General features: G+C 59.2%; 54 protein-coding genes (2 of these 54 running past the window's edge). 13 read left to right on the plus strand and 41 right to left on the minus strand.

The window, feature by feature from the left end:
• On the plus strand, positions 1–149 hold the 3' portion of the coding sequence (locus ACP6KB_RS27660) for a DUF3301 domain-containing protein (RefSeq protein ID WP_442110980.1). The gene continues 244 nt to the left of window position 1, outside the view; 149 of the gene's 393 nt are visible here — the last part of the coding sequence; its start codon lies off the left edge, out of view; its stop codon occupies positions 147–149.
• Here the strand turns inward: ACP6KB_RS27660 and ACP6KB_RS27665 are convergent.
• Positions 146–1,117, minus strand: a complete 972-nt coding sequence (locus ACP6KB_RS27665) for a CobW family GTP-binding protein (RefSeq protein ID WP_442110982.1) — start codon at positions 1,115–1,117, stop codon at positions 146–148. The genes ACP6KB_RS27660 and ACP6KB_RS27665 overlap by 4 nt on opposite strands.
• Positions 1,118–1,186: 69 nt before the next feature.
• Complete coding sequence (gene zigA, locus ACP6KB_RS27670; RefSeq protein WP_442110984.1) at positions 1,187–2,395, minus strand: zinc metallochaperone GTPase ZigA; 1,209 nt, start codon at positions 2,393–2,395, stop codon at positions 1,187–1,189.
• Between the two features lie 128 nt (positions 2,396–2,523).
• On the opposite strand from zigA, the gene ACP6KB_RS27675 reads away from it, so the two are divergent.
• On the plus strand, positions 2,524–2,910 hold the full coding sequence (locus tag ACP6KB_RS27675; RefSeq protein WP_442110986.1) for a glutamine synthetase: 387 nt from the start codon (positions 2,524–2,526) through the stop codon (positions 2,908–2,910).
• A gap of 30 nt (positions 2,911–2,940) precedes the next feature.
• Positions 2,941–3,828, plus strand: coding sequence for a GTP cyclohydrolase FolE2 (gene folE2 / locus ACP6KB_RS27680; protein WP_442110988.1), 888 nt, complete (start codon positions 2,941–2,943; stop codon positions 3,826–3,828).
• A gap of 13 nt (positions 3,829–3,841) precedes the next feature.
• Here the strand turns inward: folE2 and ACP6KB_RS27685 are convergent, their stop codons facing one another.
• A complete protein-coding gene (locus ACP6KB_RS27685; RefSeq protein ID WP_442110990.1) occupies positions 3,842–4,369 on the minus strand; it encodes a DUF3617 domain-containing protein in 528 nt (175 codons plus the stop codon).
• A gap of 127 nt (positions 4,370–4,496) precedes the next feature.
• Between ACP6KB_RS27685 and cls the strand changes: the two genes are divergently transcribed.
• The gene (cls, locus tag ACP6KB_RS27690) at positions 4,497–5,936 is read left to right on the plus strand and encodes a cardiolipin synthase (protein ID WP_442110992.1); all 1,440 of its coding nucleotides are present in this window, start codon (positions 4,497–4,499) and stop codon (positions 5,934–5,936) included.
• A gap of 6 nt (positions 5,937–5,942) precedes the next feature.
• On the opposite strand, the gene cfaB is transcribed toward cls, so the two are convergent.
• A complete protein-coding gene (cfaB, locus tag ACP6KB_RS27695) occupies positions 5,943–7,127 on the minus strand; it encodes a C17 cyclopropane fatty acid synthase CfaB (RefSeq protein WP_442110994.1) in 1,185 nt (394 codons plus the stop codon).
• Between the two features lie 210 nt (positions 7,128–7,337).
• Here cfaB and lpdA point away from each other — a divergent pair, with 210 nt between their 5' ends.
• The gene (gene lpdA / locus ACP6KB_RS27700; protein ID WP_442110995.1) at positions 7,338–8,738 is read left to right on the plus strand and encodes a dihydrolipoyl dehydrogenase; all 1,401 of its coding nucleotides are present in this window, start codon (positions 7,338–7,340) and stop codon (positions 8,736–8,738) included.
• A gap of 2 nt (positions 8,739–8,740) precedes the next feature.
• On the opposite strand, the gene ACP6KB_RS27705 is transcribed toward lpdA, so the two are convergent.
• The 12 genes from ACP6KB_RS27705 to ACP6KB_RS27760 all read right to left on the minus strand — a co-directional run bounded on the left by ACP6KB_RS27705 (position 8,741) and on the right by ACP6KB_RS27760 (position 21,178).
• Positions 8,741–9,946 carry a benzoate/H(+) symporter BenE family transporter gene (locus ACP6KB_RS27705; protein WP_442110997.1) on the minus strand — a complete coding sequence of 402 codons (1,206 nt, stop codon included), beginning with the start codon at positions 9,944–9,946 and terminating at the stop codon, positions 8,741–8,743.
• A 107-nt stretch (positions 9,947–10,053) separates the two neighbouring features.
• A complete protein-coding gene (gene catA, locus ACP6KB_RS27710; protein WP_442110999.1) occupies positions 10,054–10,986 on the minus strand; it encodes a catechol 1,2-dioxygenase in 933 nt (310 codons plus the stop codon).
• A 38-nt stretch (positions 10,987–11,024) separates the two neighbouring features.
• Positions 11,025–11,315, minus strand: a complete 291-nt coding sequence (gene catC / locus ACP6KB_RS27715) for a muconolactone Delta-isomerase (RefSeq protein WP_133213657.1) — start codon at positions 11,313–11,315, stop codon at positions 11,025–11,027.
• 11 nt (positions 11,316–11,326) lie between these two features.
• The gene (locus ACP6KB_RS27720) at positions 11,327–12,448 is read right to left on the minus strand and encodes a muconate cycloisomerase family protein (protein WP_442111001.1); all 1,122 of its coding nucleotides are present in this window, start codon (positions 12,446–12,448) and stop codon (positions 11,327–11,329) included.
• Between the two features lie 19 nt (positions 12,449–12,467).
• A complete protein-coding gene (locus ACP6KB_RS27725) occupies positions 12,468–13,229 on the minus strand; it encodes a 1,6-dihydroxycyclohexa-2,4-diene-1-carboxylate dehydrogenase (protein WP_442111003.1) in 762 nt (253 codons plus the stop codon).
• Positions 13,230–13,294: 65 nt separating this feature from the next.
• Positions 13,295–14,305, minus strand: a complete 1,011-nt coding sequence (benC, locus tag ACP6KB_RS27730) for a benzoate 1,2-dioxygenase electron transfer component BenC (protein ID WP_442111005.1) — start codon at positions 14,303–14,305, stop codon at positions 13,295–13,297.
• A gap of 25 nt (positions 14,306–14,330) precedes the next feature.
• Positions 14,331–14,819 (minus strand): benzoate 1,2-dioxygenase small subunit, encoded by a 489-nt coding sequence (gene benB / locus ACP6KB_RS27735; protein WP_038616069.1) that lies wholly within the window; start codon positions 14,817–14,819, stop codon positions 14,331–14,333.
• A complete protein-coding gene (gene benA, locus ACP6KB_RS27740) occupies positions 14,816–16,174 on the minus strand; it encodes a benzoate 1,2-dioxygenase large subunit (protein WP_442111007.1) in 1,359 nt (452 codons plus the stop codon). Before benA ends, benB begins: the two co-directional genes overlap by 4 nt.
• A gap of 106 nt (positions 16,175–16,280) precedes the next feature.
• Positions 16,281–17,237, minus strand: coding sequence for an AraC family transcriptional regulator (locus ACP6KB_RS27745; protein WP_442111009.1), 957 nt, complete (start codon positions 17,235–17,237; stop codon positions 16,281–16,283).
• 161 nt (positions 17,238–17,398) lie between these two features.
• Entirely contained in the window at positions 17,399–18,652 is a 1,254-nt protein-coding gene (locus ACP6KB_RS27750) for an OprD family porin (protein WP_442111011.1), read from the minus strand.
• Between the two features lie 92 nt (positions 18,653–18,744).
• Entirely contained in the window at positions 18,745–20,076 is a 1,332-nt protein-coding gene (locus ACP6KB_RS27755; RefSeq protein WP_442111013.1) for an aromatic acid/H+ symport family MFS transporter, read from the minus strand.
• A gap of 145 nt (positions 20,077–20,221) precedes the next feature.
• Complete coding sequence (locus tag ACP6KB_RS27760) at positions 20,222–21,178, minus strand: AraC family transcriptional regulator (RefSeq protein ID WP_442111015.1); 957 nt, start codon at positions 21,176–21,178, stop codon at positions 20,222–20,224.
• A gap of 129 nt (positions 21,179–21,307) precedes the next feature.
• Here ACP6KB_RS27760 and ACP6KB_RS27765 point away from each other — a divergent pair, with 129 nt between their 5' ends.
• Complete coding sequence (locus ACP6KB_RS27765; protein WP_442111017.1) at positions 21,308–22,183, plus strand: LysR family transcriptional regulator; 876 nt, start codon at positions 21,308–21,310, stop codon at positions 22,181–22,183.
• A 17-nt stretch (positions 22,184–22,200) separates the two neighbouring features.
• On the opposite strand, the gene hcnC is transcribed toward ACP6KB_RS27765, so the two are convergent.
• The 3 genes from hcnC to hcnA are packed head-to-tail and all read right to left on the minus strand — an operon-like array spanning position 22,201 to position 25,166.
• Positions 22,201–23,457: a cyanide-forming glycine dehydrogenase subunit HcnC gene (hcnC, locus tag ACP6KB_RS27770; RefSeq protein ID WP_442111019.1), complete on the minus strand. Its 1,257-nt coding sequence runs from the start codon at positions 23,455–23,457 to the stop codon at positions 22,201–22,203.
• A 3-nt stretch (positions 23,458–23,460) separates the two neighbouring features.
• Positions 23,461–24,855: a cyanide-forming glycine dehydrogenase subunit HcnB gene (gene hcnB / locus ACP6KB_RS27775; RefSeq protein WP_442111021.1), complete on the minus strand. Its 1,395-nt coding sequence runs from the start codon at positions 24,853–24,855 to the stop codon at positions 23,461–23,463.
• On the minus strand, positions 24,852–25,166 hold the full coding sequence (gene hcnA / locus ACP6KB_RS27780; RefSeq protein ID WP_442111023.1) for a cyanide-forming glycine dehydrogenase subunit HcnA: 315 nt from the start codon (positions 25,164–25,166) through the stop codon (positions 24,852–24,854). The genes hcnB and hcnA overlap by 4 nt, the downstream gene beginning before the upstream one ends.
• Before the next feature lie 216 nt (positions 25,167–25,382).
• Between hcnA and ACP6KB_RS27785 the strand changes: the two genes are divergently transcribed.
• The 4 genes from ACP6KB_RS27785 (at position 25,383) to ACP6KB_RS27800 (ending at position 28,452) form a co-directional block, all read left to right on the plus strand.
• Positions 25,383–26,417 carry a L,D-transpeptidase gene (locus ACP6KB_RS27785; protein ID WP_442111025.1) on the plus strand — a complete coding sequence of 345 codons (1,035 nt, stop codon included), beginning with the start codon at positions 25,383–25,385 and terminating at the stop codon, positions 26,415–26,417.
• A gap of 126 nt (positions 26,418–26,543) precedes the next feature.
• A complete protein-coding gene (locus ACP6KB_RS27790) occupies positions 26,544–27,254 on the plus strand; it encodes a murein L,D-transpeptidase catalytic domain family protein (protein ID WP_442111027.1) in 711 nt (236 codons plus the stop codon).
• 104 nt (positions 27,255–27,358) lie between these two features.
• A complete protein-coding gene (locus ACP6KB_RS27795; protein ID WP_442111029.1) occupies positions 27,359–27,760 on the plus strand; it encodes an antitoxin Xre-like helix-turn-helix domain-containing protein in 402 nt (133 codons plus the stop codon).
• Positions 27,754–28,452 carry an RES family NAD+ phosphorylase gene (locus ACP6KB_RS27800; RefSeq protein WP_442111031.1) on the plus strand — a complete coding sequence of 233 codons (699 nt, stop codon included), beginning with the start codon at positions 27,754–27,756 and terminating at the stop codon, positions 28,450–28,452. The genes ACP6KB_RS27795 and ACP6KB_RS27800 overlap by 7 nt, the downstream gene beginning before the upstream one ends.
• Before the next feature lie 33 nt (positions 28,453–28,485).
• Here the strand turns inward: ACP6KB_RS27800 and ACP6KB_RS27805 are convergent, their stop codons facing one another.
• On the minus strand, positions 28,486–28,908 hold the full coding sequence (locus ACP6KB_RS27805; RefSeq protein ID WP_442111032.1) for a glycine zipper domain-containing protein: 423 nt from the start codon (positions 28,906–28,908) through the stop codon (positions 28,486–28,488).
• A gap of 334 nt (positions 28,909–29,242) precedes the next feature.
• Here ACP6KB_RS27805 and ACP6KB_RS27810 point away from each other — a divergent pair, with 334 nt between their 5' ends.
• Positions 29,243–29,584, plus strand: coding sequence for a DUF5713 family protein (locus ACP6KB_RS27810; protein ID WP_442111034.1), 342 nt, complete (start codon positions 29,243–29,245; stop codon positions 29,582–29,584).
• Between the two features lie 163 nt (positions 29,585–29,747).
• Positions 29,748–31,721 carry a BCCT family transporter gene (locus tag ACP6KB_RS27815; protein WP_442111036.1) on the plus strand — a complete coding sequence of 658 codons (1,974 nt, stop codon included), beginning with the start codon at positions 29,748–29,750 and terminating at the stop codon, positions 31,719–31,721.
• A 52-nt stretch (positions 31,722–31,773) separates the two neighbouring features.
• On the opposite strand, the gene ACP6KB_RS27820 is transcribed toward ACP6KB_RS27815, so the two are convergent.
• From ACP6KB_RS27820 to katG, 4 genes are all read right to left on the minus strand, one after another.
• Positions 31,774–33,729, minus strand: a complete 1,956-nt coding sequence (locus ACP6KB_RS27820; protein ID WP_442111038.1) for a TonB-dependent receptor domain-containing protein — start codon at positions 33,727–33,729, stop codon at positions 31,774–31,776.
• An 86-nt stretch (positions 33,730–33,815) separates the two neighbouring features.
• Entirely contained in the window at positions 33,816–35,153 is a 1,338-nt protein-coding gene (locus ACP6KB_RS27825) for a histidine kinase sensor domain-containing protein (protein WP_442111040.1), read from the minus strand.
• Positions 35,150–35,848: a response regulator transcription factor gene (locus tag ACP6KB_RS27830; RefSeq protein ID WP_442111041.1), complete on the minus strand. Its 699-nt coding sequence runs from the start codon at positions 35,846–35,848 to the stop codon at positions 35,150–35,152. Before ACP6KB_RS27830 ends, ACP6KB_RS27825 begins: the two co-directional genes overlap by 4 nt.
• Before the next feature lie 208 nt (positions 35,849–36,056).
• Positions 36,057–38,291, minus strand: a complete 2,235-nt coding sequence (gene katG / locus ACP6KB_RS27835) for a catalase/peroxidase HPI (RefSeq protein WP_442111043.1) — start codon at positions 38,289–38,291, stop codon at positions 36,057–36,059.
• 208 nt (positions 38,292–38,499) lie between these two features.
• Between katG and ACP6KB_RS27840 the strand changes: the two genes are divergently transcribed.
• Positions 38,500–39,585, plus strand: coding sequence for a LysR substrate-binding domain-containing protein (locus tag ACP6KB_RS27840; RefSeq protein WP_442111045.1), 1,086 nt, complete (start codon positions 38,500–38,502; stop codon positions 39,583–39,585).
• A gap of 404 nt (positions 39,586–39,989) precedes the next feature.
• Here the strand turns inward: ACP6KB_RS27840 and glmS are convergent, their stop codons facing one another.
• The 17 genes from glmS to mnmE form a co-directional block, all read right to left on the minus strand.
• Positions 39,990–41,825, minus strand: a complete 1,836-nt coding sequence (gene glmS / locus ACP6KB_RS27845) for a glutamine--fructose-6-phosphate transaminase (isomerizing) (protein WP_442111047.1) — start codon at positions 41,823–41,825, stop codon at positions 39,990–39,992.
• Entirely contained in the window at positions 41,825–42,604 is a 780-nt protein-coding gene (locus ACP6KB_RS27850) for a DeoR/GlpR family DNA-binding transcription regulator (RefSeq protein ID WP_442111049.1), read from the minus strand. Before ACP6KB_RS27850 ends, glmS begins: the two co-directional genes overlap by 1 nt.
• Positions 42,605–42,867: 263 nt before the next feature.
• Positions 42,868–44,235: a bifunctional UDP-N-acetylglucosamine diphosphorylase/glucosamine-1-phosphate N-acetyltransferase GlmU gene (gene glmU, locus ACP6KB_RS27855; protein ID WP_442111051.1), complete on the minus strand. Its 1,368-nt coding sequence runs from the start codon at positions 44,233–44,235 to the stop codon at positions 42,868–42,870.
• 123 nt (positions 44,236–44,358) lie between these two features.
• A complete protein-coding gene (locus ACP6KB_RS27860; RefSeq protein WP_442111053.1) occupies positions 44,359–44,778 on the minus strand; it encodes a F0F1 ATP synthase subunit epsilon in 420 nt (139 codons plus the stop codon).
• Between the two features lie 44 nt (positions 44,779–44,822).
• Positions 44,823–46,199: a F0F1 ATP synthase subunit beta gene (gene atpD, locus ACP6KB_RS27865; RefSeq protein WP_442111055.1), complete on the minus strand. Its 1,377-nt coding sequence runs from the start codon at positions 46,197–46,199 to the stop codon at positions 44,823–44,825.
• Between the two features lie 27 nt (positions 46,200–46,226).
• Positions 46,227–47,087, minus strand: a complete 861-nt coding sequence (gene atpG, locus ACP6KB_RS27870) for a F0F1 ATP synthase subunit gamma (protein ID WP_038616133.1) — start codon at positions 47,085–47,087, stop codon at positions 46,227–46,229.
• Positions 47,088–47,137: 50 nt separating this feature from the next.
• On the minus strand, positions 47,138–48,682 hold the full coding sequence (gene atpA, locus ACP6KB_RS27875; RefSeq protein WP_442111057.1) for a F0F1 ATP synthase subunit alpha: 1,545 nt from the start codon (positions 48,680–48,682) through the stop codon (positions 47,138–47,140).
• A 21-nt stretch (positions 48,683–48,703) separates the two neighbouring features.
• A complete protein-coding gene (locus ACP6KB_RS27880; protein WP_442111059.1) occupies positions 48,704–49,240 on the minus strand; it encodes a F0F1 ATP synthase subunit delta in 537 nt (178 codons plus the stop codon).
• Positions 49,241–49,252: 12 nt separating this feature from the next.
• Complete coding sequence (locus ACP6KB_RS27885) at positions 49,253–49,723, minus strand: F0F1 ATP synthase subunit B (RefSeq protein WP_028942553.1); 471 nt, start codon at positions 49,721–49,723, stop codon at positions 49,253–49,255.
• A gap of 57 nt (positions 49,724–49,780) precedes the next feature.
• The gene (gene atpE / locus ACP6KB_RS27890) at positions 49,781–50,038 is read right to left on the minus strand and encodes a F0F1 ATP synthase subunit C (RefSeq protein WP_003097235.1); all 258 of its coding nucleotides are present in this window, start codon (positions 50,036–50,038) and stop codon (positions 49,781–49,783) included.
• A gap of 142 nt (positions 50,039–50,180) precedes the next feature.
• Positions 50,181–51,050, minus strand: coding sequence for a F0F1 ATP synthase subunit A (atpB, locus tag ACP6KB_RS27895; protein ID WP_010222723.1), 870 nt, complete (start codon positions 51,048–51,050; stop codon positions 50,181–50,183).
• 16 nt (positions 51,051–51,066) lie between these two features.
• Positions 51,067–51,474: a F0F1 ATP synthase subunit I gene (locus ACP6KB_RS27900; RefSeq protein WP_403041528.1), complete on the minus strand. Its 408-nt coding sequence runs from the start codon at positions 51,472–51,474 to the stop codon at positions 51,067–51,069.
• A gap of 149 nt (positions 51,475–51,623) precedes the next feature.
• On the minus strand, positions 51,624–52,496 hold the full coding sequence (locus ACP6KB_RS27905; protein WP_442111062.1) for a ParB/RepB/Spo0J family partition protein: 873 nt from the start codon (positions 52,494–52,496) through the stop codon (positions 51,624–51,626).
• 9 nt (positions 52,497–52,505) lie between these two features.
• Complete coding sequence (locus ACP6KB_RS27910) at positions 52,506–53,297, minus strand: ParA family protein (protein ID WP_128322013.1); 792 nt, start codon at positions 53,295–53,297, stop codon at positions 52,506–52,508.
• A gap of 18 nt (positions 53,298–53,315) precedes the next feature.
• Positions 53,316–53,960, minus strand: coding sequence for a 16S rRNA (guanine(527)-N(7))-methyltransferase RsmG (rsmG, locus tag ACP6KB_RS27915; protein ID WP_107024407.1), 645 nt, complete (start codon positions 53,958–53,960; stop codon positions 53,316–53,318).
• A complete protein-coding gene (gene mnmG / locus ACP6KB_RS27920) occupies positions 53,957–55,849 on the minus strand; it encodes a tRNA uridine-5-carboxymethylaminomethyl(34) synthesis enzyme MnmG (RefSeq protein WP_442111065.1) in 1,893 nt (630 codons plus the stop codon). Before mnmG ends, rsmG begins: the two co-directional genes overlap by 4 nt.
• Before the next feature lie 515 nt (positions 55,850–56,364).
• Positions 56,365–57,014: the final stretch of a tRNA uridine-5-carboxymethylaminomethyl(34) synthesis GTPase MnmE gene (gene mnmE / locus ACP6KB_RS27925; RefSeq protein ID WP_442111067.1), read on the minus strand. It continues 721 nt past the right edge of the window; the window shows 650 of its 1,371 coding nt (coding positions 722–1,371); the start codon falls outside the window, past its right edge; it ends in the stop codon at positions 56,365–56,367.

A 57,014-nucleotide genomic window follows, 5' to 3' on the forward strand; every position in this document is an offset into this window, starting at 1 on the left:
GCCACCCCGGCACCGTCACCCAGTTCGGTGCCCACAGCATGCAGATCGAGCTGGCGCCCTACCCGTTCGAGATTAAAACTGTTCAACATGCCGACAATGTCGTCGAAATGAATCAGTGGCGTCAGGACCATAACCGCTGGCGCAACTAGAGTCGGCACGCCTGCATGGCGTGATTCAGCTGCGCGCGGTCCTGGGCGGCGCTAAATATCAGTTCGATACGCGAATCACGGCGCCATGCGCTGGGCTGCCAGTGAAGACTTTCCTGCCCTTCCACTGCGTTGATCGACTGCCAACCGTGCGGGCTGTGGATAACTAATTTGGCCCGACGCCAGTCGAACGCACGCAAAAACTGCTCGATGCGTGACGGTTCGAACATCTGCTGTGGATGCCAACGCCAACCGATACTCCACCCATCTGCAGCCTCTTGAACACTGCAGAGGGGTTCGTGAGGATTTATCCACAGGGCCGCGGCAGGCCCGGAATCGTTGGGCAAAGACAGCTTATCCACAGCGCCGTCGAGCTCATGCTGTTGTTCCAGCACTGGCAATTTCGATAGCGGTAATTGCCCTTGCTCGGTCCAGAACTGCGGTTGCGCAGGCAGTTGTGAACTTATCCACAGACGCTGGTGCTCATCCAGTCCCTGGGACTTGTTCAGCACCAGCAAGCCCGCACTGGCCAACGCCTGCTGCTGCGCCTCAGGCAGCGCGACACGCCCTGCCAGTTGCTGGGCATCCAGCACCATGACCGCGGGCTGCACATTCAACACACCACGCCAAGGCGGCTGCCGAAGTTGATCCAGCAATTGCTGTGGATGCCCCAGGCCTGAAGGTTCGATAAACAACCGATGGGGTTTGGCTTTGCGCAGCAAACGGCCCAGCCCGACCTGAAAAGGCGCGCCGTTGACGCAACACAGGCAGCCACCCGCCACCTCCCCCATGGCAATGCCCTGGTCATCGGTGCTGAGCAGCGCCGCATCCAGACCAATCTGGCCAAATTCGTTGATGAGTACCGCCCAACGTTCATTGGCTGGCCGTTGCGCCAGCAACTGACGGATCAGGCTGGTCTTGCCAGCCCCTAAAGGGCCAGCAATGACGTGGGTGGGGATGTTCTGCAGCATAAGACGGTAGGCGCTCGGAATTTTCCTCACTATGCCTTGATATCAGGTCGTGCCGTCAAGGCTTGAACATCAAGCCGCTTCCTCGTCGTACCAAGGGCCGAACGGATCAGGCAACTGGCGCCAGCGTTCGACGCCTTCGGCCATTTCGGCATCACTGAGCAAGCAAGCGTCCAGTTCAGCCGTGAGCCGGTTGAAGTCGATGTTCTGACCAATGAACACCAGTTCCTGACGGCAGTCACCGCATTCGGCCGTCCAGTGCTTCAGGATTGCCGCCGTGCTGACTTCATCTTGCGGCCAATGCTCGCGTGGAACAAAGCGCCACCAGCCGCCAGCAAAGCCATAACGCATCATGCCGCCAGCCTGCGACCAGCTCCCCGCATCCTGATACTTGCTGGCCAGCCAGAAGAAGCCTTTGGAGCGCAGCAGCCGGCCGTTGTCCCAAGGCCCGTTGATAAAGTCGAAAAAACGCTGTGGATGCAGCGGCCGACGCGCTTGCCAGGTGCTGGCAGCGATGCCGTACTCCTCGGTCTCCGGTACATGCTCACCCCGCAGTTCCTGCAACCAGCCTGGTGCCTGGGCCGCACGCTCGAAATCAAATAAGCCGGTGTTGAGGATCGCTGCCAACGGCACCTGGCCCATGACCATCGGCACAATCTGCGCAGTGGCATTGAGGCTGCGCAAAATGGCACTGAGCTCATCGCGCTCATGGCTGCTGATCAGGTCGATCTTGCTGAGCAGAATCACATCGGCAAACTCCACTTGTTCAATCAGCAGGTCACTGATGGAACGTTCGTCACCTTCACCGAGGGTCTCACCATGGCTGGCCAGGCTCTGCGCTGCCTGATAATCGCGCAGGAAATTCAAGCCGTCGACCACCGTGACCATGGTATCCAGTCGCGCCTGGTCGGCCAGGCTGCGGCCCTGTTCATCGCGGAAGGTGAAAGTCTCGGCAACCGGCAACGGTTCGGAAATGCCGGTGGATTCGATCAACAGGTAATCGAAACGCCCCTCCTGAGCCAAGCGGCTCACTTCTTCCAGCAGGTCTTCACGCAGGGTGCAGCAGATGCAGCCGTTGCTCATTTCCACCAGCTTCTCTTCAGCGCGATTGAGGCTGACGTTGCGCTGCACCTCGCTGGCGTCGATGTTGATTTCGCTCATGTCATTGACGATCACCGCGACGCGCAGATTCTCGCGGTTGCGCAGCACATGGTTGAGCAAGGTGCTTTTGCCGGCACCCAGAAAGCCGGAAAGCACGGTGACAGGAAGGCGGTTGGGCATGGTCAGATCCTCATCAGGGCGGGTGCATTCGAATGATGCATTGCGAAATGTTATATTATAACAATACAATCTCGCCAAGCTGCTTAACCTGACTGCTACCGAAAAGGCCTCTGAAAGGACGCTAAGCAATGAAGATGCTGTGCTTGTTTGCCCTTGCAGGATTGCTGCTGAGCCTGCCCGTTTGCGCGCAAGCCGTGCCGCTAAGCAAGGGCTTGGCGTTGTGTACGCGTAGCGCCACTTTGCTGGCCTGCGCTGATGCGCAAGGCAACTACTACAGCGTGCGCACCGATGGCAGCACAACCTACCTGCGCGGTTACGAAGCGCAAGGAAAGCGGCTGTGGGCACAAACCAACAGCCGCTATGGGCAGCTGACGTTCTACACCGGATTGGCCAGCGACGGTGAAACCTGGGTGGGCTATAGCCGCAAAGTCGGCTGGACCACACTCAATCGAGTATCTAGCTCCAGCGGTCAGCGCTTCAACGTGCGCTGCAATCGCCTGAGCGGCTGCCAGTAATTGCTCTTTCCTGCCCATGACGAGTTGCCCATGACTGCCTTCACGCTTCCCGATATTGCCGCGCAAGCCAATCGTTCATCACTGCCCCTGGACTGGGTCGGCATGTGCAACATCGCTTTGCCGGTGTTGCTCGATGGCCGCACGCTGCGCGCAACTGCCGACGCAGGTGTCAGCCTCGACGATGGCAGCGCACGCGGTATCCACATGTCGCGCCTGTACCTGGCGCTGGAGACATTCGAACAGCAGCCTCTGACGCCTCAGTTGCTACACCAGGTATTGCTGAACTTTCTTGAGAGCCACACGGGTTTATCGGCGGCCGCTTATTTGGATTTGCGCTTCGACTACATGATCAAGCGCCCGGCATTGATCAGCCCATTAAGCGGATGGAAGGCCTATCCGATCACCCTGTCTGCGCAGTTGAAAGATGAAATGTTCCACGTGGAACTAAAAGTGAATGTGGATTACTCCTCCACCTGCCCTTGCTCGGCGGCTTTGGCCAGGCAGTTGATTCAGCAGCAATTTATCTCCGACTTCGGCAATCGCGCCCTCAGCCATGAGTCGATTCTCAGCTGGCTGGGTAGTGCCGAAGGTGTGGTAGCGACGCCGCACAGCCAACGCAGCGTGGCGCAATTACAACTACGACTGAAGCAGGGAACCCGTGAACTGCCGCTGACTGCTCTGATCGATCACGCGGAGGCGGCTCTGGGTACCGCGGTGCAGACGGCGGTGAAGCGTGCAGACGAACAGGCCTTTGCCTTGGCCAACGGCCAGAACCTGATGTTCTGTGAGGATGCCGCCCGACGCCTGCACCTGGCGTTGCAGCGCCTGCCTTGGGCAAGCGGATTTAGCCTGCGCGTGGAACATGCAGAAAGCCTGCATGCCCACGACGCTGTCGCGCACAGCCAGTGGCGCTGGTAAGGCTCAACGCATTTCAGGTGCGTGGTTTGACCGTGCCACAGTCACTGCCCAACCACACCGCGCGGGTGTTCATGCTGCCCTGCTGCTGAACCCCGGAAGCATTGAAGGTGCCACTGACCTGGGTGAGAAACTCGCGGTCACTGACAAAAGTAGCCTGCCCGGCACCCTGGGCTTTCGGGCAACTGAAGGTGAACTTCCAGACATTACCGCTGCGCTCGGTAATCTTCTGGGTGCAGCCCGACTTCGGATCTTGCAGCGGAATGTCGTTGGTCTTGACCTGCTCCGGGGTCAAGCACGAGCGCACACCTTCGCCGGCGACGTTGATGCCCTGCTTGGCCAGACCCCCTTCGATCATCGCCCGTTGTTCAGGCGGCAAGTTCTTCAACTGGCCAAGCATGAAGCCCATGTCTGGTAGTGCCTTGCCATCGACCTGCATGTTGCTGGTGGTCAGCTCCCATAACCCTGGTTGCAACATTTGCGCATGCACCATCGGGCTCGACACACCCAGGACCAATGCCAGCATCGGCAGACGACTTTTCATGTAATGACTCCTCGAAACTCCAGCCCCAAGCTGGAACACAGCTTAGACGTCAATTTGCCCTTTCGGTTGCAAGTTGAGTGTGGAACATGCTCTGTTAGAGGCAGTGCCTTTGGACAGCAGGATGTGTATGGATTACCACAGCCCCTACTTCTTCGGTTACCTCATCGGTGCCCTGCACTTGCTCGGTGGCATTGCCGCCATGCATGCGGTGCTCACCGTACGCACGGCCCAGGGCGCAATCGCCTGGGCCTTATCGCTGCTGTTTATCCCCTACTTCACCTTGATCCCGTATCTGATCTTCGGCAGCCGCACCTTCGACGCCTACATCCAGGCGAGGCGCCAGGCCAACCGGGAAATGCACGTGGCGATGGCCGACCTGAACTGGCGACCCTGGGTCGATGAAGCGTTGGCCGCGCGAAACTCCGAGTCTTATGCGGCGTTGCGAGCCATGCCCAAGCTGGGCCGCATGCCGTGTCTGGCGAACAACCAGGTGCGCTTGCTGATCGACGGCAAGGCGACGTTCGACGCCATCTTTGCCGCGATTCAACAAGCCCGTGACACCGTGCTGGTGCAGTTTTTCATCATCCATGACGACACGCTTGGTCGCGCCCTACAGGCCCTGCTGCTGAAAAAAGCCGCCGAAGGGGTCAAGGTCTATGTGCTGTATGACCGCGTCGGCAGTCATGCACTACCTGCCAGCTACAGCCAGACGCTGCGCGACGGCGGTGTGAACGTCCGCGCCTTCGCCACCCGAAGAGGCTGGTTCAACCGCTTTCAGGTCAACTTCCGCAATCACCGCAAAATCGTCGTGGTCGATGGCCTGCAGGGTTTTCTTGGTGGGCATAACGTGGGTGACGAGTACTTGGGGGAAAAGCCCAAGCTCTCACCCTGGCGTGACACTCACATCCAGGTCAGCGGCCCGGTGCTGGCCTGCCTGCAGGAGTCATTCGCCGAAGACTGGTTCTGGGCTGCACGCGCACTGCCCCCGCTGATCCTGCCCGACACTTACCCTGAAGACGGCGTGCTCTGCCAAGTGCTGGCCAGCGGTCCGGCCGACTCACAGGAAACCTGTTCGCTGTTTTTCGTCGAGGCCATCCATTCGGCGCGCGAGCGGCTGTGGATCACCAGCCCCTACTTCATCCCTGATGAAGCTGTATTCGCCGCCTTGCGTCTGGCCGTGCTGCGCGGGGTGGATGTACGCATCCTGCTCCCTTCGCGGGCCGACCACCGCATCGTCTATGCCGCTTCCAGCCTGTATGCCTTCGAGGCGGTGCGCGCTGGGGTGAGGATGTTCCGCTATGGTCCGGGCTTCCTGCACCAGAAGGTCGTCCTCATCGATAACGAGGTCAGCGCCATCGGCAGTGCCAACCTGGACAACCGCTCCTTCCGTCTCAACTTCGAAGTGATGCTGCTGACGGTGGACCGCCAGTTTGCCGATCAGGTCGAAGCCATGCTCAGGCACGACTTCGACCTGGCCCGTGAGATCACGCCTGAAGACAGCCAGGACACCCATCGCATTCAACACCTGGGAATGCGTATCGCACGCTTGATCTCGCCGATTCTCTAACAGCCGTCAGCGGTACAAGTCCTCACGTGTCAGCGGCAAATCATGGTGCCCATCGGCAAAGGGTTTGACCGCAAGAATCTGGTGCAGGTTGATCCAGCCCTTGGCGAAGGCATAGGAGCAACCGGCCAGGTACAGGCGCCAGATACGCAGCGCTTTCTCCGGCACCAGTGTCGAGGCCAACTGCAGCTGGTTTTCCAGGCGATCACTCCAGTGCTTGAGCGTGCGTGCATAGTGCAGGCGCAGGCTCTCGACATCGACAATCTCAAGACCGCTATGACTGATGCTGGCAGCGATCATCGACAGGTGTGGCAGCTCGCCATGCGGAAATACGTAGCGGCCAATGAAGTTACCAGCGCCCCGCCCTACCGGACGCCCATCCACATGCTTGGCAGTGATGCCGTGGTTCATCACCAGGCCACCTTCGCGCACTGCCCCGAACAGGCGCTGGCAGTACAGCGCCAGGTTGGCATGACCCACATGCTCGAACATGCCGACACTCACCACCTTGTCGAAGCGACCATCCTGGGGAATATCGCGGTAGTCGAGAATCTGCAGGTCCACCTGTTTCTGCAGACCTTCGGCCTTTACCCGCTCCCGCCCCAGTTTGAGCTGTTCCTTGCTCAGGGTGATGCCGAACACCTTGGCGCCGAACTCGCGAGCCGCGAAGCGCGATAGCCCGCCCCAACCACAGCCCACATCAAGCAGGTAGTCGCCCTTCTGCAGGCGTAACTTGCGGCACAGGTGCTCGAACTTGTTCTGCTGTGCTTGCTCAAGGGTGTCCTGCTCAGTTTTGAAGTAGGCACAGGAGTAGACCATGTCGCGGTCCAGCCACAGCTGATAGAAGTCGTTGGACAAGTCGTAGTGATAGGAAATTGCCGCTGCATCCGTCGCCTTGTCGTGTTCGCGGCGCTGCGGCTGGTCTTCGGTTTCATGCTTGAGCAAGGCTTCACTGAGCTCATCGCAAATCCGGATCACTTCACTGATCGTGCCCTCCAACTCAAGCTTGCCCTCAACGAAAGCAGCGCCCAGTTCATCCAGGCTGGGATGGGTCAGTTGGGTGAGCAACTGCGGATCTTTGACCAGAATAGTGACCTGAGGCTTGGGCCCCAAATCGAACTCATGGCCATCCCACAGGCGCAGACGCAGTGGCAATCGCAGGCTTTGCAGAACAGGTGGAAGTTGCGCAAGCATGAATTGAACCTCCCTTTCTTCATCGGACGTCACCGCCAAAGGGTAGTTCATCTATTGGAAGTTTCAGCCTGACGTGACCATAGTCTGAGCCTGCCGCCCGCATTCCAGACCCTCGCAAGGCAAAAGGGCTGTGCGATAAATTGTATACAATCCATCGTCTTGCAGACTAATCTTGGCGCCATTGCCGATTCTTCATCCTGGAGTACAACAATGAAAACCTATGATGTGGTGATCATCGGCGGCGGCCCAGGTGGCTATAACGCCGCCATCCGCGCCGGGCAGCTGGGTATGAGCGTGGCCTGCGTGGAAGGCCGTTCGACCCTGGGCGGCACCTGTCTGAACGTGGGCTGCATGCCATCCAAGGCGCTGCTGCATGCTTCGGAACTGTACGAAGCCGCCGTTGGCAGCGAGTTCGCCAACCTGGGGATTGAGGTCAAGCCAACCCTGAACCTCGCCCAGATGATGAAACAGAAAGACGAGAGCGTGACCGGCCTGACCAAGGGCATCGAGTTTCTGTTCCGCAAGAGCAAGGTCGACTGGATCAAAGGCTGGGGTCAATTGGCCGGGCCGGGGCGGGTCAACGTCAAGGCCGAAGACGGCAGTGTCACCGAGCTGCAGGCCAAAGATATCGTCATTGCCACCGGCTCCGAGCCTACGCCGCTGCCAGGGGTGACCATCGATAACCAACGTATCATCGACTCCACCGGCGCTCTGTCGCTGCCGTCCGTGCCAAAGCATCTGGTGGTGATCGGCGCCGGGGTGATCGGCCTGGAACTGGGCTCGGTGTGGCGCCGTCTGGGTAGCCAGGTCACGGTGATCGAGTACCTCGACCGCATCTGCCCAGGCACCGATGAAGAAACCGCAAAAACCCTGCAACGGTCACTGGCCAAGCAAGGCATCAGCTTCAAGCTGGGCAGCAAGGTCACCCAGGCGACTTCGACAGCGGATGCAGTGAACTTGAGCCTTGAGCCGGCCGCCGGTGGCGCCAGCGAATCGCTGCAGGCGGACTATGTGTTGGTTGCCATCGGCCGTCGCCCTTACACCAAAGGCTTGGGGCTGGAAACCGTCGGCCTCGACACCGACAAACGCGGCATGCTCAGCAACCAGCACCACCGCACTGCAGTGCCGGGGATCTGGGTCATTGGCGATGTCACCTCCGGCCCGATGCTTGCGCACAAGGCCGAAGATGAGGCGGTTGCCTGCATCGAGCGAATTGCCGGCAAGGCCCATGAGGTCAACTACAACCTCATTCCCGGGGTGATCTACACCCGTCCGGAACTGGCCAGCGTCGGTAAGACCGAAGAGCAACTCAAGGCCGAAGGCCGCGCCTACAAAGTGGGCAAGTTCCCCTTCACCGCCAACAGCCGCGCCAAGATCAACCACGAGACCGAAGGCTTTGCCAAAGTGCTGGCCGACGCCAACACCGACGAAGTGCTCGGCGTGCACCTGGTCGGTCCTAGCGTCAGCGAGATGATCGGTGAGTTCTGCGTGGCCATGGAGTTCTCGGCCTCGGCCGAAGACATCGCCCTCACCTGCCATCCACACCCGACGCGCTCCGAAGCCTTGCGCCAGGCTGCGATGAACGTCGAAGGCATGGCCATGCAGATCTGACCTCAGTCAGCCTGCAAACTTGCCTTGCTCACCTGTGGCGCGGGTCGCCGCAGGTGCAGCAACAGGTGGGCGAACAAACCGAAGATCAGGCCCCAGAACGCGGCCGACAGTCCCAGGAATGACATCCCCGAAGCGGTCACCAGAAAGGTGATCAACGCCGCTTCACGATCACTCGGCACACTCATCGCGCCTGCCAGCGCCCCACCAATCGCCCCGAACAACGCCAGCCCCGCCAGCGCGGCAATCAACGCCGCCGGAAACGCCGTAAACAGCGACACCAGCGTTGCGCCAAATACCCCCAGCAACAAATACAGCACACCGCCGCACACACCTGCCCAGTAGCGTTTGCCGGGATCGTCATGAGATTCACGACCGGTGCAGATCGCCGCGGTGATGGCCGCCAGGTTCAAGCCGTGACATCCGAACGGCGCCAGCAGCAGGCTGGTGAACGCGTTGCTGGCAATGATCGGGCTTGCCGGGGTTTGATAACCATCGTTGCGCAGTACCGCGATGCCCGGCACGAACTGCCCGGTCAGCGCCACCATCACCAACGGCAGGCTGATGCTCAACAAGGCGTTCCAGGTGAACACTGGAGTGGTCCACACGGGAGTGGCAAAACCCACCACCAGCGCCGAGCTGTTCATTGCACCGCTGAACACCGCAATGCTGACGCCGCACACCAGCACGGCCAACACCGCGTAGCGCGGCGCAACGCGCTTGAACACTAGGTAGGTGACGAACATCGCCAGCACCAACAGCGGTTGCGATTTGAGCGAGGTAAACAAGCCGGTGCCGAAGCTGAACAGAATGCCGGCGAGCATCGCTGCAGAAATAGCCGGTGGCAGCTTGCCGACAATCCGGTCGAAAGCGCCAGACACGCCCACCAGCAGGATCACCAGGTTGGCAACGATGTACGCCCCAACCGCTTCGGCAAAGGCGATGTCCGGCAACAGCGCCACCAGCAAGGCCGAACCCGGCGCCGACCAGGCAATCACCAGCGGCACTTTGTAGCGCAGGCTGAGCACCACGCCCAGCACACCGCTGCCGATGGAAATGGCCCAGACCCACGATGACAGTTCCGCTGCCGACAGCTGAGCGCTGTGCGCGGCCTGGAAGATGATCACCAAAGGGCCTGCGTAGGAAATCAGGGTGGCGATGAAGCCGGCAACCAAGGCAGAGAGGGAGAAGTCCTGGAGTATTGTTTTCATTGGATCGTCCAGTTGTTTGCTTCTAGAAAGCATCGCGGGGCAAGCCCGCTCCCACCGTGTCGTCACCGTGGGAGCGGGCTTGCCCCGCGATCAATTCAACCTGTTACTCAGGCGTCCTGCAACGCCCGCGGCCGCTTGCTGCGCTGCTCACTGGCAGGCTTGGGCGCGCTGAGCAGTTGGAAGTCGAAGTCCATCTCAGCAAAGCGCCCTTGCACACCACGGGCATCGGCCGCTGCTGCGTCTTCGACAAAACGCAGCTCGCCAATCAGACCATCACGGGTGGCGTAGGCGAAGTCGTCCCACAGGTATTGGTCACCGGCCAGGTTGATCTGGGTGGTCAGGTGACGATAGCCCGGCGCCGAGATGAAGAAGTGGATATGCGCTGGGCGATTGCCGTGACGACCCAGTTGGTCGAGCAGCTCCTGAGTCGGGCCATCGGCCGGGCAGCCGTAGCCGGACGGCACGATGCTGCGGGCACGGTAGCGACCCTCGGCGTCGGTGACGATACGACGACGCAGGTTGTAGTCCGATTGGGTGCTGTCGAAATACGAGTAAGTGCCTTGGGTGTTGGCATGCCACAGATCCACCACGGCACCTGCTACGGGCTGACCCTGCTCATCCAGCACACGGCCCTGCAGGAACATCACGGTACCTGCGTCGAGGCCGTCGTCCATGCGCACTTCGCCTTCAGCCATCGGGGCACCGGCAACATACAGCGGCCCTTCGATGGTTCGCGGCGTACCACCGCTGATGCCAGCTTCGGCGTCCTGGGCATCGAGTTGCAGGTCCAGGTAGTGCTCGACGCCCAGGCCGGCCACCAGCAGGCCGGCTTCCTGGCGCGAGCCCAGACGGTTGAGGTAATCCACCGCCTTCCAGAATTCATCAGGGGTGACTTGCAGGTCTTCGATGATGCGCGCCACATCGTTAACGATACGGTTGGTCACCAGCTTCATGCGCGGGCTACCCAGGTCGTTGTTCAGGCCACTGACTTCTTCGAAGAATTTCTGGACATCGGCAGTGTGGGCAATCTTCACGGTCATGATAAGTACCTCGAATTGTTGTTATCTGCGGTTCGCGTTCAACGGTCGTCGCTGTGGATCGATGACGGGTGACGGCACAGGCCATCGATTTCGATGTCCATGTAGGGGAACAGCGGCAGCTGCATCAGGGTGTCGTGCAGCGCTTCGACGCTCGGCAGGTCGAAGACGCTGTAGTTGGCGTAGTGCCCGGCAATGCGCCACAGGTGGCGCCAGCTGCCTTCGCGTTGCAGACGCTGGGCCAGTTCCTTCTCGTCGGCCTTGAGCTGCGCAGCTTTGGCCGGGTCCATGTCCAGGGGCAGGTTCACGGTCATTTTCACGTGGAACAACATGGCATCTCTCCTTACTTGCGGCTGAAGAACGCCAGGCGCTCTTCGTCCAGGGTCAGGCCCAGGCCTGGGGTACGGGGTACGTGCAGGGCGAAGTCGCGATAGACCGGCGCTTCGTTGACGATCTCTTCGGTCAGCAGCAAGGGGCCGAACAGCTCGGTGTGCCAGGTCAGTGTGTTCAGGGTGACAAAGGCGTGAGCCGAGGCCAGCGTGCCGATCGAGCCTTCGAGCATGGTGCCGCCGTACAGCGCGATGCCTGCGGCCTCGGCAATCTGTGCGGTACGCAACACGGCACGCGGGCCGCCGTTCTTGGCAATCTTCAGGGCGAAGATGCTGGCGGCGCCGTCGGCGGCCAGGCTGAAAGCGTCTTCGACACTTTCGATCGACTCATCGGCCATGATCGGCGCCGGGCTGCGCTGGTTCAGGCGTACTTGACCGGCGCGGTTGATGCGCGAAATCGGCTGCTCGACCAGGTCGATACCGTGGTCGCCCAACACCTGGCAGGCGCGGATCGCCTGAGATTCGTCCCAGTACTGGTTAACGTCGACGCGCACACTGGCGCGGTCGCCCAGCGCACGTTTGATCGCGATGACATGGTTGAGGTCATGGGCAACTTCGTTGGAGCCGATCTTCAGTTTGAAGATGCGGTGGCGGCGCAGGTCGAGCATCTGCTCGGCCTCGGCGATGTCACGCGCGGTGTCGCCGCTGGCCAGGGTCCAGGCCACTTCCAGACTGTCACGGACACGGCCGCCCAGCAGCTCACTGACGGCCAGGCCCTGACGTTTGCCTTGCGCATCGAGCAAGGCGCTTTCGATGCCGGAACGGGCAAAGGTATTGCCCTTGATCACCTTGTCCAGGCGCTGCATCGCGGCGTTGATGTTGCTGGCGTCCTGGCCAATCAGCAGCGGTGCAAAGTAGCTGTCGATGTTCTGCTTGATGCTTTCCGGGCTTTCGTTGCCATAGGCCAGACCACCAATGGTGGTGGACTCGCCAATACCTTCGATGCCATCAGAGCACTGCAGACGGATGATCACCAAGGTCTGCTTCTGCATGGTATGCATCGCCAGCTTGTGCGGGCGAATGGTGGGCAAATCAACGATCAGCGTCGAGATGCGTTCAATCAGGGGATGACTCATCGAGATCTCCAGGGGGCGTTCAGCCGAGGTCGCCGCCGCCGACTGGCAACACCGTGCCAGTGATGTAGGAAGCCTCGTCAGAGGCCAGGAACAGAATCGCGCCAACCTGTTCATCGAGGTTGCCGTAGCGCTTCATCAGGCTGCTATCGAGGGTCTGGTCGACGATTTGCTGGTACCAGACTTTCTCGTCGCTGCTCTGCTCAGCACTGTTGCGCGGTACCCGCCGTGGTGGCGCTTCGGTGCCACCGGGTGCGGTGGCGTTGACCCGCACGCCGCGCCCTGCGGTTTCGAACGCCAGGCAAGCGGTCAGTGCATTCACGCCGCCCTTGGCCGCGCCATAGGGCACGCGGTTGACGCTGCGCGTGGCGATGGAGGAAACGTTGACGATGGCGCCGCTGCCCTGCTCCAGCATGTAGGGCAACGCCGCATGGCAGCACCACAGGGTGGGGAACAACGAGCGACGTACTTCGGCTTCGATCTGCGCCGCTTCGTAATGCTCGAACGGCTTCGCCCAGATGGTGCCGCCAACGTTGTTGACCAGCACATCGAGACGACCAAAGTGCTCCACGGCTGCCGCCATCACCTGGCTGCAGTCGCTGTGTTGCTCTAGGTCTGCGGTGAGGGTCAGTACACCGTCGCGTTGCAGCTCGTGCACCAGCTCTGAGCGGTCAACGGCCACCAGCGTCGCGCCTTCTTCGAGCAAGCGCTCGCACAAGCGGCGACCGATGCCCTGGGCAGCGCCGGTGACCAGCACGACCTTGTTATCGAATCTGTTGTTCATGACAACCTCGAATAAAAAAGGGACCGACCGTACCCGCACGATGCGCCCGGTCCCATAAAGCGGGTTCAGGCAGCGGCGGCAGCGAATTTTTCGTAGTAGAAATTCGCCGGGGTGATGCCTTGTTCGCGGATGTACTGGCTGACCGCTTCAACCATCGGCGGCGGGCCGCACAGGTACACATCGACATCGCCTTCGTTGAGGTGGCGCGGCTCGATGTGCTGGGTGACATAACCCTTGAGCGGATGCTGGCTCTCCGGGTTGGCCACGCAGGCGCTGAAGCTGAAGTTGGGGATGCTCGCGGCCAGGGCTTGCAGGCGGTCCAGTTCAACCAGGTCGAAGTCGTTGGTCACGCCGTAGATCAGGTGCAGTGGATGCTCGCTGCCCTCTTCGGCGATTTTTTCCAACATGGCGGTGAACGGCGCGAGTCCGGTACCACCGGCCAGCAGCAGCAAGGGGCGACGGATTTCACGCAGGTAAAAACTGCCCAGCGGGCCGGCCAGGGTCATGCTGTCGCCCGCTTTGGCCAGGCCAGTAAGGAAGCTGCTCATCAGCCCGCCCGGTACGTTGCGAATCAGGAAGCTGACCTCGCCATCCTTCTGCAGCGAGCTGAAGGAATAGGCACGGGTCTGCTCGCTGCCGGGTACGCCGAGGTTGACGTACTGCCCTGGCAGGAAGGCCAGGCGGCTCAGCGCTTCACCTTTGATCGACAAGGCAATGGTGCTGTCGGACAGCTGACGAACTTCGCTGATGCTGGCCTGGTAGCTGGACTGCTCGGTTTTGCACACCTGCGATGAAGCCGGCACACGCACCACGCAATCGCTTTCAGCGCGCATCTGGCAGGTCAGTACATAACCCTGAGCGGCTTCGTCCTCGCTCAAGGCATCTTCGATGTATTCCTGGCCCATGTCGTAACGACCGGCCTCGGCAAAGCACTTGCAGGTACCGCAGGCGCCATCACGGCAGTCCAGTGGGATGTTGATGCCCTGACGGTAGGCGGCATCGGCCACGGTTTCGTCAGCAGTGGCGTCAATGAAACGGGTAACCCCGTCCTCGAAATTCAAGGCGATCTTGTGCATGGCGCACCTCGCAGAAAAGCTGGATTCAGATGTGGTAAACGTCGATGACCTGACGCACGTAGTCGTTCTTGAGCACGACCTTCTTGGCCTTGATCAGCGGCCGCTCGCCGCGCACATCAAGGGTGTAGAAGCTGGTGCCGAAGTGACTGTCCACTGTCTTGTAGCGAAAGCTCAGGGTGTGCCAGTTGAAGCGCACCTTGCAGACGCCATCGTTCTGTTCCAGCAGTTCGATGTTGCTGATGTTGTGCGAAGTCCGGGTGTCGGGCATGGTCGCACTGGAGCGTTCGGTCTTGATCCGGAACACCCGGTCTTCCAGGCCGCCACGGTTGCCGTACCAGATCAGCGAGATTTCCCGTTGTGGGTCTTCGGTGAGCTGGTCGTTGTCGTCCCAGGCCGGCATCCAGAAGGTGGCGTCGGCGGCGTAGCACTCCAGCCAGTTGTCCCACTGGCTGTCGTCCAGGTAACGCGCTTCTTCGTAGAGGAAGTCGCGAACTTGCTCGAAGGAAATGCTCATTGCACGGCCTCCACTGGGATCAGCTGCTGTTCGGCTTCGAGGGCCTTGAGCATGGTTTCCTGCCAGTACTTGTGTTGCAGCACGAACAGGCCTTCGTCTTCGGTGCGCACGCCGCTCATTTGCGGATGCAGGTCGATTTCCTGGGCCGCGGCATCGGCGCCATCTACCCAGTGCGTGGCACCACGGGACATGTCGTTCCAACCACGCCCGCCCTGGTAGCCCATCTGGCAGGAGCGGAACTCTTCCAGGTCGTCCGGCGTGGCCATGCCACTGACGTTAAAGAAGTCTTCGTACTGACGGATACGCTGGGCCCGCGCCTCGGCGCTCTCGCCTTTGGGGGCGATGCAGTAAATGGTGATCTCGGTCTTGTCCACGGCAATCGGGCGGGCAATCCGGATCTGCGAGCTGAACTGGTCCATCAGGTACACGTTCGGGTACAGGCACAGGTTGCGCGAGTTCTCGATCATCCAGTTGGCGCGCGCCTGGCCGAAGTCGGCCGCCAGCTCATCGCGGCGCTCGAACAGCGGACGGTCTTCAGGGTTGGCCCAACGGGTCCAGAGCAGCAGGTGACCTTTGTCGAACGAGTAGAAACCACCACCGCTCTTGGCCCAGCCGCCAGCACTCATGGTTTTCACTTCGCTACCGGCTTCGCGCTGCTTGCGCTGGTTCTGGGTAGCGGCGTAGTTCCAGTGCACGGCGCTTACGTGGTAGCCGTCGGCGCCGTTTTCGGCGGTCAGTTTCCAGTTGCCTTCGTAGATGTACGACGAAGAACCGCGCAGTACTTCCAGACCTTCAGGCGACTGATCGACGATCATGTCGATGATTTTCGCCGACTCGCCAAGGTGCTCAACCAGTGGCACGACGTCTGGGTTCAGGCTGCCGAACAGGAAGCCACGGTACGACTCAAAGCGCGCGACCTTGGTCAGGTCGTGGGAGCCTTCACAGTTGAAGCTCGACGGATAACCGGCATCGACCGGATCCTTGACCTTGAGCAGCTTGCCGGAGTTGTTGAAGGTCCAGCCGTGGAACGGGCAGGTATACGACGAGCGATTACCGCTCTTGTGTCGGCAGAGCATCGCACCGCGGTGACTGCAGGCATTGAGGAAAGCATTGAGCACCCCCTCCTTGTTGCGCGCGATAAAAATCGGCTGGCGCCCCATGGTGGTGGTGAGGAAGTCGTTCTTTTCAGGAATCTGGCTTTCGTGGGCAAGGTACAGCCAGTTGCCCTCGAAGATGTGTTTCATTTCAAGATCGAACAGACGGGGGTCGGTGAACATCTCACGCTTGCAGCGAAAGACGCCCTTCTCCTGATCTTCTTCAAGCAGGGCATTAATGTAATCGAATCCCAGGGACATGGCCGGGGCCTCCGTTGTTATTGTGGTCAGGCCATGTCAGGTTAGGGAGCGAGGGGCACGGCAAATATCCGCTTTGTGCAGACCTTTATCCGTTTTCTGCAAAGTGTCAGGAACGACGCTTGAGGGTATCGGAGGGAAGTTCGCCGAACAGCGACTTGTAGTTTTCCGAGAATCGGCCCAGGTGCACGAAGCCATAATCCATGGCCAGTTCAGTGATACTGCGCACCGGGCAGTTGGGGTCGGCGAGGCTGGCGTGAATGCGTTCGAGCTTCTTCTGGCGGATGTAGATTTTCGGCGTGGTCCCGGCATTGCGCTCGAACAACGCATACAACGAGCGCAGGCTCATGCTGGCCTGACGCGCCAATTGTTCACTGCAGATATCCAGCTTGAGGTTGCCTTCGATGTAGCCGGCAATCCGGTCAAACGTCACCGCCTGACTGTTCAGCGCCTCACGGCTGACGTTGGTGGGCATCAGGGTGAGCATCTTGCTGGCAACGATCTGGCTGTAGTGCTCCTGCACGCGGATCAGCGGCTCACTGGCTTCGGCTTCATGACAGACCATGGCCAGCAACCCGGAAAAGCCCTCCAGCGCCAGCAGCTGGTAATGGCTCTGGATAAAGCGCACGCCTTCATCGGGGCGGTGCCAACGTTGTTCATCACAGACGTTTTCCAGCAAGCGGTTGGGCAGTTTGAGAATGAATTTTTCGCAGTCGGCCGAATAGGCCAGATCGACCGGTTCGTCCGGGTTGATCAGCAGCAGTTCACCCGGGCCGAGCAAACGCTCGTCCTTGCCACGGCGCCACAGGCAATGGCCGCGCAGCAGAATCTGCAGGTGAAAGACGTTTTCCAGCGCAGGCGACATCACCCGCACTTCGCCCCCATAGCTGATCCGGCAGAGATCAAGGCTGGCGAATTTGCGGTGGTCGAGACACGCTTCGGGATGCCCGTAACGCGGCAGACGGATGTTATGCACACCCACATGCTGATTGACGTAGGTCGACACGGCATAAGGGTCGGCACGATCGAAAACCCGGCTGCGCTCACTGAGCAGGGGACTCTCCATACCAGGACACTCGTTGTAGTTATCTTGGCAGTCTAAGCGAAAGCGCAGGTTGGCGACCAACCGAAAGATGGACGGTTTGTTTCCGGTAGGCGCGGGCTTGCCCCGCGATTGCGGTGTATCAGTTCAATCGCAATCGCGGGGCAAGCCCGCTCCTACAGGATCTACAGCAGTGTCCAGGTGTAGGTGAGGATCAGGCGGTTTTCATCGATGTCGGAACGGTAGTTCGAGCGGGCCATGGCATTGCGCACGCGTATCCCCAATCCTTTGAGTACCCCGCTCTGTACCGCATAGCCCAGGTCCAGGTCACGCTCGTGCTCTTTGCCTTCGAAGCCGAGGCCGGTATCGACGTTGTTGCCTTTGAGGTAACGCACGGTCGCCGTCAGCCCCGGAACACCCATGGCGACGAAGTCGTAGTCGTAACGCACCTGCCAGGAGCGCTCGTCGGCATAGGAAAACTCATAAGTCGGTACTTCGTTGCCGAGCGGTGAAATGTTCGGAAACACTCGCGGGAACGAATCCTCGCCATAGATTCCCTGATAACCAACGCTGAAGGTATGCCCCCCGCGTTTGGCCGACAGCAGCGAATAGAACGCCTGGTTGTCGATATCGCCAATGCGGCTTTCGCCCTGCTCCTTGGCGCTGAAATAACCGAGGTTTGCACCCAGCACCCAATCACCCACCGGCTGGCTGTGCTTGAGGCCGACAAAGCCCTGTTGATAGATGTCTTCCAGGCGCCCGTACCACAGGCTCAAGGTGCTGCGGTTGGCGTTGAAGCTGTAGTCGCCGCCTGCGAAGTTGAAGGCACCGCTGTCGGCCTGGCGCTGTGGCAGGTGACCGAGCATGGCAATCATCTTCTCATCACCGGCTTCGTTACGCAGGCTGGTGGAGCTCAAGTGTCCGGCCTGCAGGGTCAGGCCGCTGATTTCAGCGGAGGTGATGCTGGCGCCCTGGTAGGTGGGCGGCAACAGGCGCGAATCGTTGTACTGCAAAATCGGCAGGTTAGTCTGTAGCTCACCTACCTTCAGTTCGGTCTTCGAATAACGCAGCTTCAAGGTGGCGCCAGCCCGGCTGTATTCGTCGGCGGCACGGCCGTCATCCTGTACCGGGAGCAATCCGGTGCCGGTTCGATCCGGGCTGCTGTCGAGTTTGATACCGAGCACGCCGATGGCATCGACACCGACGCCAATGATGCCCGGGGTATAGCCTGATTTGACGTTGAGGATGAAACCTTGGCCCCACTCTTCGGCTTTGGACTGTTTGTTTGGGCCGACGATGTCGGAAAAATCACGGCTGAAGTAGTAGTTGCGCGCTTGCAGGGTGGCCGTGGCGTCCTTGAAAAAGTCAGGTTCGGCGGCCTGGGCGGTGAAACTCAGGGCGAGCAAAGGTAGCCACCCGATTGGACGGAGATTGATCATGGGAGATGCTCTTTTTTTATTGTTGTTTTGAACTGGGGGATCGCGGGGCAAGCCCGCTCCTACAGGAACGGTTTGCCCCGCGATGGGGTCGGCTACGCCGCCGACTGCAACTCGGCCCCGGCCTGCGCCGCACTGCGGCTGGCGAACACCATCATCGCCAGCGCCGCGACCGCTCCCGGCACGGCAAAGGCCATGAAGTTCAGCGCCAGCGGCAGTTGGTGGCCCAACAGCAGGCCACCGAGCAGCGGCCCGACGATCGCACCGGTACGGCCGATGCCCGAAGCCCAGCCCAGGCCTGTGGAGCGAATGCCCATCGGGTAGAACTGGGCCACGCAGGCATATGCCAGAATCTGCGTGCCAATGGTGGTTGCCCCGGCAATAGCGATCAGCAGGTACAGCACCGGTGTCGGGCTCTTGAAGCCCAGTAGGCTGATCGACAACGCCGCCACCGCAAAGAACACCACCAACACCCGGTCGAGCTTGAAGCGATCACCAATCCAGCCACCGCCAACGGCACCGAAGATCGCGCCGAAGTTGAGCACCAGCAGGAACGCCAGGCTCGATCCCAGGCCGTAACCGGCGTTGCTCATCAGTTTTGGCAGCCAGGAATTGAGCGCGTAAACCATCAACAAGCAGCAGAAGAACGCCACCCAGAGCATCAAGGTGCTCAGCGCCCGTCCTTCACGAAACAGCTGCGGTACCGAACCACCCGCCTGAACGCCGGTGACCACTTCCAGGCGATCATCGGCCTGCGGTTTATAGCTGGGCTCCACCCGCTGCAGCAGTTCGCGAGCCTGCTCGGTACGCCCTTGGCGCACCAGAAAACCCAGCGACTCCGGCAAGAAGCGCAGGATCAACGGCAACAGCAGCAACGGGATAATGGCGACGTAGAACACCGACTGCCAACCGAAAGACGGCAGCAGCACAATACCCAGGCCAGCCGACAGCATGCCGCCCACCGAGTAACCACTGAACATGATCGCCACCAGAGTGCTGCGCATGCGCTTGGGTGCGTATTCATTCATCAAGGCCACCACATTGGGCATCACCCCACCGATACCTAAACCGGCGAGAAAGCGACAGATGCCAAATTCGGTCGGGTTGCGGGCAAAGCCGTTGAGCACGGTGAAGCCGCTGAACAGCACCACGCAGATCATGATCGCCTTCTTGCGCCCGATGCGGTCGGACAATGGCCCGAATACCAGGGCGCCGAACATCATGCCGAACAGCGCGTAGCTACCCAGAGCACCGGCCTGCAAAGGGGTCATGCCCCATTCCTGCATCAAGGCCGGCAGCACCACGCCGTAAATGACCAGGTCATAACCGTCGAAGATGATAATCAGCGCGCACCAGAACAGCACACGCCAGTGAAAGGCATTGAACTTCGCCTGATCGATCAGGCTATTGATATCGATAGCTCGCATGTGGCGTGTCTCTTTTGTTGTTGTTATCGAAACCTGGCGAACCCTGCCGAGCAGAGTTCGCAGCCTCAGGTTAGGATCAGAACAAAAGTGCCAATAGCCGTTTCCTGCGAATCGCTATCCAGTTTGCGCAGCGCCTGACCAGGTGTCAGCGGTGCCGTTTGAAGGTGGCCGAAGGCAGCTCGCCAAAGCGCTGGCGATAACTCTCGGCAAAGCGCCCCAAGTGCAGAAAACCGTAGTCGAGCGCGATTTCGGTGACGTTGCGCACCTGGCTGGCCGGGTCCTGCAGCGCGGCATGGATACGCTCGAGCTTGCGCTGGCGCACGTAACCTTTGGGCGATAACCCGGCATGACGTTCGAACAATGAGTACAAGGTGCGCTCACTGACCCGCGCCACATTCATCAGTTGCGTGACACTGATGTCTTGCTCCAGGTGGGCATCGATATAGGCGGCCAGCTGTTCGAAAGAATGCGTCTGCGGCACCGGCTCGGCGCGCTGCACATTGTTGTCCAGCAGGCTGAGCAACTTGCTGGCGACAATACGCCCATAGTGCTCCTGTACCTGCAGCAATGAGTCAGTACTCTCCGCCTCCTGACAGATCAAGCCCAGCAGGCCGAGAAACCCTTCCAACTCACCGGTGGCATGACGCGCCCGGTTGAAGCGAATCCCACCTTCCGGCAACTGCCAGCGCTGCTCGATACACGCTTGCTCCAGCAGGCTGACCGGCAGCTTGAGAATGAATTTCTCGCAGTCGGCCGAATAGGTGAGGTCTACCGGGTCATCCGGATTGATCAACAGCAACTCGCCCGGTACGTAGTAGTGTTCATTGCCACGGCAACTAGACTGACAATGCCCCTTGAGCAGCACTTGCAGGTGATACAGCGAGCCTAACGCGGGCGAAGTGATCCGCGCTTTACCGCCGTAGCTCAGGCGACAGAGGTCAAGGCTGGCAAATTTGCGGTGATTGATGCTCGCCTTCAGGTCGCCGGTTCTCGGCAGGCGCAGGCTATGGCCGCCAACATGCTGGTTGACGTACTCGGACACGGCATAAGGGTCGGCGCGCTGAAAAATGCTGCTGCGCTCGCTCAACAGGTGGCTGCTCATGGGCTGCCCTCTTTTTTATTCTTACTGACGATATCCACAGGGTCTGGTTATCCACAAGGCGCCAGCTTGCGTCAGCACTACCAGGCAGTCCAATATCTGTTGGGTAGGCAACCATACCCTGGAGGTATTATGGAACTGCGCCATCTACGTTACTTCCGGGTACTCGCACAAACCCTGAACTTCACCCGCGCCGCCGAGCAGTTGCACATTGCCCAGCCACCGTTGAGCCGGCAGATCCACCAGTTGGAAGAGTTTCTCGGCGTCGAGTTGCTGGAGCGCAGCCGCCCTTTGCGCCTGACCGAAGCCGGGCGCTACTTCTACGAACAGAGTGCAATGCTGCTCGACCAGCTCGAACAGATTTCCGAAGGCACCCGGCGCATTGCGAACAGCGAACGTCAGTGGCTGCGTATTGGCTTCGCGCCTTCGACGCTCTATGACCTGCTGCCCGATCTGATCCGCCAGTTGCGCAGCAATCAGGAGCTGGAGCTTGGCCTGCAGGAAATGATCACCCTGCAACAGATTGAGGCATTAAAAGCCGGGCGCATCGACATCGGCTTTGGCCGCATCCATATCAAAGACCCGGCCATCGACCAGCGAGTGCTGCGCGAAGATCCTCTGGTCGTCGCCCTGCCCTGCGGTCATCCGCTGATTGGTCAGCCGCTTGACCTGATCCGCCTGGCGTTTGAGCCGTTCGTGCTCTACCCCGCTACACCGCGGCCCAGTTATGCCGACCACATCATGGCGTTGTTTTCCAGCCAGGGCCTGAGCGTGCAAGTGATCCAGTGGACCAATGAGCTGCAAACCGCGCTCGGTTTGGTCGCGGCCGGCCTGGGGATAACCCTGGTGCCCGCGTCTGTACAGCGCCAGCATCGCGACGATATCGTTTTTGCTCCGTTGAGCGAATCAGCGGCGGTTTCGCCGATCATTCTCAGCCGTCGGCTTGGGGATAACTCGCCACAGATTCAGCACTGCCTGGAATTGATCGAGCGTATGACCGGCCACTAGGGCCGGTCTTCTTGCGCTCAAGACACTACAGTTTGAGGTTTATCCACAGCCCCGGTGTAGAAGCGTTGCGCCAGAAACGGGGTGATATCCACAGGCGAAACTTCGTCATGCACAAGCTTGTCGATCATCACCCCGGTAATCGCCGAGGTGAGGATGCCGGTGCGAAAGTGTCCACAGGCATTCAAATAGCCGGACACTTCCGCTACCGGCCCGAGGATCGGCAGCTCATCTGGCGACCCCGGACGCAACCCGGCCCAGCTGCGTTTGAGATTGACCTGCGCCAGCTGCGGAATACAACGCATGGCGCCCTGCACCAGGCCATTGATTTCCGGCAAGGTGGTGCTCACATCGAAACCTTTGTCTTCGGTGGTGCTGCCGATCAGGATCTCGCCGTTATCCTTTTGCGCCATGTAGCAATCGCTGGTGGTCAGGCAGCCCTGCAGCAACTTGGGCATGCGCTCGGTGAGGATGATCTGGCCCTTTACCGGGCTCACCGGAATACGCAGCCCGGTGGCCTGTTCGCTGAGTTCGGCCGCCCAGGCGCCAGCAGCGTTGATCAGGGTCTGGCAATGAAAGGTGCCTTCATCGTCGGTGTGTACGCCACTGACCCGTGACCCCTGGTGCAGCACCCCGGTGACATTGGTGTTGTGGAACAGCTCCACACCGTTCTGGCGCGCCGCTTCCATATAGGCGTCGGCCAGGCGGAACGGGCTGACCTGATGATCGCAAAGAAACTCCAGGGCACCCCGCGCCTGATGACTGACCGCCGGTTCCACTTTGCGCAGGGTGTCGCGATCGAGCCAGCGTACCTGATCGGCCAGGTGCGGGATCTGCGCGACGATGTGCTCGGCGTACATCTGGTCTTCATCGTCGTAGATCACATACTTAAGGCCCGTGCGCTCGAACTTGAAGTCCATGCCGTGGCGCTCGATCAGCTCACGGTGCAGCTGTGGATAAAGTGCGTTGGACTGCAGGGCAAAGTCGAAGAACGACTGCGGCAGGATATGCGGGGTGCTGGCATCCACCACCACCGCGCTGCCCTGGGCCTGGCGCTTGTGCTGGGCCGACATCATGCGAAAGAAAATCACCCCGCAGCCGAGCCCCACCGACTCGCCTATCGCCCACAGTCCACCGGCCGAAGCACGGGTGGCGTTGCCGGGGCGCTTGGCATCGATCAGGGCGATCCTCAGGTTCTTGCGTTTGGACAATTGGTAAGCGCACGAAGCGCCAATTACGCCACCACCGGCAATCACAACGTCGTAGGTTCTGTTCATGGCTCAGGCCTCCGCGCCAGGTTGCTGGAAGGCCGAAAACGGCACCGGATCGACCGGAAAACGCGGGCGTAACCAGCCAACATCAACGCGCCCGGTGGCTTCACGCAAACGGTCAGAGCAATACCCGACACACATGCGCCCCTGACAGTCGCCCATGCTCACCCGCGTGCGCATCTTCAGCGCGGCCATGTCTTCTACGCCCTGCTCCAGGGCCAGATCGATATCAGCGCGGGTCACGTGCTCACAACGGCACACCACGGTATCGGCCCGAGGCAGTTCGAGCTGCCGGGTGCCACGCGTGGTGTAGCGTTCTACACCAGCACGAAAGCGCTTGATGGCTGCCAACTGCCCCAGGTACCGCTCACGCAGCTCGATGGCCTGCTCGGCGTCGAGCACTTCGCGTTGCAGCAGCATCGACACCGCAGCGATACGCCCGGTCAGCATGGCCGCTTCACCACCGCGGATACCGCCCATGTCACCGGCCAGGTGTATGTGCCGCTGACTGCTTTGCTGCCACACATTGCTCACTGCGCGCAGATAGCCATCGTCATGCACCCCATGCTCCAGTCCCAACTGCTGACTGAGCTGAGTGCGCGGGATGAACCCATAGCCCACCGCCAGGGTCTGCGCACGCTCACGTTGGGCGCGGCTGTAATCGGGCTGCCAATTGTCATCGTAAGGCGCGAGGATAACCTCGGCGACTTCGCCCTCACCCCTGGCCTCAACGACACCCCAGCCGTAATACATTGGAATGCCATTGAGCTTCATGTAACCGAGCATGCTCAGGCCATCGAGGAACAGCTGCGGCTTGTTCAGCAGCGCCAGGCTCTCCTTGGCAATCTTGCCGAACGCGCAGGCTTCATACACGCCCGCCACCTTGGCCCCGGCGGCGTGCAGCTGACAGGCCACCAACGGCAGCAGCGGCCCGGTACCGGCAATCACCGTGCTGCCCAGCGGTTTGACCACGCCACTTTTGATCTGCAACTGCAATCCGCCGAGTAGCTGTACGCCGGGCAGTGTCCAGCCCGGAAAGGGCACGTTGCGCTCGTGGCAACCGGCCGACAGCAGCAGGTGTGAATAGTCGATCTCGTGCAGTTGTTCTTCGCTGTCGAGGACCATCAAACGCTGTTCGTCACCGCCAACCACGCGGGTGTTCAGGCGCAAATCGATGCGCTCGGCGCACGCGGCAAAATCCTTGTGCAGCGCCGTCAGGGCCTTGCTGTAACGCGCGCCGAGATAGCCCAGATCGACACCTCCTCGCAGCGGGCCGCGGTACACCACCCCGCCTGGGCGCGATGCTTCATCGAACAACACGCAGGACTCACCGTGTCGAGCCAACTCGATCGCGGCTGCCATACCGGCCGAGCCGCCGCCGACAATCACAGGACGCAGGCTCATGGCGCCTCCTGACCGTCAAAACGGTTGCTCAGGGTTTCTACCTGCATTCCAGGCTGAACCACGGTTTGGCAGGCGCGACGCTTGGGTCGGCCGTTGATGGAGACCAGGCAGCAATGGCAGACACCCATGCCGCAAAAAGCCCCGGTCAATTGTGCATGATCGTTGCGCGCCACCTGACGCAGGCCCACGGCATTGAGCACCGTGAGCACCGTCTCGCCGCTGGCGACGTCAACCGGCTGGCCGTTGATTTGGATGGTCATATCCGCCCGCGACAGGGGCTGGATATCGAGTGTTCGATCCAGTGTTTGCATAGTGCTTTTCATCCGTGAAAAGGGAATGTGGAATCACCGACACTATGGCAACACAGCAATCGGTTCATTGATTTATACCAATGAACCCGCCCCTTATCGCGCCTCGGCAATACCGTGACACGATACAAATTCCAGGGGTGTTCATCGCCGCCTGCATTTGCTCAACGGCGAAGGCTCCGACTAAGCTGGCGGCAGGGTTAAATCAGGATCGATTAGATGACTCACCTACCGCTTGCGCTGAGTTTGCTGCTCACCTCCGTCTGGCTTGAGGCTGCGCCGTTGCAGGTGCCCACCCCGGCCGAACTGAAGACTCAACTCGAGCGGCTCAAGCCTGGCCAGTTTCTCTGGTACCCGCAGGTGTCGCCGGTGGGGCCGGTTACCGTGGTGGTCAGCCTCACCGAGCAGCGGGCCTATGTTTATCGCAACGGCATCGCCATTGGTGTCAGCACGGTGAGCACCGGTAAGGCTGGTCGGGAAACCCCGACGGGGGTGTTCAGCATCCTGCAGAAAAAAGTCGAGCATAAATCCAGCCTCTACAACAGCGCGCCAATGCCCTACATGGAGCGGCTAACGTGGGACGGCATCGCCCTGCACGCGGGCCACCTGCCCGGCTACCCGGCTTCGCACGGGTGCGTGCGCCTGCCCATGGATTTCGCCAAGAAGCTGTACGAAATCACCGGTTTCAGTTCAACCACGGTGATTGTCTCCGATACCCACAGTGCGCCGGTCGAGGTCTATCACCCAGGTGTGCTGGCGCCTACCGTCAGCGAGGGCAAAGCCCAGGGTCCGGTGAATGTAAGCGATGAGCAATTCTGGAACGATCCAGACCCAACGGCGGGGCCACTGTCGATTCTGATCAGCCGTGCCGACCGCCGCGCCTATGCGTATCGTGGCGGCCAACTGATTGGGTCGGCGCCAGCCCTGACCCAGAGCAACAGTCAGCGCCGTAGCGGCATGGCCGTGTATTCCCTGCTGCAGAAGCCTCCCACCGACGATCTCGACAGCGCCCTGCCGTTGCACTGGTCGGTGGTTGGGCTGAGCAACCCGGAGTTTGGTGACACGCCGTATCAGCAACTGGGCCAACTGGACTTGAACCCGGAATTCCGCCGTCACCTACGCGCGGCGATGGACATTGGCACCATGCTGGTGATCACCGATTGGGCATCGACTCGGGATACCCGCAGCAGCGGGAAATTCACCGTAATCACCACCGACGACAACGAGCCGACAAAACCGTTGGTCAAGAAATGATCGGCATCCCGGTAAAAATAAAGCAAAGTAGCGGCTTTTGGCCATAATCCAGCTGACCGTGCTGACACTTGATTTGCCCTGAGCAACGAGGCCGCAGACAGCTTTTTATCAGGATATCCCGACACGATGTTTGCAAAATTGACGAGGGCCATACGGCTCTCAACGGCCGGTTTTGGCCTGCTTTTCCTCAGTGCCTGGCAAGCGGCCCAGGCGCAAGCCCTGCCCAGCGCTGCTGAACTGCAAAAGCTGGCGCCAAGCGCCAGTCTGTCGACCCTGACCCTGGCACTCACCGCCTACGAATGCGCCAGCCACAGCGACGCGAACAAATTGCTGACCGTAATCGACTACTCCAAGGCCTCGCGCGACAAACGCTTGTGGGTATTCGACCTGAACGCCAGAAAGCTGCTGTTCGAAGAGTGGGTTGCCCACGGCAAAAACAGCGGCGCTGACGTGCCGAGCGCGTTCTCCAACACGCCGAACAGCTACCAGTCCTCCATCGGCTTGTACCAGACCGGCCAGACCTACAGCGGCAAACACGGCCGCTCGTTGCGCCTGGAGGGGCTGGAGCCGGGGTTCAATGACAACAGCATGTCGCGGGCGATTGTCATGCATGCCGCTGCCTATGCCGATCCCAAGGTGGTTCCCAGCCTCGGCCGCCTTGGCCGCAGCCAGGGCTGCCCTGCCGTGCGCCCGGCGATTGCTGGCAAGCTGATCGATGCGCTGCAGCGTGGAAGCTATGTGTTTGCCTATTACCCGCAGCAGGACTGGCTGAAAAAATCGCGTTTTCTCAGCGCGCAGAGCTGCCCGATAGCCAATCAGTCACTGGCCAGCAAGTAATACCGGCGGCTTCAGCAGCGGATCAGCACCCGCTGCCTGCTTTGATCTGTGGACTACTTTTGGCTATATTTGCTTCTGTAGATCACGGATAAGAGGTCACGGCCATGAGCCTGGCAACCAGCAAGCCGTCCACTACCCCAAAGGATGCAGGCGCCGTTGCACTGCGCACGGCGGTGAACATCATGGAGAAGTGGAACGCCACCTCCAGGCAGATTGAAAATGTCCTGCGGATTTCCCGCAGCACCTATGCCCGTTCGAAAGATCAACAACGCTCGGTGAGCCTCGATAGCGACCAGCTAGCCCGTATCAGCCTGGTCCTCAACATTCACGCCAGCCTGCGGACGATCTTCGACAACCCCGATAACGTCTACGGCTTCCCGGCGATGGCCAATGACAATGCGTTTTTCGACGGTCGCTCGCCCCTGGAGATCATGGCCGAGGGCTCGTTCATTCAGCTCTACGAAACATTCCGCCGCATCGACGTGCTGCGAGGCGCGCAATGGTGAAGGCCGCAAGCCTGGGCGCCAGGCACGGCGGCGAGGCGATCAAAGCCTATCGCCTGGTGAACTCGAAATTTCCACCCGTCGCGCTGTTCGAAGACGTGGCCAACGCCGACGAGTTCGACCTCCTCTACGAAATTCAGGCACTCACTAACCCTCGTCTGCAGAACGAAGTTGGCAGCCTCAACCTGATCTCGCGCAGTGAGATTCCGTTTGGAATCAAAGGGTGTTCGTATGCGACTGCGCCGTTCACCCATGTGAACCCGAGCGGCTCGCGGTTCAGTGACGGCTCGTTCGGTATCTTGTATCTGGCCGACACCATGGAAACTGCCATTGCAGAAGTGCGCCACCACCAGCAGGCGTACTGGAGCAAGGTTCATGGCCTGAACTACGAGCGCTTTGTGTTCAAGGGGCTTGTTTGTCAGTTTGACGAAGCGGGGATGCTGGATGCGACCCGCTTGCCTCTGTCGCACGCAATCTACGCACCAGACGATTACACCTACTCCCGCGCCCTCGGTGCGGACGTCAGGAATAGCAAAGCGCCCGGCCTGCGCTATCACTCAGTTCGCGCGGCGGGCAACACCTGCTGGGCGCTGACAACTCCACGCCACGTAGCCTCGATCATTCAGTCGTCACACTACGAGATGGTGTGGAGCAATCAGATCACCAGTGTTCACAAGCTGCTTGCTGGCGCTTGATGGGCAAAGGCGTGACTGCCTGATGCAAGCAGATCAATGACCGTGTTTGTGCTTATGTTTGTGCTTGTGATTCGATTTGTGGCCATCGTGATGGTCGTTGTCATCGGCCAGGCTATTGCCAATTGCACTGCCCGCAGCACCGCCTAGTCCGGCACCTACTGTGCCCCCGGTAGTACCGCCTACGCTACGCCCCACCACCTGACCACTGGCTGCACCCAAGCCACCGCCAATGGCCGCTTCGGTTTTTTTGCCATCCTTCGCGCTCACCGCGCCACCCGCTGCTCCGCCAACGCCGGCGCCGATCGCAGCGCCAGTGCTGCCACCAACGGCCTGACCAACCACACTGCCCAAGGCACCGCCAAGGCCGCCACCAATGGCAGTCGACGCCGTTTCGCCAGCGAGTGCACCCTGTGATACCAGGAGGGTGCAGGCCAGCGTAATGAATAGTTTCTTCATGCTCAAATCCTCAAACTGTATACAATTATTAATACTGACAAATGTGAAAGGAGCGAGCAAGTTCCATATTTATCCTCATAGACTCAAGTCAATATTCAAAACTTAAATTCCGACCATTCATCGGAACTATTCCGCAATAAATACTAGCCAAAGAATAATTATCTTTATTTACGAACAATTATAAATTTGATAATCAAACTGGTTAATGACTTGTGGGGTAACACACAAAATTCTGTCCTATGCCGCATGCGGCGCCCGCATCGATTCTATGACCCGTGTTGCACTCGGTCGCTGAAACCGCCAACCTGCAGGCTTCCCCTACCAAGGAGCAGGTATGCAACTGAGCAATGAAAGCATGGCCAATCACACCTTCCTCAAAGAGATGTATGAGGACAGCTATTTTCCCGATGCCGTCGTCAAGCAGTGCGAGGAAGTACTGATCACACTGTGTCGTGAGATTGAACAGGGTAAACCTGCCAGTCTGAGTGCGCTCTACGAATTGAGCCATGCCGCCACTGAGCGGATCAACGCGCTGGAAGAGGCGTTCGAAGCGCATGGCAGTGAAATCGAAACGACCGCTCGTGAAGCCCTTGCCGATGACTTCGCACGTATCGCGCGCGCCTATGGCTTTGCAGATGCTGACGTCGAAGAGCTGATTGCTCCGCGCCATTGGTAACCAGACCCGCCGTTGTGCGTGGTTTACCAGAACCGTTGAAAAGCAGGTTCCTTTCCTGCGAGCACAGACGCCTGGGCAACCAGGCTTTTGCCTGGCTGCTAGTCTTGGCAGAGGTCGCCGTGCCTTGGCGCTGTGTTCATCGACTTAAAGGAGAACTGACGTTATGAATACAGCCCCCAAACCCAGGAGCACGCTCAATCCCCCGGTCTTCTACAGCAGCGCGATACTCATCTTTCTTTTGGTGCTGTATGCCACTGCATTCCAAGAGCACGCTCAGGCGCTGTTCGAGCACGTTCAACAGTGGATCATCACCAACGCCAGCTGGTTCTACATTCTTTCCGTAGCCTTGGTGTTGATCAGCGTGGTGTTCCTGGCGGTCAGCCGCTACGGGGACATCAAGCTAGGCCCTGATCACAGCGAGCCTGATTATCCAAAGAGCAGCTGGTTCGCCATGCTGTTTTCGGCCGGCATGGGCATCGGCCTGATGTTCTTCGGGGTGGCCGAACCGGTCATGCATTTCACAGCTCCCCCCGTAGGCGACCCCGGAACAGTGGCCGCCGCACGCGAAGCGATGAAGATCACGTTTTTCCACTGGGGCCTGCATGCTTGGGCGATCTACGCGATCGTTGCCTTGATCCTGGCCTATTTCAGCTTCCGCAACGGTTTGCCACTGACCTTGCGTTCTGCGCTCTATCCTCTGATCGGTGAACGCATCTACGGGCCTATCGGGCATGCCGTGGATGTATTTGCCATCCTCGGCACGGTGTTTGGGGTGGCGACCTCGCTGGGCTATGGCGTACTGCAGATCAACAGCGGTTTTCACCATGTATTCGGCTTGCCGGTCAATGCAACGGTGCAAGTGGCCCTGATTGCCGCCACCTGCGCGCTGGCGACGCTTTCGGTTGCCAGCGGCCTGGACAAGGGCATTCGCATCCTGTCCGAGATCAACTTGAGCCTGGCGGTGATTCTGATGCTGTTCGTCCTGCTGCTGGGACCTACGGTGTTCCTGCTGCAGACCTACATACAGAATACCGGCGCCTACCTCTCGGACATCGTTAACAAAACCTTCAACCTTTACGCTTACGAGCCTACCGATTGGATCGGCGGCTGGACCTTGCTCTATTGGGGCTGGTGGCTGTCCTGGTCGCCGTTTGTAGGCTTGTTCATTGCGCGCATTTCCCGGGGCCGCACCATCCGTGAATTTGTCTGCGGTGTGCTGTTTGTCCCAGCCGGTTTCACCTTGCTGTGGATGACCGTGTTTGGTGATTCGGCGATCCACATGATCCTCAACGACGGGGTAAAGGATCTGGCGGCGGTCGTCGAACAGGACAGCTCTCTGGCGCTGTTTGCCTTCCTTGAGCACTTCCCGTTCTCCAAAGTGATTTCGCTGATCGCGGTACTCATGGTGGTGGTGTTTTTTGTGACATCGGCCGATTCCGGTGCCCTGGTAGTCGATATGCTCGCCTCCTCCGAAGAAGGTCATTCGCCGTTGTGGCAGCGCATCTTTTGGTCGGTCAGCATAGGGGCCGTCGCGATCGCGCTGTTGCTGGCCAACGGCCTCAAGGCACTACAGACTGCGACCATTGCCAGCGCCTTACCCTTCGCGGCCATCCTGCTCATCGCCATCTGGGGCTTGTTCAAAGCCCTGAGCCTCGATGCCACCCGCCGCGGGCTGCGTAATCAGGCATTACCCGGCCCTCGGCACACGCGTAATCCACATGGTGGGTGGCAGCGCCGCCTACGCAATATCGCCATGATGCCGCGCCGCGCCCATGTAACGCGTTTTATCGCTGAGGTGGTGAAGCCAGCCTGTGAAGAAGTCGCGATCGAGCTGCGCAAGCTAGGGTACGACGTGACAGTCAATGAGCGTGAGGATGGGCGAGTGACGCTCGAACTTTCACACGCAGGTGAAGGGCGATTCCTGTACGAGGTGCGTCCTCGAGCGTTCAATACACCCAGCTTCGTCATTCGCGATACCGATGACAGTACCGATGCACGCAAGTATTTCCGTGCCGAAGTGCATTTGCGCGAAGGTGGTCAGGACTACGACATCATGGGATGGAGTCGCGACGATGTGATTGGCGACATATTGGACCAGTACGAACGTCACCTGCATTACCTGCATGTGGTGAGTTAACGTCGGTTCTGTCCTGCCTTGGTATCGGCCAAGGCGGGACAGCTTCGCCTCGTCAGATGCGCAGCGCCACGCCCAGGCGCAGTTCGCGGCCCGGATCGTAGGCACCGCGAATGCCCTCGTAACCCGAGATGTGTTCGAAGTCTTCGTTGCTCGCCTGGTCCAGGTACTGCTTGTCGAAGAGGTTCTTCAGGGTCAGGTTGAAGGTCAGCCGCTCGGGCAGGGCCTGCCACTCGGCATAGACGTCATGCACGCCATAACCGGGCTTATCCACAGTGCCGACACTGGTATGCAAGTTATCAACAGCCTCGACGAAGCGCCCTTGCCAGCCCACCGTCAGGTTTTCGGTTGCACGGTAGTCAGCAAAGGGAGTCCAGGTATCGCCGAAGCTGGCGCCCAGGCCATTGTGCTCGTACGCGTTGAGGCGCTCGCCATCGATGCGGGCATCGTTATGGTGATAGCCCATGCCGATGCTCAGCTTCTGCCAGTGGTAGGCGGTCTGCAGGATTACGCCCTTGCTCTTGAGGTCGCCAATATTCTCGTACAGCGCCGGTTTTGGCACCGCATCGGCAATCGCGTTCTCGATGCGAGTGACATAGGCCTTGGCGGAGAACTCCCAGCCCTGGTGGCGGTAGTCGAAACCCGCCTCGGTGGTCTGGGCCTTTTCCGGTTCCAGGTCGCTGGCGTTGCGCGCGGTATCGAGCTTGAACGCATCACGCACCTGCATACCGCGCAGGGCGCGAGAGTGGCCGGCGAACAGCGCCAGTTCCGGGGTCAGCTCGTAGCGCAGACTGAGGTTTGGGCTGACGCCGTCATCGCGGAAGTTCTGCCCGTCGCGGTCGTCGAGCTCATAGAGATCGTAACGCAGGCCCGCGCCCAGCAGCAGGCGCGAGGTGACTTGATAGCTGTCCTGCAGATAGAGGCCGGTGACGCTGCCGTCTTCGTCATCCAGCTCACGATTGCCCGCAGGGCCAAGGGTGCCACGATCTTCGCGGTAGTCCACGCCATAGGTCAGCGAATGCGCGCCGAGGTGGCTGGTGTTGCGCAGGTCCATGCCGGTGCTGCGGGTGTTACCGAAGTAGAGGCCGAAGCGCGCGTCCTGTTGCAGTTCGTTCTCGGTGTGGAACGTGGTCAGCTCGAGGTCAACCAGCTCGTTATCCACAGGCTGGAAGGCATAGTTCAGGGTCCAGGTCTCGCGCTCGCTCTTCATCGGGTAAAGGCGGTTGAAGTTGCTGGGAATCCATTGCGGGCGCTGGCTGCGTTCACCTTCGTCGGTACGCTGTTCGTAGGAAAGGCGCAGGGTTTGCTCCTCGGTCAGCTTGCCCACCAACTTGGCGAAGCCGAGCTTCTGCCGGGCTGCGGTACCCAGGACGTCGTCGTTGTTGCCGTCTTCGTAATCGTTCTGGTCCTGGTAACTGGCCACGGCCAGGGCCGACCAGTCCGGGCTGAAGCGGCCGAACAGGCTGGTGCTGGCCTTGTAGCCTTCGCCATTGCTGAAGTAGCCGCTCTTGACCAGGGCGCCGAAATCTTCACCTTCGCGCAGCAAATCGTCCGGATCTTTGGTGACAAAGCGGATGGCGCCGCCCAAGGCGCCGGCCCCCGACGTTGCGTCACCGGTACCGGCCCGGGTGTCGACGCGCTTGAGCAACTCGGGCTCGACGCCGATGCGGCCATTGTGGTGAAAGGTTTGCCCCGGCTGAGTGGCACCATCGATGGTGATATTCAGCTGGGTATCTTCCAGACCACGCATGTAGAGCTTCTGGGCGATACCGGGACCACCGCTGACGTTGATTTCCGGGCTGGACTCGAAAACGTCCTCCAGGTCATTGGCCTGAAGCTTCTCCAGTTGCTGTGCCTCGACATGCTCGGTGCGCTGCAGCAGCTTTGCAGACACCTCGCTGACCTCCAGCTCCAGCGGCTTCTTGGCAGTTTCCGCCTGGGCTGCGCTGGCCAGAAGACCACCGAAAGTCATGGCGCCGAGCAGGGAAAGAGGATGGGGACAACGGAGCATGGTGGTTCCTCGGGTAAAGATGAAAATACTTCGCATTTGCAAATTTTCATCTACCCCACGCTGCCGCGAAATGATTTTTACAACTGTTACGAACTCGGCTGACGGGGCAGCAGGAGTTCCATGAGCAGCCCCCCGCCTGCTTGGTTGCGCGCAGAGATGCAACCGCCAGTGGCATGCATCTGGCGCTGGGCCAGGGCCAGGCCAAGGCCGAAGCCCTTGCGCTCACCCGGGGCGCGGAAAAACGGCTGGAAAATACGCTCTAGCCATTCCTCCGGCACGCCCGGCCCTTGGTCACTCACCTGCAAGCGGTAGTCCGCCCCTTCGGTATCAAGGCGCACCCGCACCCGGCCACCCGCTGGCGTGTGGTCCAGTGCGTTGCGTACGACGTTCTCGATGGCTTGGCCCAGGGCCCGATGACTACTGCCCGTCAGCGGCGCTTCTTCCGGCAGCTCGGCAACTATCTCGCGGTCGGGGTACTCGAAACGGGCATCGTCGAGGATGCTGTCGAGCAGTTCGGTCAGGTCCAGGGTCTCGTCGCGTAACTGCGGCCGTTCGTTTTCCAGCCAACTCAAGGTCAGGGCATCCTCCACCAGTCGGCGCATGTCGTCGCAGTCGTCGTGGATTCGTTCGAGCAACGGGCCACGCATGCCCTCCTGCTCGGCCAGGCTCACTGCCATTTCGATACGCGTCAGCGGCGTACGCAGTTCGTGCGACATGTCTGCCAGGCGTTGGCGCTGGTCGATGATCAGTTGGCCGGTGCGCTCGGCCATGGCGTCGAAGGTATCGGCCAGGCTGGCCAGTTCATCGTTGCGCGAACCGAGCAGTGAACGCACGCGTACATCAAAGCGCCCCTCGCTGAACTGTCGGGTCGCCTGCTCCAGGCGACGCAGGGGCTGCATCAGGTGGCGGTAGAGCACCAGGCTGACGATCAGCAGCACCACCAGCGGCACGCCCAACTGCAACCCCAGGCGCGCGTAATGCCAGTAGAGACCGGGCCGCATGCGCTGCGGCAAGACGATCAGCAGGTGAGTACGACCGTCGGCGAATGGCAGGTCCATGATCGGGTTTTCCGGGAAGTACAGGTGGATCTTCCAGGACACATCGCGGCCGAGGCTAAAGGTATCCACGAAGCGCTCCGACAGCTCGCTGCCCGCCAGTGGGCGTACCTCCGACTCCACGACCGCCGCCCAAGTCTGCTCCTGCTCCTGCAGGGTCTTCAGCCAGCGGCCCAGGGCTTCGTGGTCGTTGCCGAGGTACAGCGCCTCTGCCTGAGCGCCATAGTGGCGCAGGGTTTGCTGATGTTCGGGGTCGATGAAACTCATGCTTTCTTCGGTCTGCCAGGCCAGGCGCGCGATCACCTTGACCAACACGATCCCGCCCACCGCCAGCACGATGGCAAGTTTCCAGAACAGGCGACGGTTCATGGGAAGACGTAGCCCCGTCCGTGCAGGGTCTGCAGGCGATCGGCGCCCAGCCCGGCCTCCACCATGCGTCGGCGAATCCGGCTGACGTGCATGTCCAGGCTGCGGTCATAGCTGCTGTACTCACGCTCCAGCGCTACGCGGTAGAGATAGGGCTTGCTCAGGGCCTCGCCGCGATTGGCCACCATCAGCCAGAGCAAGCGGAACTGCAGAGGGGTCAGGGCCAGATCGCGCTCGCCGACGCGGGCCTGCTGGGCATGGCGGTCGAGGTGCAGTGCGTCCACCTGCAACTGCTGCGGCTGCCGGGTGCGCGCAGCGTCCTGGGGACGGCTGCGCCGCAGCACGGCGTCGATGCGCAGTTGCAGCTCGGTGAGGTTGAAGGGTTTTGACAGGTAGTCATCGGCACCGTGACGCAGGCCGCGAATGCGTTCCTCCTCTGCCCCACAGGCGGTGAGCATGATCACCGGCGTCTGCTGCTGCTCGCGCAGGCGTCGCAGTACTGAGAAGCCACTGATATCCGGCAGCATCACATCCAGCAGGACCAGGTCTGGTTGCCCGGCGATCGCCAATTCCAACCCCTCCTCACCGCGCTGGCTGACGCAAACGGCATAGCCTTGCCCACGCAGCAACTCGCCAAGCTGGCGACTTAGGGTGAAGTCGTCTTCGATGATGAGAATGCGGGCCAGGTGGGTGGTCATGCTATCGATTCCTTCGATCCGAGAAGCAAAAGATAACAATTCTCAAGTAGATTGAAGAAGTTCGCCAGCCCTAGATGTTGGACGGTGCTGATTAGTGGAGGAGAAACAGAACGTAGGAGGCTGTCGAAGAAGGGAGCCTTAAAGGCTCCCTTCTCGCGGCGACATTAGCCAGCAAGGACGCGGCTATGCAGGTAGCTGACCCGCTCGATCAGAGATCGAAACGGTCGAGGTTCATGACCTTGGTCCACGCTTTGGCGAAGTCCTTGACGAACTTTTCCTTGGCATCGCTTGCGGCGTAGAACTCGGAGACCGCACGCAGCTCCGAGTTGGAGCCAAATACCAGGTCGACTGGCGTGGCTGACCATTTGACCTCGCCCGTCTTGCGGTCGCGACCTTCATACAAGCCATCGGTAGCGGACTTCGACCAGACCGTCGACATGTCCATCAGGTTGACGAAGAAGTCGTTCGACAATGTGCCCGGACGCGTCGTGAGCACGCCATTTTTACTGCCGTCGGTATTCGCCCCCAGCGCCCGCATGCCACCGACAAGCACAGTCATTTCCGGTGCAGAGAGGGTCAACAAGCTGGCCTTGTCGACCAGCATTTCGGTCGGTGAGAGGCGAGCGTCGGTGCTGTAGTAGTTACGGAAGCCATCCGCCTTGGGTTCCAGCACCGCGAAGGATGTGACATCGGTCTTGTCCTGGGTAGTGTCCATACGGCCCAGGGTGACCGGGACTTTAACGTTGTAACCCCCCTGCTTCGCGGCAGACTCAACCGCAGCAGAACCCGAGATCACAATCACGTCAGCAAGCGAGACCTTCTTGCCGCCTTTGAGGCTGCTGTTGAAGTCCTTCTGGATCGCTTCCAGCTGGGTGAGTACTTTGCTCAGTTCGGCCGGGTTGTTGGCGTCCCAGTCTTTCTGCGGGGCAAGACGCACACGTGCACCGTTGGCGCCTCCGCGCATGTCGGAACCTCGGAACGAAGCTGCCGAGGCCCAGGCGGTACGCACCAGCTCGCCAGTACTGAGGCCCGAAGCGAGTACCTTGGCCTTGAGTGCTTCGACATCTTTGGTGTCGATCAGCTTATGGTCCAGCACCGGGATCGGGTCTTGCCAGATCAGCTCTTCCTTGGGTACATCGGCCCCTAGGTAGTGGGTGCGCGGACCAAGGTCACGGTGAGTCAGCTTGAACCAAGCCTTGGCGAAGGCCAGTTCGAATTCCTTGGGGTTGTCCAGGAAGCGACGCGCAACTTTCTCGTAAGCGGGGTCGAAACGCAGCGCAAGGTCAGTGGTGAACATGATCGGCGCATGGCGCTTGTCTTTGACGTGTGCGTCGGGAACCATGACCGCAGCAGACGGATCGGACGGAATCCACTGGATTGCACCGGCCGGGCTCTTGGTCTGAACCCATGTCCAGCCGAACAGGTTGGCCAGATACTGATTGGTGAAACTCGCCGGGCTTGAAGTCCACGCACCTTCCAGGCCACTGGTGATGGTGTCTTCGGCGTTTCCTTTACCGCAGGTGTTTTTCCAGCCCAGGCCTTGTTGCTCGGTAGGCGCGCTGGCAGGATCTGCGCCCAGGCAGCCTTCAGGCTTGTGCGCACCGTGCGCCTTGCCGAAGGTGTGGCCACCGGCGATCAGCGCAACGGTTTCTTCGTCGTTCATGCCCATGCGCGCGAACGTGTCGCGAATGTCCTTGGCGGCAGCCAGCGGATCGGGCTTGCCATTCGGACCTTCCGGGTTCACGTAGATCAGCCCCATTTGCACGGCCGCCAGTGGCTTTTTCAGCTCACGCTTGCCATGGTAGCGCTCATCACCGAGCCAGGTGCTTTCAGGGCCCCAATAGACCAGATCAGGCTCCCAGTCATCTGCACGACCGCCGCCAAAGCCGTAGGTTTTCATCCCCATCGATTCCATCGCCACAGTACCCGCCAGCACCATCAGGTCGCCCCAGGAAATGCTCGCACCGTACTTTTCTTTCACAGGCCACAACAAGCGCCGGGCTTTATCGAGGCTGACGTTATCAGGCCAGTTGTTGAGCGGATCAAAACGCTGCTGACCACCGTCGGAACCCCCACGGCCGTCCATCGTGCGGTAGGTACCGGCGCTGTGCCAGGCCATACGGATAAAGAACGGGCCATAGTTGCCATAGTCCGCTGGCCACCAGTCTTGCGACTGGGTCAAGGTTGCTTCGATGTCCTTTTTCACCGCACTCAAGTCAAGGCTGTTGAACGCCTTGGCATAGTTGAAATCGGCGTCGGCAGGGCTGGAGGCCGGGTTGTGCTGTCGCAACAAGGAAAGATCCAGGCGATTGGGCCACCAGTCCTTGTTAGTCATCTGTTCGTGTTTACCAGCCATCGAGGCGGCGCCCGTGTTATCGGCGTAAACAGTGGGTGAAAAGGCAACTATCAGGGCGATCGCCAAGGGCAGCTGTTTCATGCGCATAGGGGCTTGGTCCTTGTAAGTGTGTAAACCAGGCCAATCAATGACTTGGTTTGGAAACGGGTACCAAACCTTAAGTGCGCCCCGGAAAACGAACAATTGAGGTTCTAAAAGGGGCCGATTGAGAACCTGACTGACGCCAATTCGAGAATTGCATCTAAGGTGACGCGGTGAGTGGCCAGCCGGTGTCTACTGCTTTGAATTTATTTCAATGCAGGTCATGCGTTTTTTTAATTTCACTGTCTTGACCCTGTTTGCCAGCCTTGCCGCTCACATTGAAACCCGTGCGCGCTTTTTCAAGGATGTATTGATGACCTTACGCGAACTCCGCTATCTCGTTGCATTGGCGGAGCACCGTCACTTCGGCCGGGCCGCCGACGCCTGCCATGTCACTCAATCGACGTTGTCCACTCAATTGCGCAAGCTGGAGAACTACCTTGGCCAAGTATTAGTGGACCGTCAGGCCAAGCAATTCACCCTCACGCCCAGTGGAGAGCAGATCGTCGAGCGCGCGCGACATATGCTTGCCGAAGCCGACACCATTCTTGCCCTGACCCGTGCGCGCCGTGAGCCGCTGGAAGGCATTCTTACCCTGGGCATCATCCCGACCTTGGCGCCCTATTACTTGCCGCATCTATTGGAGGCCGTAGAAGCCGCGCATCCAAAGTTGCAGTTGGTGATACAGGAGAGCTTTACCGCTGACTTGTGCGAGCGGCTCAACGATCAGTCCATCGACAGTGCATTGCTGGCACTCCCCCGGCCGCTTTATCAGACGATGTCGCGCTCTGCAGAGTGTCTGCGATGCGAAGCGGCGGTACAGGGTGGGCCGAGACTGCTCGATCCTGAAGCTTATGATGAGCGTGTGCTGTTCGATGAACCGTTTTGGGCCGCACTGCCGTTGGGGCATGAACTTGGCGCCAGCACTGATGTGGCGGTCGAAACACTGAGCGATCTGAAGTTGTTGCTACTTACCGATGGCCATTGTCTGCGCGGCCAGGCGCTGCAAGCATGTGGCATGAGTGAAGTTCAGGCAGGCGATTCGGCGGACTGCCGGGCCACTAGCCTGGAAACCCTGCAACATCTGGTCGCCGCTGGTCGTGGATGTACGTTGCTGCCCGCCTTGGCGGCCATCAATGCCGACAGCACACGATTGACCATAAAGCCGCTGCGTGGTGATGAACATCGGCGCATCGGGCTGGTATGGCGTCGAACACATCCGCGCGCGCACGAGTTCGATTTGTTGGCGACGACACTCAAGCGCACCGCCCCCGTCGGAACCAAAGCCTGGCAGCTTTGAAGTTTCCGCAGCGCTCCCTTGCCATATTTATTTTAAAATCCAACTCCAATAACTCTGCATTAATTGCTCTTAACCAACTTTGTATTTTTTATTTGCTGCCTCCCAGACAATAACTTCACCTGTAAAATAAAAACCACAGCAATAGCACATCACCACAACTTTAATAAGTTGTAGATGCCACTATTTCAACATGATCAATTTCGTATGTAGTTATGTATTTGGTCATGCCTCACCTTTTTGTACTCATGCAATACATCTGTCATTGCACTGTCGAGAAACCGGGGGAAGGCGATCTGTCGGAGAAGGGAGCCGAGGGAGTGGCTCCCTTCCTGCTTCGACAGTTTTTCTTGCTAGCGACAGTTTTTATTGTCTAAAACCACATCGTCGCTCACGCGTTGTGGTCGTTACTCCACCGTCACCGATTTCGCCAGGTTACGCGGCTGGTCAACGTCGGTGCCCTTGAGCACGGCCACGTAGTACGACAGCAGTTGCAGCGGAATGGTGTAAAGGATCGGTGCGAGGGCATCGATGATGTGTGGCACGGCAATCACGTGAGTACCTTCGCCATTGCTCATGCCAGCCGCCTGGTCGGCGAAAACGATCAGTTGACCGCCACGGGCACGCACTTCCTGCAGGTTGGACTTGAGTTTCTCCAGCAGTTCGTTGTTCGGCGCCACGGTCACCACTGGCATATCGTTATCCACCAGCGCCAGCGGGCCGTGCTTGAGCTCACCAGCTGGATAGGCTTCAGCGTGGATATAGGAAATTTCCTTGAGCTTCAGGGCACCTTCCATTGCTACCGGGAACTGCGCGCCACGGCCAAGGAACAGGGTGTGGTGCTTGTCGGCGAACAGTTCGGCGGTTTTCTCGACGGTGGCGTCCATGGCCAGGGCTTCACCCAGGCGGGTCGGCAGGCGGCGCAGTTCTTCGACCAGTTCGGCCTCAACACCAGCTTTCAAGGTGCCACGTACCTGGCCCAGGGACAGGGTCAGCAGCATCAGAGAAACCAGCTGGGTGGTGAACGCTTTGGTCGAAGCCACACCGATTTCCGGGCCAGCCTGGGTCAGCAGGGTCAGGTCCGATTCACGCACCAGCGAGCTGATGCCAACGTTGCAGATTGCCAGGCTGCCGAGGAAGCCCAGTTCCTTGGCGTTGCGCAGTGCTGCCAGGGTGTCAGCGGTTTCACCCGACTGAGAAATGGAGACGAACAGGGTGTCTGGCTGCACCACCACTTTGCGGTAGCGGAACTCGCTGGCGACTTCTACCTGGCACGGGATGCCGGCCAGCTCTTCGAGCCAGTAACGCGCAACCATACCGGCGTGATAGCTGGTACCGCAGGCGACGATCTGCACATTGCGGACTTTGGCGAACAGCTCGGCCGCTTGTGGACCGAACGCCTGGACCATGACGTGATCCTTGCCCAGACGCCCTTCCAGGGTGCGTTGAACTACGGTCGGTTGCTCGTGGATCTCTTTGAGCATGAAGTGGCGGTAGGTGCCCTTGTCGGCAGCCTCTGCGCCTTCGTGATACTGCACGGTTTCACGCTGCACCTGTTGGCCGGCCTGGTTCCAGATGGTGACCTGGTTGCGGCGGATTTCGGCGATGTCGCCTTCTTCCAGGTACATGAAACGGTCGGTCACCTGACGCAGGGCCAGTTGGTCGGAAGCGAGGAAGTTCTCGCCATGCCCCAAACCAATCACCAGCGGGCTGCCGCTGCGGGCGGCCAGCAGGCGGTCAGGCTGATGCACGCTGATCACCGCCAGGCCGTAGGCACCGTGCAGTTGCTTGACCGCAGCTTTCAGAGCGTCGGCCAGGTCCGGAACGGTTTTCAGGGTGTGGTGCAGCAGGTGGACGATAACTTCAGTGTCCGTCTCGGAACTGAACACGTAGCCCAGGCCCTTGAGCTGTTCGCGCAGTTCTTCGTGGTTCTCGATGATGCCGTTGTGTACTACAGCCAGCTCGTGGCCAGAGAAATGCGGGTGGGCATTGTGCTCGGTCGGCGCGCCGTGGGTGGCCCAACGGGTATGGGCGATGCCCAGCTGGCCGGCCAGCGGGTCGGCGTCGACAGCGGCTTGCAGTTCGCTCACCTTACCAATACGGCGGCGGCGTTCCAAGGTGCCTTGCTGGGTGTAAACCGCCAGGCCTGCGCTGTCATAACCACGGTATTCCAGGCGCTTGAGGCCTTCGATCAGGATGGAGGTGATATTACGTTCGGCAATGGCGCCAACGATTCCACACATTAGTTATGCTCCTTGGAGAGTGCGGCACAAATCACATGGACGCCGCGGGCTTCAATTTGTTCGCGCGCCTCAGTGGGCAAGCGCTCATCAGTAATCAGGGTATTGACGCTGCCCCACGGCAGTTCGAGGTTCGGGATTTTTCGCCCGACCTTGTCGGACTCGACCATCACGATCACTTCACGGGCCACTTCCGCCATGACCCGGCTCAAGCCGAGCAGTTCGTTGAAGGTGGTGGTGCCCCGGGCCAGGTCGATGCCATCGGCGCCGATAAACAACTGGTCGAAATCATAAGAGCGTAATACTTGCTCAGCGACCTGCCCCTGGAACGATTCGGAATGCGGGTCCCAGGTGCCGCCGGTCATCAACAGCACAGGCTCGTGTTCGAGCTCGCTCAGGGCCCGGGCCACGTTCAGCGAGTTGGTCATCACCACCAGACCTGGCTGGTGGCCAAGCTCAGGAATCATCGACGCCGTGGTGCTGCCACTGTCGATGATGATGCGTGCATGTTCACGAATGCGTCCGACCGCAGCCTTGGCGATTGCCTGCTTATAGAGCGAGATCGGTTGGCTCTGCTCGGCAATCAGCTCTTGCGGCATGGTCACCGCGCCGCCGTAGCGACGCAGCAGCAGGCCGTTGGCTTCAAGCGCTGCGAGGTCCTTGCGGATGGTCACTTCGGAGGTTTCGAAACGTTTGGCTAACGCATCAACGCTCACCTCACCCTGTTCAGAGAGCAAGGCCAGGATGTTGTGACGGCGCTGTGGGGTGTTTCGTTTCGACATAGCGTCTTTAAGTTTCGATTCGAAAGTTAGTGGTTGCAATCAAAACCTAAAGCTTTCGAGGCGTCAAGGGGGCGGGGGAAAAATTCCGATGGGGTGTGTTGTCCACAGGCCAAAGTGGGAGCGGGCTTGCCCCGCGAGGCGACGTGGCAGATGGACAGCTATCGCGGGGCAAGCCCGCTCCTACAGGGGGATTTTGTCCACAGGCATGAAAAAGGCCGACTTATGCACAATCCAGTCGGCCTTTGTTGTCAGCTGTGTATAACTCAGCTTTTCTTGATCTTCTCTGGCCGCTTCCAGCCATCGATGTTGCGCTGGCGTGCACGACCAACGGCCAGCTGGCCGGCTTCGACAGTTTGGGTGATGGTCGAACCAGCTGCTGTGGTGGCGCCGTCAAGGATATCCACAGGCGCAACCAGCGAGTTGTTCGAACCAATGAACACATCCTCACCCAGGGTGGTCTTGAACTTGTTCGCGCCATCATAGTTGCAGGTGATGGTACCGGCACCAATGTTGGTACGCGCGCCTACCTCGGCGTCGCCCAGGTAGCTCAAGTGACCGGCCTTGGCGCCTTCACCCAGGTGGGCGTTTTTCAGTTCGACAAAGTTACCCACATGGGCACGCGCTTCCAGTACGCTGCCAGGACGCAGGCGGGCAAATGGGCCAGCGTCGCTGCCTTCACCCATGATCGCGCCTTCCAGATGGCTGTTGGCTTTGACCACAGCGCCCTTACGCAGGGTGGTGTTCTTGATCACGCAGTTCGGGCCGATGACCACGTCGTCTTCGATGACTACACGGCCTTCAAGAATGACGTTGATGTCGATGAGCACGTCGCGACCGACCGTCACCTCTCCTCGCACGTCGAAACGTGCTGGGTCACGCAGGGTAACGCCCTGTGCCATCAAGCGGCGTGCTTCACGCAGTTGGTAGTGACGCTCAAGCTCAGACAGCTGACGACGGTCGTTGGCGCCCTGCACTTCCATGGGGTCATGCGGCTGCTCGGTGGCGACCACCAGGCCATCGGCGACCGCCATGGCAATCACGTCGGTCAGGTAGTACTCACCCTGGGCGTTGTTGTTCGACAGGCGTCCCAACCACTCAGCCAGGCGTACACCCGGAACCGCGAGAATACCGGTGTTGCCTTCCTTGATAGCTTTTTGCGCGTCGTTGGCATCTTTATGCTCAACGATCGCGGCTACCTGCCCTTGTGCATCACGGACGATGCGACCGTAGCCCGTCGGGTCGTCCAGCGTCACGGTCAGCAGGCCGAGCTGCGTCGGGGTGACCTTGGCCAGCAAACGCTGGAGGGTCTCGACTTCAATCAGCGGTACATCACCATAGAGGATCAGCACAGTTTCTGCGCTCAAGGCCGGCAGCGCCTGGGCCACGGCATGGCCGGTACCCAATTGTTGGTCTTGCAGCACAAAGTTCAGATCATCAGCCGCCAGACGCTCACGCACCAGCTCAGCACCGTGTCCGATTACCACATGGATTCCCTGTGGCTGGAGCTGTCGGGCGCTGTGGATAACATGGCCAAGCATGGAATTGCCGGCAACCGGATGCAGTACCTTAGGCAGCGCGGAGCGCATGCGGGTACCTTGGCCGGCGGCAAGAATAACGATATCGAGAGACATTGACGGGCTACCAATCCTAGAAGGCCAGTGATGTGACCAGAATATGAAACGCAGAAAAAGAAAAAGGGTAGCCGAGGCTACCCTTTAACTCAATCGCAACGGAAGTAAACGGCCGGGGCCAGATTACTTGCCTTTGCGCATTTGCTGGACGGTGCGCAGCTGAGCTGCGGCTTCGGCCAGTCGTGCAGCGGCGGCACTGTAGTCGAAATCCGCGCTCTTTTCGTGCAGGGCACTCTCAGCAGCCTTAACGGCATCCTGAGCCTGAGCTTCGTCCAGGTCGGCAGCACGTTGCACGGTATCGGCAAGCACCTTGACCATGTTCGGCTGGACCTCGAGGAAACCACCAGAGATGTAGAACACCTCTTGGGCGCCACCCTGCTTGGTCAGCGTGATAGGACCTGGCTTGAGATTAGTAATCAGCGGCGCGTGGCCTGGAGCGATACCAAGATCACCCAGGTTACCGTGCGCAACTACCATCTCGACCAGGCCGGAGAAAATCTCTCCTTCCGCGCTGACGATATCGCAATGGACTGTCATAGCCATCTGCTTGCCTCAACCTGATTAGCGCCCCTTGCGGGGCGCCGGGATTACAGTTTCTTGGCTTTCTCGACCGCTTCTTCGATGCTGCCGACCATGTAGAACGCTTGTTCTGGCAGGTGGTCGTAGTCACCTTTGAGGATGCCGCTGAAGCCAGCAATGGTGTCTTTCAGGGAAACGTATTTACCTGGGGAACCAGTGAAGACTTCTGCCACGAAGAACGGCTGGGACAGGAAGCGCTGGATCTTACGAGCACGGGACACCAGCTGCTTGTCGGCTTCGGACAGTTCGTCCATACCCAGAATAGCAATGATGTCCTTCAGCTCTTTGTAGCGCTGCAGTACGTACTGAACGCCACGAGCGGTGTCGTAGTGTTCGTTGCCGATGACGTTCGGGTCCAGCTGGCGCGAAGTCGAGTCCAGTGGATCGACCGCTGGGTAGATACCCAGGGAGGCGATGTCACGGGACAGTACGACGGTGGCGTCCAAGTGGGCGAAGGTGGTCGCTGGCGACGGGTCAGTCAGGTCGTCCGCAGGTACGTATACGGCCTGGATCGAGGTGATCGAACCTTCTTTGGTCGAAGTGATACGCTCTTGCAGAACGCCCATCTCTTCAGCCAGAGTCGGCTGGTAACCTACTGCCGAAGGCATACGGCCCAGCAGTGCGGATACTTCGGTACCGGCCAGGGTGTAACGATAGATGTTGTCGACGAACAGCAGAACGTCGTTACCTTCGTCACGGAACTTCTCAGCCATGGTCAGGCCGGTCAGCGCTACGCGCAGACGGTTTCCTGGTGGCTCGTTCATTTGGCCGTATACCAGAGCAACCTTGTCCAGTACGTTGGAATCCTTCATCTCGTGGTAGAAGTCGTTACCCTCACGAGTACGCTCACCCACACCGGCGAACACGGAATAACCGCTGTGCTCGATGGCGATGTTACGGATCAGTTCCATCATGTTTACGGTTTTGCCTACACCGGCACCACCGAACAGACCAACTTTACCACCCTTGGCAAACGGGCAAACCAGGTCGATAACCTTGATGCCGGTTTCCAGCAGGTCGTTGCCGCCTGCCTGGTCAGCGAAGGAAGGCGCGTCACGGTGGATGCCCCAACGCTCTTCTTCACCGATCGGGCCGGCTTCGTCGATTGGGTTACCCAGGACGTCCATGATACGGCCCAGGGTCGCTTTACCGACTGGTACCGAGATCGCTGCGCCAGTGTCGTTTACGTCCAGGCCACGTTTCAGGCCTTCGGTGGAACCCATCGCAATGGTACGAACCACGCCGTCGCCCAGCTGCTGCTGAACTTCCAGGGTGGTTTCCGCGCCGACTACTTTCAGCGCGTTATAGACACTCGGTACGCTGTCACGTGGAAATTCCACGTCGATGACGGCGCCGATGATTTGAACGATACGTCCGCTACTCATAGCTGGATCCTCTGAATATTTGAACCGTTAAACCGCGGCAGCGCCGCCGACGATTTCCGAGATCTCTTGGGTGATCGCAGCCTGACGCGCCTTGTTGTAGATCAGCTGCAATTCGCTGATCAAATCACCGGCGTTGTCGGTGGCGTTCTTCATCGCGATCATCCGGGCAGCTTGTTCAGCTGCGTTGTTCTCGACCACCGCCTGGTAGACCTGCGACTCCACGTAACGCACCATCAGGCCGTCCAGCAGCTCTTTGGCGTCAGGTTCGTAGAGGTAGTCCCAGTGGTGCTTGAGTTCTTGATCCGGGGTTGCTACCAACGGAATCAACTGCTCGACCGTTGGCGTTTGCGTCATGGTATTGATGAACTTGTTCGATACCACGGACAGACGATCGATACGACCGTCCAGGTAAGCATCCAGCATCACTTTGACGCTGCCGATCAGATCGTTGATCGACGGCTCTTCGCCCAAGTGGCTGATTGCTGCAACGACGTTACCGCCGAAGCTGCGGAAAAACGCCGCACCCTTGCTACCAACCACGCAAAGATCGATCTCGATACCTTGCTCGCGATTGGCTGCCATGTCCTTGACCAGGGCCTTGAACAGGTTGGTGTTCAAGCCACCACACAGACCACGGTCACTGCTCACCACAACATAACCGGCGCGCTTTACAGGGCGATCGATCATGAACGGGTGGCGGTATTCCGGGTTGGCGTTGGCCAGATGACCAATAACCTGGCGGATACGCTCCGCATAAGGACGGCTAGCAGCCATGCGCATTTGAGCCTTGCGCATTTTGCTGACCGCCACTTTTTCCATGGCGCTGGTAATTTTTTGCGTGCTTTTGATGCTCGCAATCTTACTGCGAATCTCTTTTGCGCCTGCCATGTAACACCTATCAGGTTAGCAAGCGGGGGCTGCAAAGCCCCCGCTGCGGCTTACCAGGTTTGGGTGGCCTTGAACTTCTCGATACCGGCTTTGATGCCAGCGTCGATTTCGTCGTTGAAGTCACCCTTCACGTTGATCTTCGCCATCAGTTCGGCGTGATCACGGTTGAAGTAAGAGATCAGCGCTTGTTCGAAGCTGCCGATCTTGGCGATTTCAACGTCGGTCAGGAACCCACGCTCAGCGGCATACAGCGACAGCGCCATGTCCGCGATGGACATTGGAGCGTATTGCTTCTGCTTCATCAGCTCGGTAACACGTTGACCGTGCTCGAGTTGCTTACGGGTGGCTTCGTCCAGGTCAGAAGCGAACTGGGCGAATGCAGCCAGTTCACGGTACTGAGCCAGAGCGGTACGGATACCACCGGAGAGCTTCTTGATGATCTTGGTCTGAGCGGCACCACCCACACGGGATACCGAAACACCGGCGTTCACTGCAGGGCGGATGCCCGAGTTGAACATGGCCGATTCCAGGAAGATCTGACCGTCGGTGATGGAAATCACGTTGGTCGGAACGAACGCGGAAACGTCGCCAGCCTGGGTTTCGATGATCGGCAGTGCGGTCAGGGAACCGGTCTTGCCAGTTACAGCACCGTTGGTGAACTTCTCAACGTACTCTTCGGAAACGCGCGATGCACGCTCCAGCAGACGGGAGTGGAGATAGAACACGTCACCTGGGTACGCTTCACGTCCTGGTGGACGGCGCAGCAGCAGGGAGATCTGACGGTAGGCAACGGCCTGCTTGGACAGGTCATCGTATACGATCAGCGCGTCTTCACCGCGGTCACGGAAGAACTCGCCCATGGTGCAACCGGCGTATGGCGCCAGGAATTGCAGTGCGGCGGATTCCGAAGCACTGGCAACAACCACGATGGTGTTGGCCAGAGCGCCGTTTTCTTCCAGCTTGCGAACGATGTTGGCAACGGTGGAACGCTTTTGGCCGACAGCGACATAAACACAGAAAATACCGGAGTCTTTCTGGTTGATGATGGCGTCGATCGCCATAGCGGTCTTACCGATCTGACGGTCACCGATGATCAGCTCACGCTGGCCACGGCCGACAGGGATCATGGCGTCGACGGATTTGTAGCCAGTCTGTACAGGCTGGTCTACCGACTTACGCCAGATCACGCCCGGAGCAACTTTCTCGACCGCGTCGGTCTCGGTGTTGCCCAGTGGGCCTTTGCCGTCGATTGGGTTGCCCAGTGCGTCAACAACGCGACCCAGCAGTTCCTTACCAACTGGAACTTCGAGGATGCGGCCGGTGCACTTGGCGCTCATGCCTTCAGCGAGGGTGTCGTAAGCGCCCAGTACTACCGCACCAACGGAGTCTTGCTCCAGGTTGAGGGCCATACCGTAAACGCCGCCTGGAAATTCGATCATTTCGCCGTACATAACGTCGGCCAGACCGTAAATCCGCACGATGCCGTCAGAAACGCTGACGACAGTACCTTCGTTGCGAGCTTGAGAGGCTACATCGAGATTCTCGATGCGGCCCTTGATGATTTCACTAATTTCGGAAGGATTGAGTTGCTGCATTGCTCTGCTGCCCCTTCAAACTCAAGATTTCAATGCTTCGGCCAGTTTCGCGATTTTGCCGCGGACTGAGCCATCGATAACCAGGTCGCCGGCGCGGATTACGACGCCACCAATCAGGCTGGCATCCTCCGACACTTGCAGGCGCACTTCCCGGTCGAGCCGTGCACTGAGAACCTTGGCGAGTTTGTCTTGCTGTTCTTGGTTCAACGCAAAAGCACTGGTGACTTCCACGTCCACGGATTTCTCTTGTTCAGCCTTGTACAGCTCGAACAAAGCCGAAATCTCCGGCAACAGCAGGAGACGTTCGTTTTCCGCGGCAACTTGGATGAAACTCTTTGCCTGTACATCAAACTTGTCACCGCACACTTCAACAAAAGTGGCGGCCTTTTCTGCGCTCGTCAGTCGCGGGGCCTTGAGCAGGCGCTGCATGGTGTCGTCTTGCGACACCGCAGCAGCCAGGCCGAGCATGGCTGACCAATTGGCCAGTTGCTGATGGGCCTGGGCATGCTCAAAGGCAGCCTTAGCGTAAGGTCGGGCCAACGTGGTCAGTTCTGCCATGATCGCCCTCGCTTAAATTTCAGCGGCCAGTTTGTTAACCAGCTCCGCATGCGCGTTTTGATCGATTGTGGCGCCAAGGATCTTTTCAGCACCGCCAACGGCCAGGCTACCCACTTGGGCGCGCAGCGCGTCTTTGACGCTGTTAATTTCCTGTTCGATCTCGGCCTGAGCCTGAGCCTTCACACGGTCAGCTTCGACGCGGGCCTGATCACGGGCTTCCTCGACGATCTGAGCACCGCGCTTCTTGGCTTGCTCAATGATTTCGGCTGCCTGAGCTTTCGCTTCGCGCAGTTGCTGACCCGCTTTATCTTGGGCCAACTCCAGGTCGCGAGCTGCTCGGTTGGCAGCGTCCAGTCCATCCGCGATCTTCTTCTGACGTTCTTGCAATGCCGCGATGACCGGAGGCCACACGAACTTCATGCAGAACAGCACAAAAATGAAGAACGCAACGGACTGACCAATCAGGGTTGCATTAATGTTCACGCCAACACCTCGCTCGTTCTTTGTCCATCACACCAAACCACTCGAGAATTCGAGTGATTAGCCGGCGATTTGACCAACGAAAGGATTAGCGAAGGTGAAGAACAGAGCGATACCAACACCGATCATGGTTACGGCGTCGAGCAGACCGGCAACAATGAACATTTTAACTTGCAGCATTGGAACCATCTCTGGCTGGCGAGCAGCGCCTTCCAGGAACTTGCCGCCCAGCAGGCCGAAACCAATGGCGGTACCCAGAGCACCCAGGCCGATCAGCAGAGCAACAGCGATAGCGGTAAGACCAACTACAGTTTCCATCTTTCCTCCCGACTTTTACGTCGTATTGGTTAGGTTTTTAGTTTGAAGCGGTAAAACAAAATCGTTTTTTACAGCTGCCCTTGCGGACGATTTCGACCCTCCCCACAACCGGCAGAAGGGTCATCAGACACGCCAGGCGGTCTTAATGGTTATCTTCGTGAGCCATCGACAGGTAGACGATGGTAAGCATCATGAAGATGAACGCTTGCAGGGTGATGATCAGGATGTGGAACACAGCCCACGCCCATTGCAGCACCACACCCAGGCCGCTCAGCCACAGCAGGCCGCTGCCGAACATCACAGCGATCAGGATGAACACCAGCTCGCCGGCATACATGTTGCCGAACAGACGCAGGGCCAGCGAGATCGGCTTGGCGATCAGGGTGACGAATTCAAGCAGGAAGTTGACCGGAATCAGCAGGATCTGAACGAAAATGTTCTTGCTGCCGAACGGGTGCAGGGTCAGTTCGCCGAGGAAGCCGCCGATACCCTTGACCTTGATGCTGTAGAAAATGATCAGGGCGAACACGCTGAAGGCCATGGCCAGGGTCGCGTTCGGGTCGGTGGTCGATACGGCACGGAACGGAATGTGCGGATCACCGGAGATCAGGATGGCCAGCTGAGGAATCCAGTCGACCGGGATCAGGTCGATGGCGTTCATCAGGAAGACCCAGACGAAAATGGTCAGCGCCAGTGGGGCGATCACCGGGCTGCGACCGTGGAAGCTGTCCTTGACGCTGCCGTCAACGAACTCAACCAGCACTTCAACGAAGTTCTGCAGGCCGCCAGGCTGGCCGGAAGTCGCCTTCTTGGCTGCCATGCGGAACAGGAATACGAAAAGCAGACCCAGTGCGACCGACCAACCCAGGGTATCCAGGTGGAAAGCCCAGAAGCCCATTGCTTTGGCTTCTGCTGCGGAATGGGCAAAGCCCCAACCGCCGTCTGGTAGTTGACCGAAGGTCAGGTTCTGCAAGTGGTGCTGGATATAGCCCGAAGCGGTTTCTGCTGCCATGGTTGCCTCAAACGCCCTAAGGTCTCGAAAGTCTTATATTCATCAGCAGGGGCGCGAACCAGCTGACCAACTGGGTCAGCAGAAAGACACCGAAGACTGCTAACGGCGCCAATGGCTTCACTCCTGCAAACGTCAGTGCAAACAGCACTGCCGTCAAAATCAATTTGCCTGCTTCGCCAGCGTAAAACGACTTGACGATAGCCTGCGCTGCCCTGGCTCCTGTGTAACGAAAAGCCTTCCAGGCGAAATACACATTTGGCAGCCAGGCAATCAACCCTCCGCAGAGTGCTGAATATCCACTGACCACCCCGTGCCACTGCCACAACGCCAAAGTTGCTAACAGAAACACGACACACTGAGCCAACAGTACCGGAAAAACCGCCCAGCGATGGAAAGGCAAGCGGTTTGGCGTGCGGGTTTCCATCACAACTGCTCCTCAAAAGTCGACCAACCAGTCAACTACGACTTGGCATAATTTGTGCCGACAAAATGCGCGCAGAGTATAGGGGCGGTTTAACCCCTATTCAACTGCTGGGTAGTGATTTCCGACTGCGCGCTACAAAAGGAATTGTTTCAGCGGATGTGAGCTAGCACACCTTGCAACTCATCTAAAGAGTTATATCGGATAACTAACTGACCTTTACCTTTGTTGCCGTGACGTATCTGTACTGCCGAGCCCAAACGCTCTGCCAGACGCTGTTCAAGGCGGGTAATGTCCGGATCAGGTTTGGCCGGTTCGACCGGCTCAGGCTTGCCATTGAGCCACTGACGAACCAGGGCTTCCGTCTGGCGCACCGTCAGACCACGTGCGACAACATGACGCGCCCCATCAACCTGCTGCTCTTCCGGCAAACCAAGCAGTGCACGGGCGTGACCCATTTCCAGGTCGCCATGTGCCAGCATGGTCTTGATCACGTCCGGCAGCGAAATGAGGCGCAACAGGTTGGCCACGGTGACCCGTGACTTACCCACCGCATCCGCCACCTGCTGCTGAGTGAGCTGGAACTCCACCTGCAGGCGCTGCAGGGCGATGGCCTCTTCCACCGGGTTAAGGTCTTCGCGCTGGATGTTCTCGATCAGGGCCATGGCAATGGCCGCTTCGTCGGGCACATCACGAACCATGGCCGGAATGGTTTCCATCCCGGCCTGCTGGCTGGCGCGCCAGCGGCGCTCACCGGCGATGATTTCATAGCGGTTTTCGCCAATCGGGCGCACCACGATCGGCTGCATGACGCCCTGGCTCTTGATCGAATGAGCCAGCTCTTCCAGCGCTTGCGGGTCCATGTCCCGACGAGGCTGGTACTTGCCGCGCTCGATCAGGTCGAGCGGCAGATGTTGCAGTTCTTTCTGGTCGACCTTTACAGCCTGCTCTTCGAGCGCGCTGACGGTAGGACCACTGAGCAGTGCATCCAACCCACGTCCGAGACCCCGTTTCTTAACGGCCATGCGGATTCCTTAAGTTGTTTGTGCAGTGCGTGATGGACGGCGCTGACGACGTACCAGTTCCCCAGCCAGGGCCAGGTAAGCCAGTGCGCCACGCGATTGCTTGTCATACGCCAGGGCTGGCATACCGAAACTCGGCGCCTCGGCCAGGCGAATGTTGCGCGGGATCACCGTGTCGTACAGCTGGTCACCGAAGTGCTCCTTGAGCTGCGCAGACACGTCGTTGATCAGGCTCAAGCGCGGGTCGTACATGGTCCGCAGCAGGCCTTCGACCTTCAACTGCGGGTTCAGGCGTTCGCCAATGCGCTTGATGTTATCCACAAGGTCACTCAAGCCTTCCAGAGCAAAGTATTCACATTGCATCGGAATGATCACGCCATCGGCGGCAACCAGGGCATTGAGGGTCAGCATCGACAGCGACGGCGGGCAGTCGATCAGGATGTAATCGTAACTTTCCCGGATCGGTGCCAGCGCCGTGCGCAGACGGCTTTCCTTCATCTGCATTTCCAGCAGCACCACTTCCGCAGCGGTCAGGTCGCGGTTGGCTGGCAGCAGTTGATAACCACCGTGCTCGGAGACGTGCATGGCCTGAGTCAGGTCGCACTCCCCGATCAACAGGTCGTAGACCGAATGTTCCAGGACGTGTTTATCCACACCGCTACCCATGGTGGCGTTGCCCTGTGGATCGAGATCGATCAGCAACACGCGGCGCTTGGTCGCGACCAGCGATGCTGCGAGGTTGATACAGGTGGTGGTCTTGCCCACACCACCTTTCTGGTTCGCGATAGCGAATACCTTAGCCATTCTTGCTTGTGTTCCCAATCATGCCGTGCGGCGCAGTATCAGCAGATGGCGCTGGCCTTGGCAACCCGGAACGGTCAAGGCCTGCTCGCTATCCACTCTGAAATCTGCTGGCAATGCTACCAGCTCATCAGCAGGATGCAGCCCTTTCATTGCCAGCCACTGCGTCTGTTCGTCGCCCAGGTGGCGCGTCCAGTTGGTGAAGTTCTCCATGCTGCTGAAAGCGCGCGACACAATTCCGCTGAACGGCTGTGCCGGTTGGAACTCTTCGACCCGCTTGTGGATAACTGTCAGGTTGTCCAGTTTGAGCTCCAGCTTCACCTGGGTCAGGAAGCGGGTTTTCTTGCCGTTGCTGTCGAGCACCGTGACTTGCTTGTCCGGATGCAGGATGGCCAGGGGAATACCCGGCATGCCACCACCGCTGCCGACATCGAGCCAGCGCTCGCTGTGGATAAACGGCATGACGCTCAAGCTATCGAGCAGATGACGGGAAACCATTTCGTCCGGATTGCGCACGGCAGTCAGGTTGTAGGCCTTGTTCCACTTTATCAACAGGGCCAGGTAAGCCAGCAATTGCGCATGCTGCGCCTCGCTCAGCTCGACACCGAGCTGGCGGGCACCTGTGGACAACTCTTCGGCGTGTTGAGGGGTGACCTGAGAACTCAAGCGCTTTGCTCCAACTCGCGGCCAGCGCCGCGTTTTTTCAGATGAATCAGCAACAGGGAAATCGCCGCCGGGGTCACGCCGGGAATACGCGATGCCTGACCGAGCGTTTCCGGACGGGTCTGGCCGAGCTTGCTCTGAATCTCCTTGGACAGACCGGAAATACCGCTGTAATCGATATCGTCGGGCAGTCGGGTATCTTCGCTGGCACGCAACCGGGCGATTTCTTCCTGTTGCCGGTCGATGTAACCGGCGTATTTGGTCTTGATCTCGACCTGTTCGGCCACCTGTGGATCGATTTCGTTGCCGCCGGTCACTTCCATCAGGCCAGCGTAGTCGATTTCCGGGCGGGTCAGCAGGTTGAGCAAGTTGTACTCATGGCTCAACGGTGTGCCGAATTTCTCGGCAATTGCCTGGCCTTGAGCAGTATCCGGGCGTACCCAGGTGGTTTTCAGCCGTTGCTCTTCCAGGGCAATGCCTTCGCGCTTGGCACTGAATGCAGCCCAGCGTTGGTCATCGACCAGGCCCAACTCGCGACCTTTTTCGGTCAGACGCAGATCGGCGTTGTCTTCACGCAGGATCAAGCGGTACTCGGCGCGCGAAGTGAACATGCGATACGGCTCCTGGGTACCCAGGGTAATCAGGTCGTCAACCAGTACGCCGATATACGCTTCATCACGGCGCGGGCACCAGCTTTCGCGGCCCTGGGCACGCAACGCGGCGTTGGTACCGGCGAGCAAACCTTGCGCACCGGCCTCTTCGTAGCCGGTGGTGCCGTTGATCTGTCCGGCGAAGAACAGACCGCCAATGACTTTGGTTTCCAGGCTGTACTTGAGATCACGCGGATCGAAGTAGTCGTACTCGATGGCGTAGCCCGGACGCACGATGTGAGCGTTTTCCATACCGCGGATCGAACGCACGATCTGCAACTGCACATCGAACGGCAAGGATGTGGATATCCCGTTCGGGTAAAGCTCGTGGGTGTTCAGACCTTCCGGCTCGATGAACACCTGGTGGCTTTCCTTGTCGGCAAAGCGATGGATCTTGTCTTCGATCGACGGGCAATAGCGCGGCCCGATGCCTTCGATCACCCCTGAGTACATCGGCGAACGATCAAGGTTCGAGGCAATGATCTCGTGGGTACGGGCATTGGTGTGGGTAATCCAGCAACTCACCTGCCGTGGGTGCATGGCTTTGTCGCCCATGAACGACATCACCGGGATCGGCGTATCACCAGGTTGCTCGGTCATGACCGAGAAATCCACAGAGCGGCCATCGATGCGCGGCGGGGTACCGGTTTTCAGGCGACCGACGCGCAGTGGCAATTCACGCATGCGTTGAGCCAACGCGTTTGCGGGTGGATCGCCCGCACGTCCGCCAGAGTAGTTCTGCAAGCCAATGTGGATAAGTCCACCGAGGAACGTACCACTGGTCAATACCACGGAGTCGGCGAAGAAACGCAGACCCATTTGAGTCACCACACCACGTACCTGATCTTGCTCGACGATCAGGTCATCGCACGACTGCTGGAATATCCACAGGTTGGGCTGGTTCTCGAGAATCTCGCGCACTACGGCTTTGTAGATAGCGCGGTCGGCCTGGGCGCGAGTAGCGCGCACCGCTGGGCCTTTACGGTTGTTCAAAACACGGAACTGGATACCGCTCTTGTCAGTGGCCAACGCCATTACGCCGCCGAGCGCATCGATTTCCTTGACCAGGTGGCTCTTGCCGATGCCACCGATGGCCGGGTTGCAACTCATATGACCGAGGGTTTCCACGTTATGGGTCAGCAGCAGGGTTTTAACGCCCATGCGTGCAGATGCAAGCGCAGCCTCGGTACCGGCATGGCCGCCGCCGATGACGATCACTTCAAAACGGGAAGGGAAATCCACCACGCACCTCGTGCCTGTTTCGGGAATAGATAGGGATAACGCACAAGTATAGGGAATTACCCCTCTCTAAAGGAACCTTTTGCACAAAATTTAACCAGCCTGTGGATGAGTGGCGAGCAATAGAAATTAATAGAGAGAAATTTATAAAAGCTTTGTTTTTATGTTTATTCTTATACACCACCATTTCTGTGGATAAGGTTCTACAGCCCTTGATCTGTGGTGTGTACAGAGAATTTAAACCCTGTGGTCTACCGGCCATGAGCGCTCTGGATAAGCGGTTTAAGCCTGTGGATTAAATGGCTACTTACACACAGGCGCGGTTATCTCCAGCCTTGAAGGCCAGTTATCAACGGAGCTGAAGGTTAGTTTTCCACAGGGCTTATTTCACCGATTTGTGGATAGACGCGCAGGGACAAAGACAGGTTCAGCCCATGGCTGACCTGGAAGGAAGGGAAAGTGAAGGAAGGAAACGCTGCAGCCAGGTCCGTTGCAGACCCGGCTGTGGATAAGAAAACTTACTTACCGATGCAGAAGCTGGAGAAGATTCGCCCCAATAGATCATCAGAGCTGAAGGCGCCGGTAATTTCACCCAAAGCGTGCTGGGCTTGACGCAAATCTTCAGCCAGGAGCTCTCCAGCCCCGGCCAAAGTCAATTGGGCACGGCCATGTTCCAGGTGTGCACTGGCCTGACGCAGCGCCTCCAGGTGACGCCTGCGCGCGCTGAAGCTGCTTTCCGCGGTCTGTTCGTAACCCATGCAGGCCTTCAGGTGTTCACGCAGCAGTTCAAGGCCCATGTCGGTGTCCTTGGCGCTGAGGGTAATGGTGACGTGGCCATCTTCGCTGTGTTCCATCGCCACACGCTCGCCACTGAGGTCGGCCTTGTTACGAATCAGCGTGACTTTGCCAGGATCTGGGCGCTGATCGAGGAACTCAGGCCACAACGCGAACGGATCGCTGGCCTCCGGCGCGGTGGAATCGACGACCAGCAGTACCCGATCGGCCTCATTGATTGCCTTGAGCGCACGTTCCACACCAATCTTTTCCACATGGTCGTCGGTATCGCGCAAACCGGCCGTATCCACCACATGCAGCGGCATGCCATCGATGTGGATATGTTCGCGCAGGATATCCCGGGTGGTGCCTGCGATGTCGGTGACAATCGCTG

This window comes from Pseudomonas sp. NUPR-001 (genome assembly GCF_052147955.1).
Lineage (GTDB): Bacteria > Pseudomonadota > Gammaproteobacteria > Pseudomonadales > Pseudomonadaceae > Aquipseudomonas.

Coding starts and splice junctions, on each gene's coding strand:
- ACP6KB_RS27665 (WP_442110982.1), bottom strand. CDS start 1,117: ATGCTGCAGAACATCCCCACCCACGTCATTGCTGGCCCTTTAGGGGCT.
- zigA (WP_442110984.1), bottom strand. CDS start 2,395: ATGCCCAACCGCCTTCCTGTCACCGTGCTTTCCGGCTTTCTGGGTGCC.
- ACP6KB_RS27675 (WP_442110986.1), top strand. CDS start 2,524: ATGAAGATGCTGTGCTTGTTTGCCCTTGCAGGATTGCTGCTGAGCCTG.
- folE2 (WP_442110988.1), top strand. CDS start 2,941: ATGACTGCCTTCACGCTTCCCGATATTGCCGCGCAAGCCAATCGTTCA.
- ACP6KB_RS27685 (WP_442110990.1), bottom strand. CDS start 4,369: ATGAAAAGTCGTCTGCCGATGCTGGCATTGGTCCTGGGTGTGTCGAGC.
- cls (WP_442110992.1), top strand. CDS start 4,497: ATGGATTACCACAGCCCCTACTTCTTCGGTTACCTCATCGGTGCCCTG.
- cfaB (WP_442110994.1), bottom strand. CDS start 7,127: ATGCTTGCGCAACTTCCACCTGTTCTGCAAAGCCTGCGATTGCCACTG.
- lpdA (WP_442110995.1), top strand. CDS start 7,338: ATGAAAACCTATGATGTGGTGATCATCGGCGGCGGCCCAGGTGGCTAT.
- ACP6KB_RS27705 (WP_442110997.1), bottom strand. CDS start 9,946: ATGAAAACAATACTCCAGGACTTCTCCCTCTCTGCCTTGGTTGCCGGC.
- catA (WP_442110999.1), bottom strand. CDS start 10,986: ATGACCGTGAAGATTGCCCACACTGCCGATGTCCAGAAATTCTTCGAA.
- catC (WP_133213657.1), bottom strand. CDS start 11,315: ATGTTGTTCCACGTGAAAATGACCGTGAACCTGCCCCTGGACATGGAC.
- ACP6KB_RS27720 (WP_442111001.1), bottom strand. CDS start 12,448: ATGAGTCATCCCCTGATTGAACGCATCTCGACGCTGATCGTTGATTTG.
- ACP6KB_RS27725 (WP_442111003.1), bottom strand. CDS start 13,229: ATGAACAACAGATTCGATAACAAGGTCGTGCTGGTCACCGGCGCTGCC.
- benC (WP_442111005.1), bottom strand. CDS start 14,305: ATGCACAAGATCGCCTTGAATTTCGAGGACGGGGTTACCCGTTTCATT.
- benB (WP_038616069.1), bottom strand. CDS start 14,819: ATGAGCATTTCCTTCGAGCAAGTTCGCGACTTCCTCTACGAAGAAGCG.
- benA (WP_442111007.1), bottom strand. CDS start 16,174: ATGTCCCTGGGATTCGATTACATTAATGCCCTGCTTGAAGAAGATCAG.
- ACP6KB_RS27745 (WP_442111009.1), bottom strand. CDS start 17,237: ATGGAGAGTCCCCTGCTCAGTGAGCGCAGCCGGGTTTTCGATCGTGCC.
- ACP6KB_RS27750 (WP_442111011.1), bottom strand. CDS start 18,652: ATGATCAATCTCCGTCCAATCGGGTGGCTACCTTTGCTCGCCCTGAGT.
- ACP6KB_RS27755 (WP_442111013.1), bottom strand. CDS start 20,076: ATGCGAGCTATCGATATCAATAGCCTGATCGATCAGGCGAAGTTCAAT.
- ACP6KB_RS27760 (WP_442111015.1), bottom strand. CDS start 21,178: ATGAGCAGCCACCTGTTGAGCGAGCGCAGCAGCATTTTTCAGCGCGCC.
- ACP6KB_RS27765 (WP_442111017.1), top strand. CDS start 21,308: ATGGAACTGCGCCATCTACGTTACTTCCGGGTACTCGCACAAACCCTG.
- hcnC (WP_442111019.1), bottom strand. CDS start 23,457: ATGAACAGAACCTACGACGTTGTGATTGCCGGTGGTGGCGTAATTGGC.
- hcnB (WP_442111021.1), bottom strand. CDS start 24,855: ATGAGCCTGCGTCCTGTGATTGTCGGCGGCGGCTCGGCCGGTATGGCA.
- hcnA (WP_442111023.1), bottom strand. CDS start 25,166: ATGCAAACACTGGATCGAACACTCGATATCCAGCCCCTGTCGCGGGCG.
- ACP6KB_RS27785 (WP_442111025.1), top strand. CDS start 25,383: ATGACTCACCTACCGCTTGCGCTGAGTTTGCTGCTCACCTCCGTCTGG.
- ACP6KB_RS27790 (WP_442111027.1), top strand. CDS start 26,544: ATGTTTGCAAAATTGACGAGGGCCATACGGCTCTCAACGGCCGGTTTT.
- ACP6KB_RS27795 (WP_442111029.1), top strand. CDS start 27,359: ATGAGCCTGGCAACCAGCAAGCCGTCCACTACCCCAAAGGATGCAGGC.
- ACP6KB_RS27800 (WP_442111031.1), top strand. CDS start 27,754: ATGGTGAAGGCCGCAAGCCTGGGCGCCAGGCACGGCGGCGAGGCGATC.
- ACP6KB_RS27805 (WP_442111032.1), bottom strand. CDS start 28,908: ATGAAGAAACTATTCATTACGCTGGCCTGCACCCTCCTGGTATCACAG.
- ACP6KB_RS27810 (WP_442111034.1), top strand. CDS start 29,243: ATGCAACTGAGCAATGAAAGCATGGCCAATCACACCTTCCTCAAAGAG.
- ACP6KB_RS27815 (WP_442111036.1), top strand. CDS start 29,748: ATGAATACAGCCCCCAAACCCAGGAGCACGCTCAATCCCCCGGTCTTC.
- ACP6KB_RS27820 (WP_442111038.1), bottom strand. CDS start 33,729: ATGCTCCGTTGTCCCCATCCTCTTTCCCTGCTCGGCGCCATGACTTTC.
- ACP6KB_RS27825 (WP_442111040.1), bottom strand. CDS start 35,153: ATGAACCGTCGCCTGTTCTGGAAACTTGCCATCGTGCTGGCGGTGGGC.
- ACP6KB_RS27830 (WP_442111041.1), bottom strand. CDS start 35,848: ATGACCACCCACCTGGCCCGCATTCTCATCATCGAAGACGACTTCACC.
- katG (WP_442111043.1), bottom strand. CDS start 38,291: ATGCGCATGAAACAGCTGCCCTTGGCGATCGCCCTGATAGTTGCCTTT.
- ACP6KB_RS27840 (WP_442111045.1), top strand. CDS start 38,500: ATGCAGGTCATGCGTTTTTTTAATTTCACTGTCTTGACCCTGTTTGCC.
- glmS (WP_442111047.1), bottom strand. CDS start 41,825: ATGTGTGGAATCGTTGGCGCCATTGCCGAACGTAATATCACCTCCATC.
- ACP6KB_RS27850 (WP_442111049.1), bottom strand. CDS start 42,604: ATGTCGAAACGAAACACCCCACAGCGCCGTCACAACATCCTGGCCTTG.
- glmU (WP_442111051.1), bottom strand. CDS start 44,235: ATGTCTCTCGATATCGTTATTCTTGCCGCCGGCCAAGGTACCCGCATG.
- ACP6KB_RS27860 (WP_442111053.1), bottom strand. CDS start 44,778: ATGGCTATGACAGTCCATTGCGATATCGTCAGCGCGGAAGGAGAGATT.
- atpD (WP_442111055.1), bottom strand. CDS start 46,199: ATGAGTAGCGGACGTATCGTTCAAATCATCGGCGCCGTCATCGACGTG.
- atpG (WP_038616133.1), bottom strand. CDS start 47,087: ATGGCAGGCGCAAAAGAGATTCGCAGTAAGATTGCGAGCATCAAAAGC.
- atpA (WP_442111057.1), bottom strand. CDS start 48,682: ATGCAGCAACTCAATCCTTCCGAAATTAGTGAAATCATCAAGGGCCGC.
- ACP6KB_RS27880 (WP_442111059.1), bottom strand. CDS start 49,240: ATGGCAGAACTGACCACGTTGGCCCGACCTTACGCTAAGGCTGCCTTT.
- atpE (WP_003097235.1), bottom strand. CDS start 50,038: ATGGAAACTGTAGTTGGTCTTACCGCTATCGCTGTTGCTCTGCTGATC.
- atpB (WP_010222723.1), bottom strand. CDS start 51,050: ATGGCAGCAGAAACCGCTTCGGGCTATATCCAGCACCACTTGCAGAAC.
- ACP6KB_RS27900 (WP_403041528.1), bottom strand. CDS start 51,474: ATGGAAACCCGCACGCCAAACCGCTTGCCTTTCCATCGCTGGGCGGTT.
- ACP6KB_RS27905 (WP_442111062.1), bottom strand. CDS start 52,496: ATGGCCGTTAAGAAACGGGGTCTCGGACGTGGGTTGGATGCACTGCTC.
- ACP6KB_RS27910 (WP_128322013.1), bottom strand. CDS start 53,297: ATGGCTAAGGTATTCGCTATCGCGAACCAGAAAGGTGGTGTGGGCAAG.